The organism is Streptomyces aureoversilis (assembly GCF_042657885.1).
Classification (GTDB): Bacteria; Actinomycetota; Actinomycetes; order Streptomycetales; family Streptomycetaceae; genus Streptomyces; species Streptomyces aureoversilis.
Genome location: NZ_JBHSKJ010000002.1, coordinates 285,701 through 340,660, shown reverse-complemented (window position 1 = coordinate 340,660; position 54,960 = coordinate 285,701). Strand labels below are relative to the sequence as shown.

The window sequence follows — 54,960 nt, the reverse complement described above, 5'->3', positions numbered from 1 at the left end:
CGTACATCCGCGACCACTTCTTCGGCGACGACCACCGTCTCCGCAAGATGGTCGAGAACATGACCGACGACCAGATCCTGCACCTGGGCCGCGGCGGTCACGACCACAAGAAGATCTACGCGGCGTACGCGGCGGCCAAGGCCCACAAGGGCCAGCCGACCGTGATCCTCGCGCAGACGGTCAAGGGCTGGACCCTCGGTCCGAACTTCGAGGGCCGCAACGCGACCCACCAGATGAAGAAGCTCACGGTCGAGGACCTCAAGCGCTTCCGCGACCGCCTCCACATCCCGATCGCCGACAAGGAGCTGGAGTCCGGCCTGCCGCCGTACTACCACCCGGGTCGCGACTCGGAGGAGATCCAGTACATGCACGACCGCCGCAACTCGCTCGGCGGCTACGTGCCGACCCGTGTCGACCGGTCGAAGCCGCTGGCCCTCCCGGAGGACAAGGTCTACGCGAGCGCCAAGAAGGGCTCCGGCCAGCAGTCGATCGCCACCACCATGGCGTTCGTCCGCATCCTGAAGGACCTCATGCGGGACAAGGAGATCGGCAAGCGCTTCGTGCTGATCGCCCCCGACGAATACCGCACCTTCGGCATGGACGCGTTCTTCCCGTCGGCCAAGATCTACAACCCGCTCGGCCAGCAGTACGAGTCCGTGGACCGCGAGCTGCTGCTCGCGTACAAGGAGTCGCCGACCGGCCAGATGCTGCACGACGGCATCTCCGAGGCGGGCTGCACGGCCTCCCTGATCGCGGCGGGCTCCGCCTACGCGACGCACGGCGAGCCGCTGATCCCGGTCTACGTCTTCTACTCGATGTTCGGCTTCCAGCGCACGGGCGACCAGTTCTGGCAGATGGCCGACCAGCTGTCGCGCGGCTTCGTGCTCGGCGCCACGGCGGGTCGCACCACCCTGACCGGTGAGGGCCTGCAGCACGCCGACGGCCACTCGCAGCTGCTGGCGTCCACCAACCCGGGCGTCGTCTCCTACGACCCCGCGTTCGGCTTCGAGATGGCGCACATCGTCAAGGACGGTCTGCGCCGGATGTACGGCGAGAACGCCGAGGACGTCTTCTACTACCTGACCGTCTACAACGAGCCGATCCAGCACCCGGCCGAGCCGGCGGACGTGGACGCCGAGGGCATCCTCAAGGGTCTGTACCGCTTCGCGCAGGGCGAGAAGGGCGCGATCCCGGCCCAGATCCTCGCCTCCGGCGTCGCGGTGCCGTGGGCGATCGAGGCCCAGAAGATCCTCGCCGAGGAGTGGGACGTCAAGGCGGACGTCTGGTCGGCGACCTCCTGGAACGAGCTGCGCCGTGAGGCCATCGAGGTGGAGGAGCACAACCTCCTGCACCCGGAGGAGGAGCTGCGCGTGCCGTACGTCACGCAGAAGCTCCAGGGCGCCGAGGGCCCGTTCGTGGCCGTGTCCGACTGGATGCGGGCCGTTCCGGACCAGATCTCGCGCTGGGTGCCGGGTGCGTACCAGTCGCTGGGTGCCGACGGCTTCGGCTTCGCCGACACCCGTGGTGCGGCCCGCCGCTTCTTCCACATCGACGCCCAGTCGATCGTCCTGGCCGTGCTCACCGAGCTCGCCAAGCAGGGGAAGGTGGACCGCTCCCTGCTGAAGCAGGCCGTGGACCGCTACCAGCTGCTGGACGTCACGGCGGCCGACCCGGGCGCCGCGGGCGGCGACGCGTAAGCAGTCACCCCGTTTCACTGCCGGTGCCCCCGGGCCAGCGATGCTGGCCCGGGGGCACCGGCGGTTCCGGGGGCGGTCAGTGCTCCCAGACCTTGTACGCCCGGACGACGTACGGGCTCTCCGGGACCCACGTCCCCGACGGGTACGTGTTGAACTCACCCGTCTCCGCGCAGGTGGCGCTCTGATACGTGGTGACGGGCCGCCCCGTGCGGTTGGCCAGCGAGACCGCGCTGACGCCCGCCGGTAAGGCCACGCAGTCCTCGACGCCGATGTCCGCGAGCTCGCTCGTGCTGCGCGTCCCGTGGAAGCCGGCCTTCGTCCACAGGCACAGCTGCCCGGCGGCGCAGGTGCCGAGCCGCCCCTGGCCGGCCGTGCCCGCGGCGCCCGCGGTGGGCGCGGAGAACAGGGCCAGCGCGGCAGCCGCGGCGGTGACGGCGGCGGCGGTGCGGATCGTACGCATGAGCATCACTCCCTGTGTCGATGGTGTTGCATTCCGCATCCTGACGGGAGTGATTCCGGATGCCAAGAGGGCCCCGCGGTGCGGGGCCCTGATAGGGGAAGCGGTCCGGACGGGCTCAGATGTGGCCCGCTCCGGCCGCGGCCTCGGGGTTGGATCCGCGCTTGGTGAACAGGGCGACCACGGCGGCGACGGCCGCGACGACGCCGGCGACGGTGAAGGACAGGCTCATCCCTGACACGAAAGTGTCATGCGCGACGCCCGCGATCTTCCCCGCCACGTCCGGCGGGGTCCCCGGGGGCACCGGCGGCACACCGACGGCCACGGCGTCGGCGGCCTGCGCCATCTCCTCCGGCCTGCCCGGGGGCAGCCCCGCGCCGGCCCACTTGCCGGGCAGGGCGTTGTCGACCCGGGCGGCCATGACGGCGCCCAGCACGGCCGTCCCGAGCGAACCGCCCACCTGCATGGCGGCCTGCTGCAGGCCGCCCGCGACGCCCGCGTGCTCCAGCGGGGCGTTGCCGACGATGACCTCGGTCGCGCCGACGATGACCGGGGCCAGGCCGAGGCCGAAGAGGGCGAACCACACCGACATCACGCCCGTGCCGGAGCCGGCCTCCAGCCGGGACATGCCGAAGCACGCCACGGTGGTCAGCAGCATGCCGACGACCAGCGGGATCCGGGGCCCGAGCCGGGTGATGACCGCCCCGGCGAGCGGCGAGGCGACGATCATCATGCCGGTCAGCGGCAGGAGGTGCAGACCCGAGTCGACCGGGCTCATGCCGTGCACGTTCTGCAGGTAGAAGGTGACGAAGAACAGCCCGCCGATGAAGGCGAAGGCCATCAGCAGCATCAGGGCGGTGCCCGCGCTCAGCGGTACGGAGCGGAAGAGGCCCAGCGGCAGCAGCGGCTCGCGGGCCCTGGTCTCCCACAGGACGAACAGGACGAGGGCCAGGGCCGCCCCGCCCAGGAACAGCAGGGTCTTGCCGTCCCCCCAGCTCCAGTCCCGGGCCTTGATCAGCGCCCAGACGAGGCAGAACATCCCGGCCGACAGCAGGCCGATGCCGGGGAGGTCGAAGGAGCGCGGGGCGTGGTCGGACCTGTGGTCCTTGAGGATCACCAGGCCCAGGGCGAGCGCGAGGGCGCCGACCGGCACGTTGATGAAGAAGACGGACTGCCAGTTGACGTGCTCGACGAGGACGCCGCCGAGGATCGGGCCGCCGGCGGTCGAGACGCCGATCACCATGCCCCAGATGCCGACGGCCATGTTGAGCTTCTCGGCCGGGAAGGTGGCGCGCAGCAGGCCGAGCGCGGCCGGCATCAGCAGCGCCCCGCACAGGCCCTGGAGGACCCGGAAGGCGACGACGGCCGACACGCTGCCGGAGAGCGCGATGGCTCCGGAGGCGACGGCGAAGCCGGTGGTACCTATGAGGAAGGTCAGCCGGTGACCGAAGCGGTCACCCAGCTTGCCCGCGGTGATCAGCGCGACCGCGAGGGCGAGGAGGTAGCTGTTGGTTATCCACTGGACATCGGCGAGCGAGGCGTGGAGGTCATCCCGGATGACGGGATTCGCGACGGCGACGATCGTGCCGTCGAGCGCGACCATCATCACGCCTATCGCCACGGAGAAGAGGGTCAGCCAGGGGTGGCCGCGGAGCCCCTTGCGGGGCCCGAGGTCCGGCTGCGCCTCGGCGACAGCGGTCTGAGACGTCATGGGAGAATTATGTCAGTGCCTGCCAATTGGCCGTCGACCGCATCCGCTGATGCCTGTCACTTTTCTGCGCGGCTATTCTGAGCAGCACAAACGTGGCGGAGGAGAGACGAACGATGCCGGCGATCGAGGACTCGGCGGCGCGTACGGCGCCGCCGTCCGGTCTGCGCGAGCGCAAGAAGCGGCGCACGCGGGACACCCTCATCCGGTCCGCCCTGGAGCTGTTCGCCCTCAAGGGTTACGAGCGCACCACCGTCGACGAGATCGCCGAGGCCGCCGAGGTCTCCCAGCGCACCTTCTTCCGCTACTTCGCGAACAAGGAAGAGGTCGCGCTGGCCATGCAGACCTCCGTGGACGCCCTCTTCCTGGCCACGCTGCGCTCCCGCCCGGCGGCCGAGGCGCCGCTGCCCGCCCTGCGCGGCGCCGTGCTCGCCACCTGGGAGGGTGCGAGCGAGGTCATCGAGTCGGTGGTGCCGCTCGAACTGCACATGCGCACCTACCGGATGGTCGAGTCGACGCCCCAGCTGCTGGCGGCGCGGCTGCGGAAGCTCTCCGAGGTGGAGGAGCAGCTGACGCGCGAGATCGCCCGGCGCGAGGGCCTGGACCTGGGCACCGACCCGCGGCCGCACGTGCTCGTGGCGGCGTTCGGCGGGGTGATGCGCGTCACGGCGAGGATCTGGGGCGAGCGCGGGGAGGGCGGCCTGGAGGACCTCCGGCTGCTCACCGTGGCCTATCTGGACCAGCTGGGTCCGGCTTTGGCCGGAAACTGGCGCGCCTGATCGAGAAACCCACGCATGTGCCCAATTACCCCCACTCAAACGTGAGATAGCTCACGGACTTCGCAGTCGCCGCCGCGTTTCTCCTACTGTGTTTCGCGGTGACTTCCTTCCCGGAGCTCGGCTCCCCCTCCTCCGTACCGTGGACGACCACGGCCACCGTGTGGCGCGCGCTGCTCGCCCTGGCCGTGGTGTTCGTGATGCTCGGGACGACCGGCTGGACGGCCGTCAGAAGCCACAAGGCGGCCGGGGACGCCCGTACGGTCTCGCTCAGCGCCTGGCTGCACGGCTCCATAGCCGGCAGACCGCTGCCGGCCCCGGGGACGGCCCCCGACGCCGTGGCCCGCTTCTTCGCCTCCCTCACCGGCGCCCAGCAGGCCCGGCTCGCCGACGACCACCCCTTCGTCGTCGGCAACCTCAACGGCGCCCCGGCCGTCCTGCGCTACCGCGCCAACCGCGTCGCCCTCGACCGGGCGCGCGCCGTCGAGAAGCGCCGCAGCCACGCGAGCGGCCTCAGCCCGGTGGGCCGCCAGGAGGCCGTGCGCCGCATGCACCGCTTCGAGTCGCTGCGCGAGGGCGGGCGGCAGATCCTCGCCTTCGACCCCACCGGCGCCGGCCGGGTCGCGGAGGTCATCGGCGACCTCGACCGGGCCGAGCGGGTCTCCGTCGTCGTCCCCGGCGTCGACACCAACCTGCTGACGTTCGAGAAGTCCCAGCGGGCCTACAGCGCCCCCGTGGGCATGGCCCGCTCCCTCTACGCCGCCGAGCGCAAGACGGACCCCCGCATCCGTACGGCCGTCATCGCCTGGGCCGACTACACCTCGCCCGCCGGGGTGGGCATGGACGCCGCCACCGGCAAGCTCGCCACCGAGGGCGCCCTGCGGCTGCGCGCCGCCGTGCGGGCGCTGCCCGGCGCCTCGCGGGTCTCCCTCTTCTGCCACAGCTACGGCTCGGTGGTGTGCGGCATCGCCGCGCGCGAGATGCCGTCCCGGGTCACCGACGTGGCGGTGGCCGGCAGCCCCGGGATGCGCGCCGAGCACGTCTCCGAGCTGCGGACCAGCGCCCGGATATGGGCCATGCGCGACCCGGACGACTGGATCCAGGGCGTCCCCCACCTGGAGGTCGGCGGCCTCGGCCACGGCGCCGACCCCGTCTCGCAGGGCTTCGGGGCGCGGGTGCTGTCCGCCCGCGGCGCGGAGGGCCACGCCGGCTACTTCGAGCCCGGCACGACGAGCCTCGCCAACTTCGCCGGCATCGGCGTCGGCGCCCCCGCGACGGTCGCCTGCGCGGACGCGGACGCCTCCTGCACCGAAGGCGCATAGCGGTACGAGCCGGGCCGGACCGCACGCCGGGCGGGAGCGCAGGGACGGACGACGCGCGTAGCTCCCCGCTCCCCGCAGGGGGGACGCGCGAGCGGGCGACGCATACGATGACGGCATGGGTGATGTGCTGACGGGTTTCCACACCGTCTGGGAGTTCGACACCGACTCCGTGCTCATCCGCTTCGAACGGGGGATCCGCACACCGAAGCTGCTCCAGGCGCTCGGTGAACGACGCATCCCCTACGAGGCGCTCGCGGCCGTCGAGCAGGCCCCGGGGAAGCGCGGGACGGTGGTACTGCGTGCGGTGCCGAGACCGGGCGCCGATCCGTTGATGGACGTCGCCGACGGCCAGCTCAAGGAGGGCAGCGACCCCTACCGGCTGGTGCTGCCCGCCGAGCGCGACGCCCTCGCCGAGTACTACGCCGACGAGATACGGGCCGCGCTGGGCCCGGACGCGGCCGTGCCCGCCCAGCGCCCCCTGGTCGCCGCCCCCACTCCCCCGGCATCCTTCAAGGCCTACGACGGCAAGGCCTCCTTCGACGGCGCCTCCGTCGCCTTCCGGTGGTTCTGGACCGGCGCGTCCTCCGCCAAGTGGAAGGCCGGCGACCAGCGGTTCGCCGTCGAGGAGCTCTCGGGCGTCCAGTGGCGCTCCCCCGAGATCGCCGGCGGCTACCTGCGGCTCGTGCCGCGCGGCGCCGAGGGCGGGCCGCCGGGCCAGGCCGACCAGGATCCGGCGGCCGTCGTCTTCGGCATGGGCTACGGGCTCCTCCACGAGTCGCTGCCGTTCGCCGCGGCCGTCCTGCAGGCCGTCCGGGCCGCCTCCCCGGCCTCGCCCGGAGCGCGCGTCCCGGGCGCCCGGCCCGACCCGGGCGGCATCGCCGACCGCATCCGCCACTTGGGCGCGCTGCACGACGCGGGGCTGCTCACGGACGACGAGTTCAGCGCGAAGAAGGCCCAGTTGCTCGCCGAATTGTGACCCTCCGTGACGGCGTGCGCCTGCTACCGGTGCTACCCCGGTATGACCCGCAAGCCCCCACCCTGGGGTGACGCTCCTGCCTGGGCCGCGGCCTAGGCTGAAGGGGTCATGATCCAGTCACCCCCTGCCCCCCTCGCGCGGGCGCGCGCCTTCGTGATCGACGTCTGCACCCCCGCCGGGCCGCCCGTGCCGCTGTGCGGCCGGTCGCGCCGGCGCTGGGTGCGGAAGCTGCCCTACGTGGTCGCCTGGCTGTTCACCGCCCTGCTGCTGCCGCTGACGGGTCACAACCTGGCGGAGGAGTACGGCCTGGGCTTCGGCCTCGCGCTGTCCCTCGGCATCGCCCAGACCGTGCCCCTGCTCGTCGCCGTCCGCAGGCCCCTGCTCGCCTGGGCCATCGCCTTCGCGGCGGACGTCGCGGCGGCGGTGGCCGCGCTGGCCGAGCCCGTGCAGGGCGACTGGCCGTGGCCGTGGCCGCCGATGACCGTCATCAGCATGCTGCTGCTGATGCTCGCGGTCGGCATGCGGGAGCGGCGCCCGATGCTCCTCGCCGTCTGGCTGGCCACGGGCGTCTCGGGCGCGGTCCTGCGGGGCCTGGTCCCGGAGCGCAGCTCCTCCAACGTCTGGATCACCGCGTTCGCGGTCGGCGGCATCCTGATGCTGCTCGCCGGGGCCCTGCGCGAGCGCGGCGACGCGCGGCGGGCCCTGGCGGAGCAGGAGACCATCAGCGAGGCCGAACGGGCCCGGCGCACCCTGCTGGAGGAGCGCACCCGCATCGCCCGCGAGCTGCACGACGTCGTCGCCCACCACATGTCGGTGATCACCGTGCAGGCGGACAGCGCCCCGTACCGCATCGAGGGCCTGCCCGAGCAGGCGCGCGAGGAGTTCGGCACGATCGCCGCCACGGCGCGGGAGTCGCTGACCGAGATGCGCCGGCTGCTGGGGGTGCTGCGCAGCGAGGACGCCTCCGGCGAAGGCGGGGCCGAGCGGGCGCCGCAGCCGGGCGTCGCACGGATCCCGCAGCTGGTCGAGGCGACCGTGCGGTCCGGGCTGCCGGTGGAGCTGGCCATGCCGGACCCCCTGCCGGACGCCGTGCCGCAGACCGTGGACCTCTCCGCGTACCGCATCGTCCAGGAGGCCCTGGCCAACGTCGTCCGGCACGCGCCGGGGGCGGACACGCGGGTGTCGGTGTCCGTCGGCGAGGCCGGCACGGATCTGCTGGTGCTGGTCGTCAACACCGCCGCGGCGGACCGGGACGCGCCGCCGGTGGAGACCGGCGGCACGGGCCACGGGCTGGTCGGCATGCGGGAGCGGGTGCGGCTGGTCGGCGGCACGCTCGACACCGGCCCGCTGGACGGCGGCGGCTTCCGCGTCGCCGCCCGGCTCCCGCTCACGGCGGAACCGGGCACGGAATTCGCCACGGAAGCGCTCACGGACCCCACAGGAAAAGAAGAGGACTCCCGCACCGCATGACCATCAAGGTGATCATCGTCGACGACCAGGCCATGGTGCGGGCGGGCTTCGCCGCGCTGCTGGCCGCGCAGCCCGACATCGACGTCGTCGGCGACGCCGCGGACGGGCGGCGGGGCGTGGAGCTGGGCCGCAGCGCCCACCCGGACGTCGTGCTGATGGACGTCCGGATGCCCGAGATGGACGGGCTGGAGGCCGCACGGCAGCTCCTCGACCCCCCGCCCGGCGTGCACCACCGCCCGAAGGTGCTGATGCTGACGACGTTCGACGTGGACGACTACGTCTACGAGGCGCTGCGCGCGGGCGCCTCCGGCTTCCTGCTGAAGGACGCCCCGCCCGCGGACCTGATCTCGGCCGTCCGGGTCGTGGCCGCCGGAGAGGCCCTGCTGGCCCCGTCCGTGACGCGCCGTCTGATCGCCGACTTCGCCAAGCAGCGCCCCGCCCGCCGCAAGGGCCCGTCCCTGCGGCTGAAGGGGCTCACGCCGCGCGAGACCGAAGTCCTCGAACTCATCGCGCGAGGACTGTCCAACCAGGAGATCGCGGCGTCCCTGGTGCTCGCCGAGCAGACCGTCAAGACGCACATCGGCCGGGTCCTGGCCAAGCTGGACCTGCGCGACCGCGCCCAGGCGGTGATCTTCGCCTACGAGTCGGGGCTGGTGGCCCCGGGCGGGCAGTGACGGGCCGTCACCCGCACCGCACCGCCCGCGGCCGGGCCTACTCCCGGCCGGCGGAGGTGAACGCCATGTCGGCGTACCGGGTACCCGCGACCTTGCCCGCGATCGGCTCCAGGGCCGCGAGCTCGTCCGCCGTCAGGGTGATGCGGGTCGCGCCCGCGTTCTCCTCCAGGCGGGAGCGGCGGCGCGTGCCCGGGATCGGAACGACCGTCAGGCCGTGCACCTGCGCCTGCTGCTGGACCCAGGCCAGGGCCACCCGGCCCGGGGAGGTGCCGCGCTGTTCCGCGATCCGCCGGACGGGCTCCAGCAGCGCCGCGTTCGCCTCCGCGTTGCCGCCGGTGAAGCGCGGCATGGTGCGGCGGAAGTCGTCGCCCGACAGCTCGCTCTCGGCCCGCACGAACGAGCCGGTCAGGAAGCCCCGCCCGAGGGGGGAGTAGGGCACGAGCGCCACGCCCAGCTCCCGCGCCGCCGGCACCACGTGCGCCTCGATGTCGCGGCTGAAGAGCGACCACTCCGACTGCACGGCGGCGATCGGGTGCACGGCCTGGGCGGCGCGCAGTTCGCCGGCGGTGACCTCGCTGAGGCCCAGGTGCTTGACCTTGCCCTCGGCGACCAGCTCGGCCATGGCGCCGACCGTCTCCTCGATGGGGACGTTCACGTCGCGCCGGTGCATGTAGTAGAGGTCGATCTCGTCGACGCCGAGCCGCCGCAGGCTGGCCTCGGCGGCCTGCCGTATGTAGGGGCGGTCGTTGCGGATCGTCCGGACCTGCGGGTCCTCGGGGTCCACCCCGAGGGCGAACTTGGTGGCCAGGACGACGTCCTCGCGGTGGGCCCGGACGAACGGCGCGATGAACTTCTCGTTCTCGCCGAGGCCGTAGACGTCGGCGGTGTCGAAGAGCGTGACGCCCAGTTCGAGCGCCCGCTCCAGGGTCGCCCGGGCCTCGCCCTCGTCGGTCGTCGGGCCGTAGGCGAAGCTCATGCCCATGCAGCCGAGGCCCTGGACGCCCACTTCGGGGCCGCCGGTGCCGAGGGCCGCGGTCGGGATCTTGTCGTTGCTGTCGGTCATCGGTGCGTCAGGCCCCTTCGGTGGCCTCGGCCCGTCGCCGGGCGTCAGCGTATATGTCGATCTTGTAGTCCAGTACCTCGAGGGTGCTGCGCAGCTCCGCGATGCGGGTGCGGACGTCCTCGCGGTGCGCGGTCAGCAGCCGTTCGCGCTCGGCCAGCGTGTGGTCGCCCTCGCGGACGAGCCGTGCGTAGCGGACCATGTCGGCCACCGGCATGCCGGTCAGGCGGAGCCGCCCCACCAGGTCCAGCCAGTCCAGGTCCCGGTTCGTGTAGCGGCGCTGGCCGGTGTGCGAGCGGTCCACGTGCGGCATCAGCCCGATCCGCTCGTACCAGCGCAGCGTGTGGACCGACAGCCCCGTGCAGTCCGCCACTTCGCTGATCGTGTAGCGGTCGCGCCCCGCCGGGCGGCTGTGGCGCTGCCGTTCCAGCACGGTGCACACGGCGGCCGGCGGTGCGGTGTCCACGACGGTCGGTGCGGTGTCCAAGACGGTCATCGAGCTTCCCCCTGTTTCGCGGGCGTTCGCAGTCGTTGCCCTTGCGATGGCCACAACGCTAGAGAGTTCGAGTGCACTCCAGGCAAGCGAAGACTTGGGGGAATCTTGGCCGGAGCGGCCGGGCGGCGGGGCCGGGATAGGCTCGGAGCCATGCAGAGCCTGCGGATGATCGAGAACTGGCCGGTGGACACCGCTGCGGCGGCGGTCGTACGGGCCGACGGCACGACGGTGGGCGCACACGGCCCGGTGGAGCACCGCTTCCCGCTGGCCTCCGTCACCAAACCGCTCGCCGCCTACGCCGCGCTCGTCGCCGTCGAGGAGGGCGCGGTCGAGCTGGACGAGCCGGCCGGTCCCGCGGGCTCGACGGTCCGCCACCTCCTCGCCCACACCTCCGGGCTGGCCTTCGACGAGCACCGGGCCATGGCGGAGCCGGGCACGCGGCGGCTCTACTCCAACGCCGGCTTCGAGGTGCTCGGCGACCACATCGCCAAGGCCACGGACATCCCCTTCGCGGACTACCTGCGGGAGGCGGTGCTGGAGCCGCTCGGGATGACGGCGACGGACCTCCCGGGCTCGCCCGCCAAGGACGGCGTCTCCACCGTCGCCGACCTGGTGCGCTTCGCCGCGGAGCTGCAGGCGCCGCGGCTGCTCTCGCCGGAGACCGTGGCCGGGGCGACGTCGGTGGCCTTCCCCGGCCTCACCGGGATCCTGCCCGGCTTCGGGCACCAGCGGCCGAACGACTGGGGCCTCGGCTTCGAGATCCGCGACGGCAAGTCCCCGCACTGGACGGGCGCGTCGTCCTCGCCCCGCACGTTCGGTCACTTCGGGCAGTCGGGGACGTTCCTGTGGGTGGACCCCGCCGCGGGCGCGGCGTGCGTCGCGCTGACGGACCGCGCGTTCGGGCCGTGGGCGATCGAGGTCTGGCCGGCCCTGACGGACGCGGTCCTGACCGAGCTGCGCTCGTAGGACGTACGTCACGACCCTCTGAGTGACGGGCGGGCGGGTGGGCGCAGGCCCGGCGCGAAGCGCCGGGTCACCCGAAGTGAGGCTCGGCGTGCATCTCCCACGCCAGCAGCTCCGCGTCGGCGCCGAGCGGCTCGACCTCGACGGCGGAGGCGTCCAGCAGTCGCGCAGCGTCCCCCGGGCGCAGGACATCGCCGTCCACCCGGACATCACCGCGTACGACATGCACGTACACCCACGGTGCCCCCGGCAGGGACCCTCGCTCGCCGGCCCGGAGCCGCCGCACATGAAGCACCGCCTCCGCCCCCGGCAGCACGTACGACGCGTCGTCGGCGACGCCCCGCACCACCTCGTACGAGGGCTCGCCGCCGTATTCCGACGGGGTCAGCCACATCTGCACGAAGCGCAGGGGCTCCCCGCCCTCGTTCCGCTCCGAGTGGTGGACGCCGGCACCGGCGCTGAGCCGCTGCACGTCCCCGGGGCGTACGGTTTCGACGTGCCCCGTGGAGTCCTCGTGGGTGAGCTCCCCCTCGACCACCCACGTGACGATCTCGACGTCGCGGTGCGGGTGCTCCGGGAAACCGGCGCCGGGGGCGAGCCGCTCCTCGTTGCAGGCGGCGAGCGGTCCGAACCGCACGTTGTCGGGGTCGTAGAAGCCGGAGAAGGAGAAGGCGTGCCGGGTGTCGATCCCGGCGTCCGGGTCGCCGCCGCCGAAGCGTTCACCGGCGCGCTGGACGGACCGCTGTACGTGCGTCATCGGGCTACGGTAGCCCGGCGACCCCGCACCGGACCCGAATAAGGCAGGCTTGTCCCCGTGCCTGAACCCGCCGCTAACACCCCGCATCCGCACAGCGCCACCCTCCGCCGCCTGGAGAAGTCATCCGGCACGCTGGCCGCCGCCGCCATCGCCCGCATGGATGCCCAGCTGCCGTGGTACCGGGCGATGCCCCCGGAGAACCGGTCGTGGATCGGCCTGGTCGCCCAGGCCGGCATCGCGGCCTTCACGGAGTGGTTCCGGCATCCGGAGACCCCGCAGGCCATCAGCACGGACGTGTTCGGCACGGCCCCGCGCGAGCTGACGCGGGCGATCACTTTGCGCCAGACGGTGGAGATGGTCCGGACGACCATCGAGGTCATGGAGTCGGCGATCGACGACGTGGCGGCCCCCGGCGACGAGGGCGTGCTGCGGGAGGCGCTGCTCGTCTACGCCCGCGAGATCGCCTTCGCCACCGCGCAGGTCTACGCGCAGGCCGCCGAGGCGCGGGGCGCGTGGGACGCCCGCCTGGAGTCGCTGGTGGTCAACGCGGTGCTGTCGGGCGAGGCGGACGAGGGCGCCCTGTCGCGGGCCGCGGCCCTCGGCTGGAGCGCCCCGGCGCACGTCTGCGTGGTGCTCGGCACCGCCCCGAACGGGGACAGCGAGCTGACGGTCGAGGCGATCCGGCGCGCGGCGCGCCATGCCAAGGTGCAGGTGCTGACGGGGGTGCTCGGCGACCGCCTGGTGGTGATCGCGGGCGGCTCCGACAATCCGCTGCAGACGGCCAAGGCCCTGATCGGGCCGTTCGCGGCGGGCCCGGTGGTGGCCGGCCCGGTGGTGCCGGACCTGCTGTCGGCGACGCGCTCGGCGCAGGCCGCGGCGGCCGGCCTGAAGGCGTGCGCGGCCTGGCCGGACGCCCCCAGACCGGTGCCGGCGGACGATCTGCTGCCGGAGCGGGCGATGGCCGGGGACACCACGGCCCGCGATCAGCTGGTGGAGGAGATCTACAGACCGCTCCAGGAAGCGGGCTCGGCTCTGCTGGAGACGCTGAGCGTCTACCTGGAGCAGGCGAGTAGCTTGGAAGGTGCGGCACGGATGCTGTTCGTCCATCCCAACACCGTGAGATACCGCCTCCGACGTGTGACGGACGTCACCGGGTGGTCACCCTCCGATGTCCGCTCCGCGTTCACGCTGCGGATCGCGCTCATCCTGGGGCGTCTGGCCGACACGGAGACGGCCCTCTAGCCTTTTGTCGAACGTCAACAATTCCCCTGACGGTTCTTGGTCCCCATCCCCACGGGTGGCCGGAGCCGTCCACGAGAGAGAGTGTGAGGGTGCTCGTACTCGTCGCTCCCGGCCAGGGCGCTCAGACGCCCGGCTTCCTGACCCCCTGGCTCGACCTCCCCGGTGTCGAAGACCGGCTCCGTGAGTGGTCCGCCGCCATCGACCTGGACCTGGTCCACTACGGCACGAAGGCCGACGCGGACGAGATCCGCGACACCGCCGTCGCCCAGCCGCTGCTGGTCGCGTCGGCGCTGGTCTCGGCCCGGCAGCTGTTCCCGGCGGCGGAGGACTTCGCCCGCCTGGTGGGTGCGGCCGCGGGCCACAGCGTGGGCGAGCTCGCCGCCGCGGCGCTGACCGGCGTGCTGCCGGAGCGCTCCGCCATGGAGCTGGTCCGCAAGCGCGGCCTGGCCATGGCCGAGGCCGCGGCGGTCACCGAGACCGGCATGTCCGCGCTGCTCGGCGGCGACCCCGAGGTCGTCCTGCCGCACCTGGAGAAGCTCGGCCTGACCCCCGCCAACGTCAACGGCGCGGGCCAGATCGTGGCCGCCGGCACCGCCGCGCAGCTGGCCGCGCTCGCGGAGGACAAGCCCGAGGGCACCCGCAAGGTCGTCGCGCTGAAGGTGGCGGGCGCGTTCCACACGCACCACATGGCCCCGGCCGTGTCGGCCCTGGAGGCCGCCGTGCAGGAGCTCTCCCCCGCCGAGCCGCACACCCGCTACGTCTCGAACAAGGACGGCGGCGTCGTCGCCTCGGGCGCGGAGATCGTGCGGCGGCTGGTCGGCCAGGTGGCCAACCCGGTCCGCTGGGACCTGTGCATGGAGACCTTCAAGGAGCTCGGCGTCACGGCCCTGGTCGAGGTGGCCCCCGGGGGTACCCTGACCGGTCTGGCCAAGCGTGCCCTGCCCGGCGTGAAGACCCTGGCCCTGAAGTCGCCGGCCGACCTCGACGCAGCCCGTGAGCTGATCGCCGAGCACGCCGCACCCGCCGGGTCCCCGGCCGAATAAGGAGTCTCGGAGCATGACCTCGAAGATCAAGCCGAGCAAGGGCGCGCCGTACGCGCGCATTCTCGGCGTGGGCGGCTACCGCCCCACCCGGGTGGTGCCGAACGAGGAGATCCTGAAGTACATCGACTCCTCGGACGAGTGGATCCGCTCCCGCTCCGGCATCGCGACCCGCCACTGGGCCGGCCCGGAGGAGACGGTGTCCGCGATGTCGGTCGAGGCGGCCGGCAAGGCCATCGCCGACGCGGGCATCACCCCGGAGCAGGTCGGCGCCGTGGTCGTCTCGACGGTCTCGCACTTCCACCAGACCCCGGCCATCGCGACCGAGATCGCGCACAGGATCGGCGCGGACAAGCCTGCCGCCTTCGACATCTCCGCGGGCTGCGCGGGCTTCGGCTACGGGCTGACGCTGGCCAAGGGCCTGGTCGTCGAGGGCTCGGCGGAGTACGTCGTCGTCATCGGCGTCGAGCGGCTGTCGGACCTGACCGACCTGGAGGACCGCGCGACGGCCTTCCTCTTCGGCGACGGCGCGGGCGCCGTGGTCGTCGGCCCCTCCGACGAGCCGGCCATCGGCCCCACCGTCTGGGGCTCCGAGGGCGACAAGTCGCACACCATCAAGCAGACCCTGGGGTGGGACGCCTACCGCACCACCCCGGTGCCCGGCGGTGACGGCCCCGAGGCCCGCAAGGCCCTCGACGAGCTCCGTTTCCCGGCCATCACGCAGGAGGGCCAGGCGGTCTTCCGCTGGGCCGTCTTCGAGATGGCCAAGGTCGCCCAGCAGGCGCTGGACGACGCCGGGGTCAGTGCGGAGGACCTGGACGTCTTCATCCCGCACCAGGCCAACATGCGGATCATCGACTCGATGGTCAAGACCCTCAAGCTGCCGGAGAGCGTCACGGTCGCCCGTGACGTGGAGACCACGGGCAACACGTCCGCGGCCTCCATTCCGCTGGCCATGGAGCGGCTCCTGGCCACCGGCGCGGCGAAGAGCGGGGACACCGCGCTCGTCATCGGTTTCGGGGCGGGTCTCGTCTACGCCGCCACGGTCGTTACCCTCCCCTAGGCGAGATCCGCGCAGCCCGGCCCCGCCTCGCTGCGCAGAGCTCACCGCACCAGCAGTTCCTTACCACGCAGTTCCACCGCACAGATAGAAGGAGCGCCGCACATGGCCGCCACCCAGGAAGAGATCCTCAAGGGCCTCGCCGAGATCGTCAACGAGATCGCCGGCATCCCGGTCGAGGACGTCCAGCTGGACAAGTCCTTCACCGACGACCTGGACGTCGACTCGCTGTCCATGGTCGAGGTCGTCGTCGCCGCCGAGGAGCGCTTCGACGTGAAGATCCCCGACGAGGACGTCAAGAACCTCAAGACCGTCGGCGACGCCGCGGACTACATCCTGAAGCACCAGGACTGACCCGAGCGTTCGTCGCCACCCCAGCGGTGGCGGTTTCACCAGCACCTCTACACGTGGAGACAGAATTCCTGTGAGCTCGACCAATCGCACCGTGGTCGTCACCGGTATCGGCGCAACCACACCGCTGGGTGGCGACAGCGCGACGACCTGGGAGGCTCTGCTCGCCGGCCGGTCCGGCGTCAAGCCCCTCGAGGGTGAGCGCTTCGCGGACCTCCCGGTCCGCATCGCCGCTTCCGCGGCGGTGGACCCCGGTGATGTCCTGCCCCGCCCGCTCGCCCGCAAGCTGGACCGCTCGGCGCAGTTCGCGCTGATCGCGGCCCGTGAGGCCTGGGCCGACGCGGGCTACACCGCCATGGCCGGCGAGGACTCGTCCATCGCCCCCGAGCGCCTCGGCACCGTCATCGCCTCCGGCATCGGCGGCGTGACCACCCTGCTCGACCAGTACGACGTGCTCAAGGAGAAGGGCGTCCGCCGCGTCTCCCCGCACACCGTGCCCATGCTCATGCCGAACAGCCCCTCGGCCAACGTCGGCCTGGAGGTGAACGCCCAGGCGGGCGTGCACACCCCGGTCAGCGCCTGCGCCTCCGGCGCCGAGGCCATCGGCTACGCCGTCGAGATGATCCGCAGCGGCCGCGCCGACGTGGTCGTCGCCGGCGGCACCGAGGCGGCGATCCACCCGCTGCCCATCACGGCCTTCGCCAACATGATGGCGATGTCCAAGAACAACGAGGAGCCCGAGAAGGCCTCCCGCCCGTACGACAAGGCCCGTGACGGCTTCGTCCTCGGCGAGGGCGCCGGCGTCGTGATCCTCGAGTCGGCCGAGCACGCCGCCCGCCGCGGCGCGCGGGTCTACTGCGAGGTGCTGGGCCAGGGCCTGTCCGCGGACAGCCACCACATCGCCCAGCCCGAGCCGACCGGCCGCGGCATCGCCGCCGCGCTGCAGAGCCTGCTCGACAGCACCGACCTCAAGCCGTCCGAGGTCGTGCACCTCAACGCGCACGCCACGTCCACCCCGCAGGGTGACGCGGCCGAGATCAAGGCGCTGCGCAAGGTCCTCGGCGACGACCTCGACCACGTCGCGGTCTCCGCGACCAAGTCGATGACCGGCCACCTGCTGGGCGGCGCGGGCGGCATCGAGACGGTCATGACCGTCCTCGCCCTGCACCACCGCACGGCCCCGCCGACCATCAACGTCGACGACCTGGACGAGGACATCGACGCGGACATCGTCCGCAACGAGCCGCGCGCCCTCCCCGCCGAGGGCCCGATCGCCGCGATCAACAACTCGTTCGGCTTCGGCGGCCACAACGTGGTCCTGGCCCTCCGCTCGGTCTGACCGCACCCCGCCCGGCACGACGGCCCGCCCCGGAACCCCCGGGGCGGGCCGCTGTCGTTCTGCCGGTCGGCGGCGCTTCAGACCACCTGGTGCAGCCAGCGCACCGGTGCGCCCTCTCCCGCGTACCGGAAGGGCTCCAGTTCGTCGTCCCAGGGCTTGCCGAGGAGCTTGGCGACCTCGGCCTCCAGCTCCGTCTCGCCGCGGGCGGCGCGGGCGAGGGCCGCGCGCAGCCGGTCCTCGGGGACGAGGATGTCGCCGTGGATGCCGGTGACGGCGTGGAAGATGCCGAGGTCGGGGGTGGAGCTGTAGCGCTCGCCCTCCGCCGTGGCGCACGGCTCGGCGGTCACCTCGAAGCGCAGGAGGTGCCAGCCGCGCAGCGCGGAGGCGAGCTTGGAGGCGGTGCCGACCTGACCCTGCCAGGAGAATTCGGCACGCCAGGTGCCGGGCGAGGCGGGTTGCCGGATCCAGTCGAGGGTGACCCGCACACCGAGCACGCCCGCGACCGCCCATTCGACGTGCGGGCACAGCGCGCGCGGCGCGGAGTGCACATACAGAACTCCACGTGTCGTCACCGGGACCTCCAGTGCGGTTCGAGGTTCGCCTTCCCCAGCGGCCTCGCACCCGTACCGGTCCCGCCTGGGACAGCGTGAGACATTCTGCCCCAATGGCCACTCCCGCACCAGCTCGCGAGGTTACCAACAGTAAACACCATCGGGAGCATTTCTCCTGAAAGGGACAGGATGTGACGTGTCGTATTTCAGTTGTGCCGGAAGTGCAAAGCCGCCCCGGGGCCCGGCACAACCACCCCGGGGAAAAGCTACCGTGCAAACGGACCCCCGCGGTGACGTACCGTCGGACCCGAACAGATATCACCCGGCCGGAGGGGAAAAAGCGATGCGCCGCAGCACGGTGCGGAAGGTGCGCGGAGCCGCCAGGGCGGCCGTCGCAGCGGTCTCCGCCTTCTCGGCAGCCCTGCTCGTCACGGGCTGTGACAGTGGTGAAGGGGACACGTCCGCGGGAAAGCCGAGCGCCTCTCCCGCCGCCCCCGCGTGGAATACCCGCCCCGGCTCCATCGCCTCGCTGGGCGACTCCATTACGCGCGGATTCGACGCCTGCGCGGTGCTCGCGGACTGCCCGGAGGTCTCCTGGGCCACGGGCACGCAGGTCGACAGCGTCGCCCGGAAACTGCTGACATCACCGCAGACCAGCAGCTGGAATTACGCGCGGACCGGCGCCCGGATGGCCGATCTCCCGGGGCAGATGCAGTCGGCGATCGCCCACAGGCCGCAGCTGGTGACCGTCCTCCTGGGCGCCAATGACGCCTGCCGCGACAATGTGGCCGACATGACGCCGGCGGCCTCGTTCCGCGCGGACTTCGAGGCCTCGGTGAAGAAGCTGCGCACCTCCCTGCCGAAGTCGCAGCTCTACGTGGCCAGCGTGCCCGACCTGCAGCGCCTGTGGACGCAGGGCCGTGCGAACGGCTACGCCAAGACGGTCTGGAAGCTGGGCATCTGCCCGTCGATGCTCAAGGACTCCGAGTCCGCCGACCCGGCGGCGGAGCAGCGCCGCGCCCAGGTCGTCAAGCGGGTCGCCGAGTACAACGCGGTCCTGAAGGACGTCTGCGGCCGGGACGCGCTGTGCCGCTACGACGCCGCGGTCCACGGCTACGACTTCACGAGCGAGGCGCTCAGCAAGTGGGACTGGTTCCACCCGAGCAGGAAGGGCCAGGGGGAGCTGGCGGCGCTGGCCTACCGGACCATCACCGCGGAGAAGCACCCGGCCTGAGGCCCGGCCCGGGGCCGGAGCGTGGCTCGGGGCGGGACCTGTCAGGTGGCCCCGCCCCGGTCAGACGCGGTCGTGCGGCCTGCGCGCGGCGCGGGCGTACGTACCCTCGCTCGGACATCCGGCACCGCGTGCACGCGCACTGCACGCCCCCGGCTTTGGCCAAAGCCGCGTCCGGGCGGGCGTTCGCGCCTGCTCATCAGCACGGTATCCGATGAACAGACCTTACTCATAAGCAAGTTCACCCCTGCGTGGGTCAACTTCCGTCCCCGCCGCGCATCTGCGGCCACGCGGACGTCGGACAAGCTTTACCTATCGTCATCCCGGAGGCGTTCCGCAGGCCGCCCGCGGCCCGTGCCCGACCGGTACCGTCTGGCCATGACGGAAATCGACCCGCAGCGCACCGCCCTCGTCCTCGTCGACCTGATGGAGCGCATCGTCGCGCTCCCCCTCGCCCCGCGCAGCGGGGACGAAGTGGTCCGCACGGCGGAGGAGTTGGCGCGGTCGTTCCGGAAGTCCGGGGGCACGGTGGTCGTGGTGCGCACCGAGCGGCCGGGGGTGGCGGAGCAGCCGCCGGGGAGCGGGCTGCTCGCGGGGTTCGCCGAGGAGGGCGACGTCGAGGTGGTGAAGCGGGCGGTCGGCGCCTTCCACGGCACGGACCTGGACGCGCGGCTGCGCGAGCGCGGCGTGCGGACGCTCGTCCTCGGCGGGATCGCCACCAACCTGGGCGTGGAGTCGACGGCCCGTGCGGCCGCCGACCACGGCTACGGGCTGGTGTTCGCGGAGGACGCGATGAGCGCGCTGACGGCGGAGGAGCACCGGGCGTCGGTGACGCTGGACATGCCGCGCCTGGGCACGGTGACCACGGCCGCGGACTTGCGGTTCCCTGCGTAGGGGGCGGCCGGACCGGCTCTCCTTCTGCAGTTTCCCGCGCCCCCTACCGGGCGCGCCCCGGCGGACTCCGGCAGGTCCCCTCAGGCGCCCGGTTCCAGCATGCGGCGCAGCAGGTCCCGCAGGACCCCGCGCTCCTCGGCCGAGAGGGCGGCGAGCGGCTCGCGGGCGAAGTCCAGCGACTCGCTCAGGCGGCCGGCGGTGTCGAGGCCGGCCGGGGTGGCCGCCGCGAGCTTGACGCGGCGGTCGTCGGGGTCGGGGCGCCGCTCCACCAGGCCGCGGGCCTCCAGGCGGTCGACGATGCCGGTGACGTTGGACGGCTCGCACTTGAGGAGCTGGGCGATGCGGCGCATGGGCAGGGGCTCGCGCGCGAGCAGGGCGAGGACCTTGGCCTGGGCGCCGGTGAGCGCGTGCTTGGCCGCCGCCTCCTCGTACTCCTCGTGGTAGCGGGCCACGACGGTCGCGATGAGGTCGACGACCTCACGGGTCAGGGCATCGGTTCGGGGGGCCATGACTCCAGGTTACCGCGTTGCTTGACAACATGAAATATCGAGGCGCATGGTTGTTTCAGTTGCTTAAGCTTTTGCCCGTCCATCAGGAGGTCGCGTCCCATGTCCGCCACGCCCACCACCAGCCGTGAATGGCACCTCGTCGCCCGCCCGCACGGCTGGCCGACGCCCGAGGAGTTCGCGCTGCGGGAGACGGCCGTGCCCGAGCCCGGCGAGGGGCAGATCCTGGTGCGCAACATCCACATGTCGGTGGACCCGTACATGCGCGGCCGGATGAACGACACCCGCTCCTACATCGCGCCCTTCGAGCTCGACCGGCCCATGGAAGGCGGCGCGGTCGGCGAGGTCGTCGCCTCGCGCAGCGACGCCTTCCGGCCCGGCGACCACGTCCTGCACAGCCTCGGCTGGCGGGAGTACGCCCTGGTCGAGGCCGTGCACGCGGTCAAGGTCGACCCGGAGGTCGCGCCGCTGTCCACCTACCTCGGCGTGCTCGGCATGCCGGGCCTGACCGCCTACGCGGGCCTGCTGGAGGTCGCCTCCTTCAAGGAGGGCGACTCCGTCTTCGTCTCCGGCGCCGCGGGCGCGGTCGGCCTCCAGGTCGGCCAGATCGCCCGGCTCAAGGGCGCCTCGCGCGTCGTCGGCAGCGCGGGCACGGACGAGAAGGTCAAGGCCCTCGTCGAGGAGTACGGCTTCGACGCCGCCTTCAACTACAAGAACGGCCCGGTCGCCGAGCAGCTCAAGCAGGTCGCCCCCGAGGGCGTCGACGTCTACTTCGACAACGTGGGCGGCGAGCACCTGGAGGCCGCGATCGGCGCGATGAAGCTGCACGGCCGCGCCACCCTGTGCGGCGCCATCGCGGGCTACAACGACACCGTGCCCCAGCCCGGCCCGCGCAACATGATCGCGATCATCGGCAAGCGGCTGCGCCTGCAGGGCCTGATCGTCGGGGACCACAAGGCGCTGCAGCCGCAGTTCGTGCAGGAGGTCGGCGGCTGGGTGCGCTCCGGCGAGCTCAAGTACCGCGAGACGGTCGTCCACGGCGTCGAGAACGCCCTGGACGCCTTCCTGGGCATGCTGCGGGGCGAGAACACCGGCAAGATGATCGTCACCTTCTAAAGGCCCTCCCGGGCCCCTCCCGGGCCCTTCCGGCCCGTCCTGCGCGCTCCGCCCGTCCGGCCCACCGGCCGGCCGGGGCGCGCCGGATACCCTTCCCGCCATGCGAGATCTCATGGCGGGACTGACGTACCTGGGCAAGGGCCAGCGCTGGGTGGCGCGCAACCGGCGGCAGTGGGGGTTCGGGCTGCTGCCCGGGCTCATCACCCTCGCCGGCTACGCGGCGGCGGTCGTCTGCCTTGCCCTGTACGCGGGCGACGCCGTCGGCTGGGCCACGCCCTTCGCCGACGGCTGGGCCTCCCCCTGGGCCGGCCTGTTCCGGGGCGCGCTGACCGTCCTGCTCTTCGGCGGCGGCCTGCTGCTGGCCCTGATCTCCTTCACCGCCGTGACCCTGCTGGTGGGCCAGCCCTTCTACGAGGAGCTGTCCGAGCGGGTCGACCGCTCCGTGGGCGGTGACGCCCCCGAGTCCGGGCTCCCGCTCTGGCGCGAGCTGTGGATCGCGGCCCGCGAGAGCCTCGCGGTGCTCGTGCGCGTCGCCGTCTGGGGCGTGCTGCTCTTCGCGCTCGGTTTCGTGCCCGTCGTCGGGCAGACCGTGATCCCGGCCCTCGGCTTCTGCGTCTCCGGCTTCTTCCTCGCCGAGGAGCTCACCGCCGTCGCCCTGCAGCGCCGCGGCGTGCCGCTGCGCGAGCGGCTGCGGCTGCTGCGCTCGCGCAAGCTGCTCGCGCTGGGCTTCGGGGTGCCGCTGACACTGCTGTTCCTGGTGCCGTTCGTGGCGGTGTTCGTGATGCCGGGCGCGGTGGCCGGTGCGACGCTGCTCGTCCGGGACCTCATGGGGGAGGAGGCCGCCGCGGAGGACGCCTCCGGCGGCCCCGGTCCCCGGACGGAGGACGAGGGCGCCCCGCTCGGCTGAGAATCGGTCTCTTCTCAAGCGAGCAGCAGCAGGTGCTCACCCGAGGGTCAGCCCGGCCGGCACCACCTCGGCCTCCGTGGCCGAGCCCTCCGCGAGGACGGAGCCGTCCGGCGCCCACACCGCGCTGAGGCCGCAGGCCTCGTACGGGCCCGACGGACCGCAGTGGTTGGCGAGCAGGACGTGGAGACCGCCGGCCTTCGCCAGCGCGGGGAAGATCTCCCTCCGCTCCTGTGCGCCGCCGCCCCGCCCGTACAGCGAACTGGCGAGCAGCACGCTGCACCCGTCGGCGGCGGCGCGGGCCGCGCACTCGGGGAAGTGGGCGTCGTAGCAGATGACGTGCGCGAAGCGGACGCCGTGCAGCGTGAACCGGCCCTCTCCCGTGCCCGCCGCGAAGCCCGCGGCCCGCTCCGTGTCCGTCACGTGCACCTTGTCGTAGCGGGTGAGGAGGGCGCCGTCCGGGCCGTAGACGTAGCTGGTGATCGTCGTGCCGGCGGCGCTCCGCCCCGCGCAGTTGACCACGGCCGCGACGCCCGCCGTGCGGCACGCGTCCCGCACGGGGGCGAGCCGCGGGTCGCCGGGCTCCATGACCAGCCGGTCGCCCCCGCCGGTGATCGCGTCCAGTTCGTAGCCGGTGGCGGCGAGTTCGGCGAAGACGACGAGCGCGGCGCCGCGCTCCCCCGCCTCGGTGACGAACGCGGCCATGCGGGCCGCGTTCGCTTCGATGTCGCACGGCCGGGCGGTGAACTGAGCTGCGGCGATGATCATCCGTCCATCATGGCGTCCGGCCGGCCGCGGCGGCCACCCCTGTGATCGACCGCACCTGCGCGACGATCGCGAGCCGGTTGCGCACGAACCCGGGGTCGGTGACGGTGCCGGTCGCCGGATCCTCGTTGCCCCGGCCGAACTGCAGCACCGGGGTGTGCAGGTGCCCGCCCGGCACGCCCAGGCGCACCGCGTCGCGCAGCAGGGTCGCCCGGTAGGCGATCTCGTTGGAGAGGTAGTCGCCTCCGCCGCCCGCGCGGGCGGTCGAGCCCGGGGTCGGCCCGTCCGGCCGGTCGACGGGCTCGGTGGCGCCCGCCGGGATCTCGGTGACCTCGGTGTTGTCGTGCACGGCGAACGGGCCGGTGGCGGCCGCGGTGATCGCCGCGTACGGGAGGCCGGTGGACGTCCACTGCGGCTGCGGGTGCACGGTCGGGACGCCGGGCGGCACCGGCACGGTCCCCGTGCGGGAGACGTTCGCGTTGTCCGGGTGGCCGCCGCGCCAGGCGCCGTTGGTGCGCTCGACGTCGAAGCGGCCGGGGCGGCCCTGGCTGATCGTGGTGAAGACGTCCACCCGGCGGGGGCCCGGCCGGAAGTGGGGCAGCAGCGTCCGTTCCACCGTGCCGTCGGCGAAGTCCGCCCAGCGGACGGGGAAGACGGCGGCCTCGATGCGTGCCGGGCCGGCCGGGGTGTCGATCGTCGTGCCGTCCAGGGCGAGCGCGGCCGCGCCGGAGGGGTTGGAGCGGCGGGGGTCGTCGTCGAGCTGGAACGGGTCGAAGCCGGTGATGAGGACGCGCCTGACCTGCTCTCCGGCGGGGAGGTCGATGGAGTCCTGGCCGCGCGAGGAGCGCTCCACGCGGCCGGTGAGCTCGGCGCGCTGCGGCCCGGACAGCCGGAAGGCGGGCTTCCATTCCTGTAGGGCGCGGGTCATGCCGAGCCGCGCCCAGTACAGCGGGCGGTCGTCGTCGCGGCTCAGGTCACCGGCGCGCTCCGGGCCCGGCCCGCGGCCCTGCGCCCGGTCCACGGCCCGCCGCCACAGCCGCTGCCCCTCGGCCGTCGCCAGCCGCTGCGCCTGCGGCAGCGTGCGCGTACGGGCCAGGGCGGCGGCGAAGTCCGGGGCCGCGTCCGCGAAACCGCCGCGGCGCAGGATCTCCTGCGGCACGGGGCCGGACAGGCGCTGCTCCTCGGCGGTGAGGGCCTGCCGCCCGGCGGGGGCGGTGGCGGGAGCCGGGGCGGCGGTGGCGGGCGGGGCGGCCGCGGAGGCGGCGAGAAGGGCGGCGCCGAGCGCCGCACCGAGGGGTATTCCGCCAAGTCTCATGGGATTCATGAGCCGGAAGGTATCCACTGCGCCTGGCCGTACGGTAGTGGGATGTCAACTCCCTTCTGGACCAGGGGATTTCAAGCCACAATGAGGCATGAACACCGTGCAGCACATTGCGGCTCCCCTGTTCGATCCGTCCGGTCAAGGTGCGCGGCAGTTCGCCGAGTTGGGCATCGCGCTGCTGCTCTCCTCGCTCATCGGCCTGGAGCGCGAGTTACAGCAGAAGAGCGCCGGGCTGCGCACCCACACCCTCGTCGGGGTGGGCAGCGCGCTGTTCATGGAGGTCTCGATCCACGGCTTCGGCGCCGTGGCCGACCTCGTCGGCGTGCGCCAGGACCCCTCGCGCGTGGCCGCCCAGATCGTCTCCGGCATCGGCTTCATCGGCGGCGGCCTGATCTTCGTGCGCCGCGACGCGGTGCGCGGCCTGACGACGGCGGCCACGATATGGCTGACCTGCGCGCTGGGCATGGCCTGCGGCGGGGGCCTGCCGCTGCTCGGCGTCGCGGCGACCCTGGTGCACTTCCTGGTGGTGCGCGGCTTCCCCGTGATCACCCGGCGCATGGCCCTCATACCCGGCGACCGGGTCGAGCTGCACCTGTCGTACCGCACCCGTAGGGGGTTGCTGGCGCGAATACTGGAGCTGTGCACGAAGCGCGGCTTCCGGGTCACGGACGTGCACATCGAGCCGGAGCAGCCGGCGGACGGCCGCGAGCGGGGCCGGGCCAAGGAGGCGGGGGTGGTGCTGAGCCTGGAGGGCAAGGGCCCGGCGTACCCGCTCGTGGAGGAGCTGACGTACTGGGACGGGATCATCGGGGTCGGGCTGCGGGCGCACCAGGACGGCGGGGACTAGCCCCGGCGCCGGGGTGCCGCGGCCGCCCGCGGGGGACGGCTCGAACCGGGCGACCCGGGTGAGCTGTGCCGACGGGCGGTTGTCAGTGGCGGGTGTCACGCTGGCTTCGCAAAGGACCCGCGAAGGGAGATCACCTCCATGATCACCACCGACTTTGTCCCCGGCTCCCCCTCCTGGCTCGACCTCGGCGCCCCCGACGTCCCGGCCGCGGCCGCCTTCTACGGATCGGTGTTCGGCTGGGAGTTCCAGTCCCACGGCGAGGAGGCGGGTGACTACGGCGTCTTCCGGCTCGGCGGCAAGTCCGTCGCCGGCATCGGCCCGCTCACCGAGGAGGGCGCCCGCTCGGCCTGGATGATCTATTTCGGGACGGCCGACGCGGACGCCACGGCCGGGGCGGTCGAGCGGGCGGGCGGCACGGTGCGGGTGCCGCCGATGGGCCCCGGCGAGGGCGAGGGCCGGATGGCCCAGTTCACCGACCCCCAGGGCGGCCAGTTCGCCGTCTTCCAGCCCGGCACCTACCCCGGCCTGGAGGCGGCCGACACCCCCGGCACCCTGTCCTGGACCGAGCTGTACACCACCGACGCGGCGGCGGCGCAGGAGTTCTACGGCGCGGTCTTCGGCTGGACCGCGGAGGACATGCCGCTCCCGGGCGGCGGAGGGACGTACACCCTGCTCACCCCGGAAGGCGGGGACAAGGACCTGATGCACGGCGGCCTGATGCAGCTCCCCTCCGAGCACCTCGCCCTGAACGGCGGCCGCCCCTACTGGCACCCGGTCTTCACCACCGAGGCCTGCGACGCGACGGTCGCGAAGGTCGTCGAGGGCGGCGGCACGGTACAGATGGGCCCGGAGGACGCGGAGGGCATCGGCCGGCTGGCCATCTGCCTGGACCCGGCAGGAGCCGACTTCGTGGTACTCAAGCCGGAACCCGAGGGCTCGGGCGGCTGAGGGCCCGGACGGCCGAGGAAGGGCTGGCGCGGCCGTACGGGCCCGGGCGTGATCGCCGGATGACGTGGACAGCACCCGTCGTCACCCAGGAGCGGGTGGACGGCGTCACCGGCGGCTGAGTGCGGAGGCGGACCGGGCCGGCCGCCGCCGCGCCGCCTCCGCGTCGGCTCCTGTGTCGGTGGCGGCTCGTGTGTCAGTGCCGGACCAGCCGGTCCGCCGACCGCGTCGTGAAGGCGAGCAGGGCTGCCGTCAGCACCGCTGCCACGGCGGTCACGTCGGCCACGGCCCCCGCGTCGAGATGCGCCCGCCCCAGCACCCTGTGCAGGGCGATTCCCAGGCCGCCCACCGATACCAGCGGACCCGCCGCGTACCAGCCGAGGAAGAGGATCACGCCGGGGTCGCCCATCGGCGTGCTGACGCCGGTGGCCATCAGGTGCGTACGGACCGGGCCCCGGCACGCCGCGAAGACCGCCGCCGCCGCGAACGGCACCGCGCACACCGGCATCAGCAGCAGCGCCCAGGGCGCCCCCGCCACCGCGAACGGCACCGCCGCGAGCAGCGCCATCAGGGCGCCCAGCACCGTCGGCACCACCGCGTGCTGGAGCATCAGCGTGCGGAAGCGGAACGGGGACCAGGCCGCGCGCCGCACGTCGTCCGTCTCCAGCCGGGCCGGCTCGGCGAGCGCACCCACGCCGACGTAGCCGAGCAGCAGCGCGGCGACGAGGCCGATCACGCGTTCCGGCCCGCCGAACTGCAGCCCCAGGGCGGCCGTCGCCGTGGCGCACACCATCCACATCAGGGCCTTCGCCGGGCGTGCCGGCGCCCGCAGCAGGGACAGCAGGTCCCGCCACACCACCACGAGGTACTTGCTGCGCGGACGCGGCAGCCGGACCCGGCGGGCGCCGCCGGTGCCCGTGGCGTCCATGAGGGCCAGCTTGGCGGCCCGCAGCTCCACCGAGTACATCACCGAGGAGACCGTCTGGGCGGTCGCCGCACGCCGCCGCAGCTGGGTCGTGGGCACGCGCCCGGCGTCCCGGTGCCCCTGCACCAGGCCCGCGGCCGCCAGCAGCACCAGCAGGGCCACCGCGGCCGGCCAGGCGGGCGCGGGGCCGCCGGTCACGGAGACGACGGGCTGGGCGGCCCAGCCCCACGGCCCGGACCACAGCTCCACCTGCTCCAGCACCGCGCTCCGGTGCCCGTACGCCGCGCCCGCGACCTGTCCCGCGAGCAGCATCAGCACGAGGACGGCCAGGGGCGTGAACCGGCGTACGAGACGCGCGAGCCCGGCCCGGTGCTCCACCGCCATGCCCACCGCCACGGCCAGCAGCGGCAGGCACACCGCGGCCGGAAGGAGCGCGAGCAGCGCCGTGACGAGCGGGGCCAGGTCCATGACGCGCAGGACGACGGCCGCTGCGACCGCCACCACCAGCGCCGGGACGACGGCGACCCCGGCCGACAGCCGGAACCACGGGCGCAGGACGGCCGCGCGGCGCACGGGCTGTGCGAGCAGCCAGCCGACCGAGGGGGCGGGGACGACGACGGGGCCGCGCCACAGGGCGTCGCGCGCCGCGAGCAGGGCCAGTGCGGCGGTCAGGAGGGTGAACAGGGCGGGCAGCGTGTCCTGGACGCGCTCGCCGAGGCCGCCGTAGTCCGCGCCCAGCCGGGCCCGCTGCAGGAAGTGGACGGCGTAGGCGCTGCCGTAGCCCGCGGCGATGAGCACGACCGAGTAGAGGAAGACGGCGAGGTCTCGGCCCTTCTGCCGGCGGTGGGCCTTGCGCTTCTCGCGCAGCCAGGCCAGCGTCTCGGCAGTGCGGTCGTCCTCCTCCTCGGTCCAGGTGGGCTCGCCGGTGTCGATGTCGGCATCAGTGCCGGGGTCCACGTCGGTGTCGATGTCGGTGTCGATGTCGGTGTCGGTGTCGATGTCGGTGTCGGTGTCGGCGCGGGCCCCGCCGCCCTCGCCGGTGGCCGGGGTCCCGCCCGGCGCCCCGCCGCTCATCCGCGCAGCCCCAGCCCGGCCAGGACCTCCGCCGGCGGGCCCTCGGCGATCACCCGGCCGTCCTCCAGGGCGATCATCCGGTCCGCTACGGACTCCGCCAGGTCGGCCTGGTGGGTCGCCAGCAGGACGGCCACGCCGTCGCGCTTCTCGCCGTTCAGCAGCTCCGCGAGGCGGACCCGGGCGTCCGGGTCGAGCCGCTGCTCGGGCTCGTCCAGGACGAGCAGGTCGCGGGGGCGGACGAGCGCCGCGGCCAGCAGCAGGGACTGGAGCTGGCCGGAGGAGAGCGAGCCGGGCAGGGCCTGCGCGTGGTCGGACAGCCGGCGGTCGGCGAGCACGTGGTCGATCCAGGCGCCGGCGTCCTCCACGGCGTGGGCGACGGTGACGAGTTCGAGGTGCTCGCGCACGGTCAGGTCCGGGTAGGTGGCGACGGTGTCGCCCACGACCGCGACCCTGGCCCGCACCTCCGGGTCGTCCTCGGAGACCTTGCGGCCCGCGAACCGCGCGGTGCCGGCGGTGGGCTCGTCCCGGCCGGCGGCTATGCGCAGCAGCGTGGACTTGCCCGATCCGTTGTGGCCGAAGAGGGCGGTGCAGGTCCCCGGCTCCAGGTCGAGGTCGAGCGGGTGCAGGGCCGTCCTCTCCCCGTAGGTGCGGCTGACTCCGCGCAGCCGCAGGAGCGGGGCGGGGCCGCCGACCTGCGGGGCCTTCGAGCCGGACATCAGAGCCTCCGTACGCCGGTGATCACTCACCCCGACCTTAGTGAGCGGGAGGTGTCCGCGGAGCCCCGCCCCGGCCCGCCGCCGGGTGCGCGACGATGGCCCCCATGCACCCAGCCTCCGACTCCCCGTCCGAGCCGGGCCGGCGGTCCGGCACTCCCGGCGCCTTCGGCCGGTCCGGCGGCGGCACCGGCCGCCCCACCGGTCCCGGCCGCCCCCGCACTCCCGGTACCCCCGGCGCCTGGGACGCTTTCGGCCCCCTCGGCTTCCAGCTCGTCCTCCTGCGGCGGATGGCCGACCACCAGCCCGGCCTGGTCGAGGACGCCCTGCGCGAGCTCGGCGTCGACCGGAGCAGGATGCGGGAGGCCAACCGCCGCTGGCAGGCCGCGCTGCGGGCCCCCGGGCGGCGCGGAGCGGGCCCGCACCACCGCTCGGTGCTCGGCCCGCCCGAGGCCACCGGCGAGCGGCACGTGGGCGAGCTGACGTTCGAGGCGGCGACGTGGCGGGTGCCGCTCTGGCCGGACCTGCGGTTCGAGGTGCTGACGGCGCCCGGTGGCGCGGTCTGGAACGAGTGGCTGGTCCGCGCCCCGGGGGCGCCCGCACCCGCGCTGCGGACGGTGGAGGACCTGAAGCCCTGGTCGTGCACCGTGGACGAGGTGGCGCGCGCCTTCGCCCCCGCCCGGCCTCTGGAGGGCACGGGCCCCGCCCTCTGGCGGCTCGTCTTCACGGCGCCGGACGCCTCCGGGAACCGGCGCGAGTACACGGCCGAGTTCATGTGGGGGCTGCTGCAGCGGTTCGTCTGAGGAGCCGGGGGCCACCACCGGGCGGGGGTGCGTCTCCTCCTTCCGGGGGAGGCAGAACTGGCCGTTCACCCGAAGCCGGGACGCCGCGGCCGTCCCTAGCGTGGGCAGCGTTCCCTCCCCCCACGCCCGGTTGGATGCCCGATGCCCCGTACACCCCGTGCACCTCGTACGCCGTGTGCACCCCGTACGCGCCGTGCGCGCCTTCCCGCCCTCGGGCCCGCCCTCGCGGCCCTGCTGCTGCCCACCGTGCTCGTCCCGGCCCTGCTCACCGGCTGCTCGTCGGGCACGGAGGGCAGCACGGCCGCCAGCGGCACCCCGGCCTCGGCCGAGGAGCCCGCCCGCGTCTCGATCCCGTCCATAGGCGTGGACAGCGCCCTGCTGCGCCTCGGCAAGAACGGCGACGGCACCGTGCAGGTGCCGCCGCCGGAGAAGGGCATGACCGCCGGCTGGTACACCGGCGGCGCGACGCCCGGCGAGCCCGGCGCCGCCGTCCTCATCGGCCACAACGACACCCGCGACGGCAAGGCCGTCTTCCACGACCTCGGGAAGGTGGACAAGGGGACCGTCGTCGACGTCCGGCGGGGCGACGGCAAGGTGCTGCGCTTCTCCGTCACCGGGAAGGAGACGGTCGACAAGTCCGCCTTCCCCACGCAGAAGGTCTACGGGGAGACGAAGGAGCGGGCACTGCGCCTGGTCACCTGCACGGGGAGCCTCGACGCGGACGGGCACCCGGTGCGGAACCTGATCGTCTACGCGGCCCTGACGTCGTAGGCGATACGACGTCAGGGCCGCGGGGCGCGAAAGGCAGGCGTCAGACCAGCTCGGCCGTCAGCGTGATCGTCGTGCCCGTGAGGGCCTGGCTGACCGGGCAGTTCTTCTTGGCGCCCTCGGCGGCCTCCTGGAAGCCCGCCGCGTCCAGGCCCGGCACCTCGCCGCGGACGGTGAGGTGGATGCCGGTGATGCCCTCGCCCGGCTGGAACGTGACGTCGGCCTTGGTCTCCAGGCGGGCGGGCGGGTTGCCCGCGCCCGTCAGGCCGTGCGAGAGGGCCATGGAGAAGCAGCTGGAGTGCGCGGCCGCGATGAGCTCCTCGGGGCTGGTCTTGCCGTTGGCCTGCTCGGCGCGCGACGGCCACGACACCGGCTGGGAGCCGATGCCGGACGAGTCGAAGGTGACGGTGCCGCTGCCCTTGAGCAGCTCACCTTCCCAGACGGTGTGCGCGGTGCGGGTGGTGGCCACGAATACATCCCTCCACAGAAATCGGTCGTACGAAGGCGGTCGTACGGGGACCGGGGCGTCACCGGCCCTTCCGGTCCGCCCCGATCATCGGTCCACGGTGGCCGCGGCCCCGGTTCCGACACGCTCCGCCGGTCCTGCAACGGATCACGCCGACGGCTGGTTCCAGGCCACGAGCGCCGGGCGGCCGTGTTCGGTGCCGATCCGGCTGAGGGTGGCGGTGTCGAGGCGGAAGAGCGCGCCCGCGGCCGGCGGCAGGCCGAGCCTACGGGCGGTCAGCACGCGCAGGAAGTGGCCGTGCGCCACCAGCACCACGTCGCCCTCGTCCCCGCGGTCCCCGTCCAGCCAGGGCGCGACGCGCGCGAGGACGCGGTCGGCGCGGGCGCCGACCTCCGCGGGCGTCTCCCCCGGGTGCTCCGGCGGCCCGGGGACGACCCCGTCGTCCCACAGGTACCAGCCGGGGCGGGTGCGGTGGATCTCCGCGGTCGTCACGCCCTCGTAGCCGCCGTAGTCCCACTCGTGGAGGTCGGGGTCGGCCTCGGCGCCGTCCAGCCCGGCGAGCTCGGCCGTGCGCAGGGCCCGCTTCATGGGGCTCACCAGCATCTTCGCGACCGTGCGGCCCGCCAGCAGCGGCCGCAGGGCCTCCGCCTGGCGCTCGCCGCGCCCGGTCAGGGCCACGTCCGTGAAGCCGGTGTGCCGGCCGTCACGGCTCCACTCGGTCTCGCCGTGACGGACCAGCAGCAGCTCACTCACCGGCGGACTGCCCCTCGCCCTGCGCGGCCCGCCCGGCCTTGGCCTGCTCCTCGGCGACGGAGGCGCGCACCTCGTCCATGTCGAGCGCGCGGGCCTGGCGGATGACGTCCTCCAGGGCGGCCTCCGGCAGGGCGCCCGGCTGGGCGTAGACCGCGATGTTGTCCCGCACGATCATCAGCGTGGGGATCGACCGGATCTCGAACGCCGCCGCGAGCTCGGGCTGGGCCTCGGTGTCGACCTTGGCGAAGACCAGGTCTCCGTGACGCTCCGCGGCCCCCTCGTACACCGGCGCGAACTGCCGGCAGGGGCCGCACCACGACGCCCAGAAGTCGATGAGGACGAATCCGCTGCCGGAGACGACCTCGTCGAAGTTGTCCTTGGTGAGCTCCACCGTGCTGCTGCTCATGCGTCGCTACCTGCTTCCGCTGTCGCGTCGGGTGACCGTCGGACCGGCCCAGCAGCGCCAACAGGATGAAGCCGGGCCGTATTCCGACGCATACCCGTGCCCGGGCGGGGCAGACGGACGGCGTGGCCGAAGACGTGCGCCGCCCGGCCCCCGACAGCACGAAGCCCCGCCGGGTCGTTCCTGTCCGGAACCGGGCGGGGCATCGAAAACGCTGGTCGCATCGTTTCTGCACCAACGTCACGCGTGTGGGGCGGGTGGGACTCGAACCCACGGCCGACGGATTATGAGTCCGCTGCTCTAACCGGCTGAGCTACCGCCCCGTTCACGGCGCGTCGCGCACATCTGTGCGCGCCGTCTGCCGCAGCATAGCCGCTCATACGATCTGCTGCCCCTGAGGGGGCGTATTGCGTGACCTACCTGACCATGAGGACTTCGATCACGGCGGGGCGGTTCCCTCCGGAAGGGTCCGGATACGAAAAAGGACCCCCGAAGGGGTCCTCGATCGCTTGCTCCTCCGACTGGACTCGAACCAGTAACCTGCCGGTTAACAGCCGGCTGCTCTGCCAATTGAGCTACAGAGGATCGCGCTCCCCCGACTGGACTCGAACCAGTAACCTGCCGGTTAACAGCCGGCTGCTCTGCCAATTGAGCTACAGGGGACTGCTGCGTTTGCCACGAATGCGGTGCTGCCCGGGCTTCCGGGCGGCGTGCGCTCGCTGCGAGACATACATTAGCGCAAGCAGGGGGGTGCTCCGCCAATCGGTTCCCCGGGAGTGACCTTCGCACCCGGCGGGTAGGCGGCGACCACAGCGTCCGAGGGAAGGGTGGAGCGGGATGCGCTACCGGCTGACGTTCATGATCGGGGCAGCCGTCGGGTACGTACTGGGCGCACGGGCCGGCCGCGAGCGGTACGAGCAGCTGCGCAAGGGCGCCCGGCAGATCGCCCAGAACCCCGCGGTCCGCAATACGGTCGAGTCCGCCGCCCAGAACGGCAGGGCCATGGGCTCCCGGGCCTTCGCGAAGGTGGGCGACCGGCTGCCGGATTCGGTGAGCGAGCGGGTGCGGTCGCTGCGCGAGCGGGGACAGGGCTCCGAGGACGACTGGGGCACCAGTAACACCTGACCCGGCCGTGAGCCCCTGACCCGGCCGCCGTCCGGCCGGGTCAACACCCGACCGGCGCACGGAGCATGCCCCGGTGTTTGGCATCATCTCGGCATGGGCATAGTCGCGGGCTTGGACAGTTCCACCGAGAGCACACGGATCGTCGTCTGCGATACGGACACGGGGGCCGTGCTCCGCCAGGGGTACGCCCCTCATCCGCCGACCGACGGCGACCCCCAGGCATGGCTGATCTCCCTCGGCGAAGCCGCCGCCGGAGGCCTCCTGGAGGGCGTGCAGGCCATCGGGGTCTCCGCGCAGCAGAACGGACTGCTCGCGCTGGACGCCGGCGGCGTCCTCGTGCGGCCCGCGATGCTCGGCAACGACAAGCGCATGCAGCCCTCCGCGGCCGACCTGACCGACGCGCTCGGCGGCCGCGCCGCCTGGGCGCAGGCCGTCGGCTCGGTGCCGCAGCCCGGCCAGATGGTCGCCAAGCTGCGCTGGCTCGCCCGCAACGAACCCGAGTCCGCCCAGCGCATCGCCGCCCTGCTCCAGCCGCACGACTGGCTCGTGTGGCAGCTCCTCGGCCGCCCGCTGCGGCGCACCACCGACCGCGGCGACGCCTCCGGCACCGGCCTGTGGTCCGCCGCGACCGCCTCCTGGCGGCCGGACCTGGTGGAGCTGGCCCTGGGCCGCCCGGCCGTGCTCCCGGACGTGCTCGCGCCCGCCGAGCCCGCCGGGCACACCCCCGAGGGCCTGCTGATCTCCGCCGGCACCGGCGAGACGATGGCGGCCGCCTTCGGGCTGGGCGTGGGGCCGGGCGACGCCGTGATCTCCCTGGGCGCCTCGGGCTCGGTCTTCGCCGTGCACCACGAGGCGCTGGTGGACCCCTCCGGGACGATCACCTCCTACGCGGACGCGACCGGCATGCACCTGCCCGTGGTGCACACCCTCAACGCCGTGCGGGTGCTGCGCGGCACGGCGGAGCTGCTGGGCACGGACCTGGCGGGCCTGTCGGAGCTGGCCCTGCAGTCGAGCCCGGGCTCGTACGGCCTGGTGATGCTGCCGTACCTGGAGGGCGAGCGGACCCCGCACCTGCCGCACACCGCGGGCACGCTGGCGGGGCTGCGCCGCGAGAGCATGAAGCCGGAGCACCTGGCGCGGGCGGCGTTCGAGGGCATGCTGTGCGGGCTCACGGACGCGCTGGACGTGCTGCGGGGGCGCGGGGTGCAGGTGCGCCGGGTGTTCCTGCTGGGGGCCGCGGCGGAGCTGCCCGCCGTGCAGGCCGCCGCTCCCGCGCTGTTCGGCACGCAGGTCGTCGTGCCCCAGCCGGCGGACTACGCGGCGCTGGGCGCGGCCCGGCAGGCCGCCTGGGCGCTGGGCGTCCAGCAGGGCGCGCTGGCCCCCCACGAGCCGCCCCTGTGGCCCGCGGCGGCCAGCCAGGTGTTCGAGCCGGGCGAGGACCTGCCGGTGGGTCAGGCGGTGCGGCAGCAGTACGCGGCCGTGCGCGAGCAGACCCATCCGGGGGCGTTCGACGCCGCCGGCTAGCCGGCGGCCCCACCCCACCGGTCAGTCGAGGTAGCCGCGCAGCTGGTCGGCGAAGGCGTGGTCGCGCAGCTTGTTGAGGGTCTTGGACTCGATCTGGCGGATGCGCTCGCGGGTCACGCCGAAGATGCGGCCGATCTCCTCCAGGGTGCGGGGACGGCCGTCGACCAGCCCGTACCGCAGCTGCACCACCTTGCGCTCGCGCTCCCCCAGCGTCGACAGAACCGCCTCCAGGTGCTCGCGCAGCAGCAGGAAGGCCGCCGACTCGACGGGGGAGGCCGCGTCGCCGTCCTCGATCAGGTCGCCGAGGGCGACATCGTCCTCCTCGCCGACGGGCGCGTGCAGGGAGACGGGCTCCTGGGCCAGCCGCAGGACCTCGCTGACCCGCTCCTGGGTCAGGTCGAGGTGGGCGGCCACCTCGTCGGCCGTGGGCTCGTAGCCGCGCTCCTGGAGCATGCGGCGCTGGACGCGGACGACGCGGTTGATGAGCTCCACGACGTGCACCGGGACGCGGATCGTGCGGGCCTGGTCGGCGAGGGCCCGCGACATGGCCTGGCGGATCCACCACGTAGCGTACGTGGAGAACTTGTAGCCGCGGGCGTAGTCGAACTTCTCGACCGCCCTGATCAGGCCCAGGTTGCCCTCCTGGACCAGGTCGAGCATGGTCAGGCCGCGGCCGATGTAGCGCTTGGCGACCGAGACGACGAGGCGCAGGTTCGCCTCGATCAGCCGCCGTTTGGCCATCCGGCCCAGCACGACGAGGCGGTCGAGGTCCAGGGCGAGCTGGGAGTCCAGGTCCGGGGCGCCGGCGAGCTTCTCCTCCGCGAACAGCCCGGCCTCCACGCAGCGGGCGAGCTCCACCTCCTCGGCGGCGGACAGCAGCGGGATGCGGCCGATCTCGCGCAGGTACTGCCGGAAGAGGTCGGAGGACGGGCCGCCGCCGGTGTCGGTGCGGGCGGAGTCCGACTGCTCGGCGCGCGCGGCCCGGGGGGACGCGGTTTCGGTCTCCTCGGCGTCGGTCTCGGTCTCGGTCTCGGTCTCCTCGGCCTCGTGCGGGGCGCCGGCCGGCGTGGTGCCCCCCGCCGGATCCGGCAGGGGCGGCTCGTCGGAGAGGCTCTCGGCCTGGGGCGCGGCGGGCTGCCGGGGGACGCCCTGGGCCGGGGCGGCCGCGGGCCGTGAGGGGAGCCTGGTCGGTGTCCGGGTCTGCACGGGGGCGACCTCCAAGGTGATCGCTGCCGGTTTCGGGGCGGCATGCGCCGGAGGGGCGGCAGCGGCCTGGCCGCCGGCCGTCCCGGGGATCAGGAGCGGCTTCGCGAAGGGTTCCGAGTTCCGGGTCCGAGCGGCCGGGCCTGCCGCGTCCGAGGACTCAGGCACCGCCCACCAGTGTGGGGCACGACGCGGGCCCGCCACGAGGGGCGTGCGGGCACTTTCTGAGTCCGTTCCGTGACCGGCGGTTACGGAACGGTGCGGGACGAGACTCCCGCCCGGCTCGGCACCGCCGGACCACTCCGTCGGGGTTCCTCGCCGCCGCGGCGGAAATGAACGGCCAGGCCCCTACGCCCCTGGAGCACCGCTCCCTCGAATCCGCCGCAACGGCGATCAGCCACCGCGGCGTGGACCCGGCGGTGCCGGACGACGCTTCCGGGCAGCTCGGCACCGCCGGACCACTGCGTGGGGGGGGTTCCTCACCGCCGCGGCGGAAATGAAGGGGCCAGGCCCCTCCGCCCCTGGAGCACCGCTCCCTCGGATCCGCCGCAGCGGCGGTCAGCCACCACAAGCCTGACCGGCGGCGCCATGGGGGTTGCGCGCCGCCGCGGGGCAGGCAAAGGAGCCGGCCCCCTTCGGGGACGGGTCCTAGAGGGCCGCCGCCCCGCGGTCCTTCAGGGAGCGGGCGTACTGCTCCAGTACCCACAGTTCGTTCTGCACGGCGGCGAGGTGCTCCGGATCCGGCCGGCTGCCCAGCCGGATGAGGCTGCCCTGGACCTCCTGGATGCGGCGCTCGACAGCGCGCAGCCGGACCTGGACGAGCTGTATCCCCGCGTAGACCTCGTCGACGTTCTTGTGCCGGATCGCCTCGACCGCCAGCTCGGTGATCATCGCCCGGACGGTGTCGTCGGGGGCGGCGTCCCGGACGCGGGTGAGGTAGTCGGCCGGGGCGCCGGTGACGCCGCCGGCCTCCTCGACGGCGCGGCGCACGGCGACGTACGGCGCGGCGGTGAACTCGTCCTCGCCGTAGGCGTCGAAGGCGGGGGCGACGAGCTCGGGCCGCTGCAGGGCGAGCTTGAGCAGTTCGCGCTCGGTGAGCGCGACGGGGCTGCGCAGGTTGAGCGCGGGGCCGCGGACGGCCTGCGGCCCGCCGGTCCGGTGGTGGTCGGGCCCCGCCGCGGATCCGGCGGCGGGCCCGGGGGCCGGTGCGCCGGCCCGGACGGCGGAGCGCTGCTGGGGGCCGCCGCGCTCCCCGCGCTCGCGCGCCCAGCGGGCCAGCTGTCCCACGCGCATGACGACGAACTGGGTGTCGAGGATGCCCAGCAGGCCGGCGAGCCGGACGGCGTACTGGTGCCGGATGGAGCCGTCCTTGATGTTCGCGACGATGGGCGCGGCCTCCTCCAGGGCGGCGGCCTGGCCCTCGGGCTCCTCGACGGCGTGCCGGGCGACCACGGATCGGATCGCGAACTCGAAGAGGGGGGTGCTCTCCTCGACCAGGCGCCGTACGGCGTCGTCGCCGTCGGCGAGGCGGAGCTCGCACGGGTCCATCCCGCCGGGACTGACAGCGATCTTGGTGCTCGCGGCGAACTTCTGGTCGTCCTCGAAGGCCCGCAGGGCCGCGCGCTGCCCGGCGGCGTCACCATCGAAGGTAAAGATCACCTTCGCGCCGGAGTTGTCCATCAGCAGCCTGCGGAGGATCTTGATGTGGTCGCCGGCGAAGGCGGTGCCGCAGGTGGCGATGGCGGTGGTGACGCCGGCCAGGTGGCAGGCCATGACGTCGGTGTAGCCCTCGACGACGACGGCGCGGCTGGTCTTGGCGATGTCCTTCTTGGCGAGGTCGATGCCGTAGAGGACGTGCGACTTGCGGTAGAGCGGCGTCTCGGGGGTGTTGAGGTACTTGGGGCCGTTGTCGTCGTCGCGGAGCTTGCGCGCGCCGAAGCCGACGACCTCGCCGGTGATGTCGCGGATGGGCCACATCAGGCGGCCGCGGAAGCGGTCGATGGGCCGGCCGCCGCGGCTCTCCTGGGCGAGGCCGGAGAGGATCAGTTCCTTGTCGCTGAAGCCCTTGCCGCGCAGGAAGCGGGTGAGGTGGTCCCAGCCGGCGGGGCTGTAGCCGACGCCGAAGTGCTCGGCGGCCTCCTGGCCGAAGCCGCGGCTCGCGAGGAACTGCCGGCCGATCTCGGCCTCGGCGCTGCCGAGCTGCTCGGCGTAGAACTTGGCGGCGTGCTTGTGGGCCTCGACGAGGCGGATGCGCTCGCCCTGCTGGCGGCCGGGGGTGTAGCCGCCCTCCTCGTAGCGCAGGGTGATGCCGGCCTGGGCGGCCAGCCGCTCGATCGTCTCGGCGAAGGAGAGGTGGTCGATCTTCATGACGAAGTCGACCGTGTCCCCGCCCTCCTGGCAGCCGAAGCAGTAGAAGAGGCCCTTGGCCGGGCTGACCTGGAAGGACGGGGACTTCTCGTCGTGGAAGGGGCAGAGGCCCTTGAGGTTGCCGCCGCCCGCGTTGCGCAACTGGAGGTACTCGGACACGACGGCGTCGATCGGGACCGCGTCCCGTACCGCCTTCACGTCGTCGTCGTTGATCCGTCCTGCCACGCGTGAATTCTACGGGCGGGGGCCGCCGGCCCGGGACCGTCAGGACTGCGCGGGGCTGGGCAGCAGGGCGTCGAGGGGCACAGCGGGGTCGGCGAGGGCCTCGGGGTCCAGCGGGGCACCGGAGCGGATGAGCTTCTGGAGGGTCTCCGTGACATCCCACACATTGACGTTCATCCCGGCGAGGAGGCGCCCCTCGGCGAGCCAGAAGGCGATGAACTCGCACTTGCCGACGTCGCCGCGGCAGACGACCTGGTCGTAGGAGCCGGGCGGGGCGTAGCCGGAGTACTCGAGGCCGACGTCGTACTGGTCGGAGAAGAAGTAGGGCACCCGGTCGTAGGTGATCTCCCGGCCGAGCATGGCGCGGGCGGCGGCGGGGCCGGTGTGCAGGGCGTTGGCCCAGTGCTCGACGCGGAGCCTCGTCCCCACCCACGGGTGCTCGGCCGCGGCGACGTCGCCCGCGGCGAAGATCTCGGGGTCGGAGGTGCGCAGGGAGGCGTCGACGGCGATGCCGCCGCCGTCGGCCCGGTCGACGAGGGCGAGCCCGGCGGCCTCGGCGAGGGCGGTGCGGGGGGCGGCGCCGATGGCGGCGAGGACGGCGTGGGCGGGGTGCTCCTCACCGTCGTCGGTGCGGGCGGCGAGGACCATGCCGTCCTGGCCGGTGATCTCGGTGAGGCGGGCGCCGAAGTGGAAGCGGACGCCGTGCTCGCTGTGCAGGTCGGTGAAGAGCTGGCCGAGCTCGGGGCCGAGGACGGGGTGCAGCGGCGTGGGCTCGGGTTCGACGACGGTCACCTCGGCACCGTAGGAGCGGGCGGCGGCGGCGACTTCGAGGCCGATCCAGCCCGCGCCGGCGATGACGAGGTGGCCGTTGTCGCGGCCGAGGGAGGCGAGGACGCCGCGCAGCCGCTCGGCGTGGGCGAGGCGGCGCAGGTGGTGGACGCCGGCGAGGCCGGTGCCGGGGATGTCGAGGCGGCGGGGCTCGGCGCCGGTGGCCAGCAGCAGCTTGTCGTAGTGGACGCAGGTGCCGTCGCCGAGGCGGACGGAGCGGGCCGCGCGGTCGAGGTGGACGGCGGGCTGGCCGAGGTGCAGCTCGATGTCGGCCTGGGCGTACCAGCCGGGTTCGTGGACGAAGACGCTGTCGCGGTCCTCCTTGCCGGTGAGGTAGCCCTTGGAGAGCGGCGGGCGCTCGTAGGGGTGCTCGCGTTCGTCGCAGATGAGGATCACCCGGCCGGTGAAGCCCTCCGCCCGCAGGGTCTCCGCGGCCTTCGCCCCGGCCAGGCCCCCTCCGACGATGACGAACGTCTGGTTCGCGTCGACCACTTGCTGCCTCCTCGCTGCCACGCAGTGCGTCTGCGTTGAACCGCCCCCGGCCGGAATCGCCCGTGCAGAGGTTGCCGCACGGGGCCCGCCGCCGGAAGAGGGACTACCCCGGACGGGTCAGTACCCGCATGGTGTGGGGGAAGTCCTCGGATTCTGTGGACATTCGGTCACCCTTCTGACACAGCGCGTCCGTCGGTGAGGCGGGTGAGCAGGGAGCGCGCGGAGACGTCGGTCAGGGCGGCGATCTGGTCGACGACGGCGCGCTGGCGGCCCGCGTCGTCGGCGGCGGCCGCGTAGAGGGAGCGGAACTGCGGGTCGAGGCCTTCGGGAGCGCGGGCGGTGAGGGCCTCGGCGAGCTCGGCGATGACGACGCGCTGGTCGGCGCGGAGCTTCTCCTGGGCCGGGCGCTGCATCACGTAGCGGTCGGCCACGGCCTTCAAGACGGCGCATTCGAGGCGGGTTTCGCGGGGGACGACGAGCTCGGCCCCGTAACGGGTGAGCCGGCCGGGGCCGTGGGCGGCGCGGGTGGCGCTCTCGGCGGCCAGGCAGAAGCGGCCGATGAGCTGGCTGGTGGCGTCCTTGAGGCGGGCCTGGGCGACGGCGGACCCGTCGTAGCCGTGCGGCCACCACTCCTGTTCCAGGAGGCGGTCGAGGGCCTCGGCGAGCTCTTCTGGCGCGGCGCCGGGGGCGTAGCGTCCGGCGGCGACGGCGAAGACGTCCTGCCGCTCGGGCTCGGCGAGCAGCGCGTTGGGGTCGAGGTGGCCGGCGTGCAGGCCGTCCTCGACGTCGTGCACGGAGTAGGCGACGTCGTCGGCCCAGTCCATGACCTGGGCCTCGAAGCTCTGCCGCCCCTCGGGGGCGCCCTGCCGCAGCCAGGTGAAGACGGGCAGGTCGTCCTCGTAGACGCCGAACTTGCGGGAGGACGGGTCGGTGGGGTGGCCGCCGCGCGGCCAGGGGTACTTGGTGGCGGCGTCGAGGGCGGCCCGGGTGAGGTTGAGGCCGACGCTGACGAGCTCGCCGGTGCTGTCGCTGGGGACGAACCGCTTGGGCTCCAGGCGGGTGAGCAGGCGCAGCGACTGGGCGTTGCCCTCGAAACCGCCGCACAGGCCGGCGACTTCGTCGAGCGCCTGCTCGCCGTTGTGGCCGAACGGGGGGTGGCCCATGTCGTGCGCGAGGCAGGCGGCCTCCACCAGGTCGGGGTCGCAGCCGAGCGCCGCGCCGAGCTCGCGGCCCACCTGCGCGCACTCCAGGGAGTGCGTGAGGCGGGTGCGGGGGCTGGCGTCCCAGGCCTGGGCGCTGACGCCGGGCGTGACGACCTGGGTCTTGCCGGCCAGTCGGCGCAGGGCCGCCGAGTGCAGCACGCGGGCCCGGTCGCGCTGGAAGGCGGTGCGTCCGGGGCGCTTGTCCGGCTCGGGCGCCCAGCGCTCCAGATCCTGCTCGTCGTATCCGGCGATGACGGGCTTCTCGCCGGGGGTGCGTGCCGCTGCGTTCATACCCCGACGGTAACCGCCGGGTGTGACAGCAGCGACGGCGTGAGCTGGAGCGAAAGGGAACCTGCGGTGCGTCCGGGACGTTCTTACCGGGCGACGGGGAGGAATGATCGACATGGTGCGGGGCCGCGTGCTGCGGATGCGGGTGCGGATGCCGCGGACGCGGCGGGAGAGACGGCGGCTGCTGTGGGCGGCCGTGGCGGGCTGCGTGCTCGCGCTGCTGCCGGTGACGTGGGTGTACGCGGCGGCGGAGCCGCGCGTGCGCACCGTCTCGGACGTGCCGTCCGCGCCGGTCGCCGTGGTCTTCGGCGCGGGCCTGTGGGAGGGCGAGCCGTCCCCCTACCTGGCGCACCGCCTGGACGCAGCCGTGGAGCTGTACCGGGCGGGCAAGGTCCGCGTCGTGCTGGTCACCGGCGACAACAGCCGCGTGGAGTACGACGAGCCGGACGCGATGCGCAAGTACCTGACGGACCGCGGGATCCCCGCCGCGCGGATCGTGAGCGACTTCGCGGGCTTCGACACCTGGGACTCGTGCACGCGCGCCGCCCGCATCTTCGGGGTGAAGAAGGCGGTGCTGATCACCCAGGGCTTCCACGTCCGGCGGGCGCTGGCGCTGTGCGGGGCCGCGGGCATCGACGCGTACGGGGTCGCCGTGGCCGCCAAGCACGACGTCACCTGGTACGCGGGCGGCGCGCGCGAGGTGTTCGCCTCGGGGAAGGCCGCGCTGGACGCCCTCGTCCGGCCGGGGCCGCGGTTCCTGGGGCCGCACGAGCCGGGCGTGCAGCAGGCGCTGGCGGAGGCTGACGGGCGGTGAGCCCGGGCGGAAGCGGGGGCGGGAGCGGGGGCGGGAGCCGGCGCGACGGCCCGTACGGCTTCCGGGCCAGCGCGGCTACGTCTTCCTCGTGCGGGCGCCGCGCGGAGTGAGTATGCCGGGGTCAGGAGCGGGCCGTCGCGCGCGGCCCACGATGCGCGCCGCATTTCCCTACGCCGTCCCGCCGGCGAGCCTCTGACCTGCCTGCAGAAATCCACTGCCCAGCATATAAAGGGACTGTCGCACCGGTCCTTCCCTTGGTGATTCGTTGAAGCGCCGTTTACACCCCACGGAATCTTCTGACAGCGTATGGCCGCCACGCCGGTGAATTAGCCGGAAACCGGACGTCAGGAGGACAGATGCGCCACGGCACCGCTCTGCGGGAGGACATCGCAGCGCCCGGTACCACCCCCCTCATCGGTATCTACGACATGTACTCGGCCTCCATCGCCGCGCAGCACTACAACGGATTCTTCGTATCCGGGTTCGGATTCGCCGCGTCCCACTACGGCCTCCCCGATATCGGCTTCATCGCCTGGCCCGACATGCTCGGCTTCGTGGAACGCCTGCGCCCGGCCTTCCCCCGCCATCACCTCCTGGTGGACATCGACGACGGCTACGTCGACCCCGAGGTGGCGTGCCACGTGGTGCGGCGGCTGGAGCGGGCCGGCGCCTCCGGGGTGATCCTGGAGGACCAGAAGCGGCCGCGCCGGTGCGGCCACGCGGACGGAAAGATCATCCTGCCGCTGGACGAATACCTGAACAAACTCGAACTGGTGCTGGCGGCCCGGAATGACCTGCTCGTCGTGGCGCGCACCGACGCCACCGAGGAGAACGAGATCCTGCGGCGCGCGACAGCCCTGGCGGAAACGGGTGCGGATGTCGTCCTGGTCGACGGGGTGCGCAGCGTGGAGTGGATTCGCAAGATCCGTTCCGTCATCGGTGACAAACCGCTGCTGTTCAACCAGATCGCGGGCGGGAAATCCCCCCGCCTTTCCCTGACCGAGCTCGCCGGACTCGGCGTCGATCTCGCCATTTACAGCACCCCGTGCCTTTTCGCCGCGCACCGCGCGATCGACGGGGCGCTGACCGCCCTGCGGGCGGACGACGGGCGGCTGCCGGACACCGCGGCGGGCGGCGAGGTCGGCGTGGCGAGCTCCACCCGCCTGCTGGAGCGGAACATCGGCGGGCAGCACCTGGGCCGGCAGGCGGTCCCCGCGTGATCCGTGGCGCCGCTCTCCTCGCCGCGGGCGTCGCCGGCGCCGTGATCGCGGGCACGCTCCTGGGCGGCGAGGCCGCCGCCGGGGCCCGCGTGCACGTCGAGCCGCCGGTGCCCTGCCCCAAGGGCTTCGGCCCCTCCAACTTCGGCGTCCTCGTCGTCGACAACTCGCGGGCCGACTCCTGGCTGGAGGTCGACCGGACGGCCAACGCGCTCGTCGGCAGCAAGGGCACGGCCGGCAGCGACCATGACGGCGGCGGTGGCGCCATCGACGTGCGCAACCGGGACGTGGGCGGCTCCGCCCAGTCGCAGCCGGAAGGCGGCTCGATCGGTCACGCGCCCGGCAGCGAGGACGAGGGGGACTGAGGGGAGGCGGCGAGGAGGGCCGGAGGACCGGCAAGGGGGCGGGGAGCCGCGGGGGCGTCAGGCCCGCTGCGGCTCCCGTCCGTTTATCGCGTCCAGGTACAGCTTGAAGATCTCGTCGTCGTTGACCGGGCTGTACGAGATCTGCGCGCTCTCGTCCCCGTCCGGCCCGCCCCCGTTGAGGCCGCCGAGGACCCCGACGAGGTCGCCGGTCTTCGTGCGCTCGTCGAAGTGGGTCAGCCAGGGGCTGCCGGAGGTGCCCGAGACGTAGCCGTCGCAGCGCATCCGCAGCTGGCGGCGGTCGTCGAGGCGGGTCGTCATGGCCGTGCAGCGGATCGCCCGGTCGGCGGGGTCGTCGTCGGCGTCGGGGTAGCCGATGACCGTGACCCGGTTGACGTAGCCGGGGGTGCGGACCAGCCGGTTGGCGCCGGTGACGCGCTCGACCTGACGGCCGCGGCCGTCGGGCCTGAGGGTGGCGAAGGCGAAGTCCAGGTCGGAGCCCGGGCCGGTGTCGGAGCGGCGGGGGTCGACGAAGGCGCGGTCCACGGCCCACACGCCGTACGGCTGCCGGTCGGCGCCGGCCCGGTAGTCGGGCACGAACGCGGCGTCGGAGCCGACGGAGCAGTGCCCGGCCGTGACGATCAGGTTGCCCTTGGGGCTGTGCACCACGCTCGCCGTGCAGTGGTGGTCGCGCATGTCCTCGCCGACGGAGAAGAGCACGCCCACGGACGGCACGCCGTCGAAGTGGCGGGCGCTACCGGTGATGCGCTGTGCGGGGGGCGCGGCGCCGCCGGCGCCGTCGTCGCTTCCGCCGCTGTCACTGCCGCTGTCACTGCCGCTGCCGTCCACGGACTGCTCCATCCGTGTCGGGCCCCAGAACCGCCGGGCCTCCTCACTGGACCAGCTGCCCTCGCGGCCATGGCCTCCGGCCCCCCGGGGCACGGCCGCCGCGAGGGTGACGACATAGAGCCCCGCGAGCACGGCCCGGACCCATCGGACCCGGCCCCACCGGGAGAAACGCACGAGAACCCCCACCACGTCAGGAAGGTAGTCGACAGGCTAACCGCATCTGCTGTGCACGGGATCGCGCCGGGCCGATTTCCCTATCGCTTTACCTCCTGCTTTACCTTTCGTCGTGCTCCGGCCGGCCGTAACCGGGCAGCCGGGCAGGCGAACAGACGGGCAGACAGGCCGGCAGGCAGACGGGCAGACAGACGACTGGGCAGGCAGGCGGTCAGGCCGGTCAGCCGCCCCACTGGTCGTAGCCCAGCTTGCACACCAGCGACACGACCACCACGAGGAGCACCGCCCGCACGAAGCCGCTCCCCCGCTTGAGCGCCATCCGGGCCCCCACCGCGCCGCCGGTGAGGTTGAACAGCGCCATGGGGGCGGCGACCTGCCAGATCACCGAGTCGTGCAGGGAGAAGGTGACGAGGGCGCCCACGTTGGTGCACACGTTGACGATCTTGGCGGTGCCGGAGGCCGTCACCAGGTCCATGTGGAGGATCGCGGCGAGGGTGAGCACGAGGAAGGTGCCGGTGCCCGGGCCTATGAGGCCGTCGTAGAAGCCGATGCCGAGGCCCGCGACGAGGATCGCGGCGAGGGTGCGGCGCCGGGAGACCGGCTCGGCGGAGGGCGCGGCCGTGCCGAAGGTGGGGCGCAGCAGCACGAAGGCGAGCACGGCCAGCAGGATGGCCATGATCAGGGGCCGCAGGACGGCGTTGCTGATGCCGGTGGCGAAGACCGCACCGGCCAGCGAGCCGCCGAGCGCGGCCAGGCCGATGCGCAGGGCCGTGCGCGGGTTCACCGGCGCGCGCCGGGCGTAGGCGACGGCCGCCGCCGCGGTGCCGCAGATGGCCACGGCCTTGTTGGTGCCGAGGACGTGCGCGGGCGGCACGTGCGGCAGGCCCACCATGAGCGCCGGGAGCTGCAGGAGGCCGCCGCCGCCCACCACCGCGTCGATCCACCCCGCCGCGGCCGCGGCGAGGCAGAGCACGAGCAGGGTCGACAGCGATATGTCGGTGGTCACCCCGGCGATCGTACGGGCTCCTCCCAACTCGCCCGCGGAACAGGGCCGCAGCCCGGGCGGGACTCGGACACACGGACGTCACGTCACCGGTGAAAACGTGTGCCACGGTGACGACAGACAGCGGTGGCTGTGCCAGAGTTCTGGGCACTCCGCAGCCCGCTCCCCCACCGTCCCTGTCCGCTCTCCCGAAGGGACCTTCCGCGATGACCGTCGCACCCGAGCAGCTGCCGCACGCACCCGCGCCGGTGTCCGTCCGCGTCGAGGCGCTCCTGGGGGGCCGGTGGCACGCGCTGTGCGAGCTGGGCGACCTGCGGCCGGGGCGGGGCGTGGCGGTCCTGCTGCCGGACGGCCGGCAGGCCGCCGTCTTCCTCGACCGGGCCGGGAGGGCGTACGCGGTGGGCAACCGGGACCCGTTCAGCGGCGCGTACGTCCTCGCGCGCGGGCCGCTGGGCTCGGCCGGCGGGCGGGCGTACGTCACCTCGCCGCCGGCCGGGCGCCGGTTCGACCTGACGGACGGCAGGTGCCTGGACGACGCGGCGGTGTCGGTGCCCGCGTATACGGTCCGGCTGCGCTGAGCGGGGGCGCCCCGCGCGCGGGCCACCGTAACGGGCGAATGCCCGCCCTGCGCGGGCGCACCCTCGCCTACGCTGGTTCCCACGAGGGCTACTGACGCGTATGGGCCGGGTGCGGACCGCAGAGGAGCGCAGCAGACGTGACGGGATGGAACGCGGGCGAGATCGCCGACCAGAGCGGCCGCACGGCGGTGGTCACCGGCGCCAACAGCGGCATCGGCTTCGTCACGGCCCGCGAGCTGGCGCGCCGCGGCGCGGCGGTGGTCCTGGCCTGCCGGGACGCCACGCGCGGCAAGGCGGCCGAGGAGCGGGTGCGGGCGGCGGCGCCCGGCGCCGACGTGCGGTTCGCGCCGCTGGACCTCGCGGACCTCTCCTCCGTCCGGGCCTTCGCGGACGGCCTCCCCGGCGACCGGCTGGACCTGCTGATCAACAATGCCGGGGTGATGGCGCTGCCGCAGCGGCGCACGGTCGACGGCTTCGAGATGCAGTTCGGCACGAACCATCTCGGCCATTTCGCGCTGACCGGGCTGCTGTTGCCGAGGCTGCGCGAGGCCGGGCACGGCGCGCGGGTCGTCACCGTCGCCAGCGGGCTGCACGTCCTGGGCACGGTCGACCCGCGCGACCTCAACATGGAGCACCGCTACCGCCGCTGGATCGCCTACGGCCGTTCCAAGAGCGCGAACCTGCTCTTCACGCACGAGCTCGCGCGGCGCCTGGTGGCGGAGGGTTCGCGGGTCGTCGCGGTCGCCGCGCACCCGGGGTACGCGGCGACCAATCTGCAGACGGCCGGGGTGCGGATGGAGGGGCGGGAGGTCGCCGAGCACGTCGTGCAGCTCGGCACCCGGCTCTTCGCGCAGAGCCCGGAGAACGGCGCCCTGCCCACGCTGTACGCGGCCACGGCGGCGGATGTCCGGCAGGACGACTACTTCGGCCCGCGCCTGGAGTTCCGCAGCGGCGGGGCGCCCACGCGGCGGGCGGTCCGGGCGCCCTGGACGCGCAACGACCGGGCGAGCGCGGGGCTTTGGGCGGCGTCGGAGCGGCTGACGGGCGTGACGTACGCCTGGCTGTGACCGGGGCCCCGCCCCGGCCGCGCCGTTGATCACCGTCCCCTCAATCACCCGGTGCGCCGGAGAGCTTGCAGCTTTCCAGCAGCCGCCGCGCGCCCTCGCCGTCGATCCGTTCCGCGAGCTCGGCCAGCGGCGCCCCGCCCTCCCGCAGCAGGCCGCTCTCGCGTGAGCGCCGCACGCCCGCGTCCAGCCGGTGCCACAGCAGCGGGTTGGCGACGAGCACCTGGGGGTCCAGTTCCACGCGGCCGCCACCGGCGTCCCGCAGCACGAGGCGCGGCGTCATGCCGTCCGCGCGGCGCACCTGCGTCAGCAGGTCGGTGCGCACGCGCTTCTCGCCCAGCAGGCCGCGCACGGCGAGCCAGCCGTCGCCCGCGGTGACCCGGTGCGGCAGCAGCACGGCCACGAGGAGGGCCCCGAGCCCGGCCCAGCAGGCGCCGCGCAGCCCGTCGAGACTGCCCCGGGCGAGGTCGGCGAGGACGAGGACGCCCCCGAGGGCCGTTCCGCAGTACCAGGCGGCCCGCGCCTCGCGCCGCCAGTTGCGGTCGTGGGCGAGGGTCCGGCCGCCCGGCGGGTGGGCCCGCGTCCGTCTCGCGTGCGCTTCGTGCCCGTGTCCGTGACGGTGTCCGTGCCGTTGTCCGTGCCCGCCTGCCCGCATCCTCGAGGGCTGTCGCCGTCCCATGTTCGTGACGCTAGGCCCGGGCCGGGGGCGCACCGTGCGCTGTTGACGCGGTGCTGACGCCGCTCGAGCCAACCCTTACGCCCCGCTGACGTCACCCTGCCCGGGCCGTCAAGAACGCGTGAAGATCCCCCCGGAACGCGCCAAGAGGCCGCCAAGACCGTGCGCGGGCGCGCGGGACCGGCTGCACGCTGGGCGTCCCACTCACGGAGGTACGAACAGAATGTCCCTGCTTGCCCACGGGAACCGGCGGTCCGGTGCGGCCGACGAGGAGCCGCCCGATACCGGCGCCGCGCGGCCTTCCGCCGAGGACCGGCACCGGCTGACCGCCACGCAGGGACTCGCGGCCCTGTCCCTGGACGCGATGGCGTCGGTGGCCTACGGCCCCGAGTCGATCGTCCTGGTGCTGGCCGCGGCGGGCGCGTACGGGCTGGGCTTCACGCTCCCGGTCACGCTCGCGATCGCCGCCCTGCTGGCGGTGCTCGTCGCCTCCTACCGGCAGGTCATCGCGGCGTTCCCGGACGGCGGCGGCTCGTACGCGGTCGCCAAGCGGCACCTGGGCCGGCGCACCGGCCTGGTGACCGCGGCCTCCCTGGTGCTGGACTACGTGCTGAACGTGGCGGTGTCGGTCACCGCCGGCGTCGCGGCCCTGACCTCCGCCTTCCCCTCCCTCTACGCCGACCGGCTGTGGATCTGCCTGGCCGTGCTGGCCCTGGTGACCGGGGTGAACCTGCGCGGCATCGTGGAGTCCGCGAAGTGGTTCATGGTGCCGACGGCCGTCTTCGTCGGCTCGGTCCTGACGATGATCGTGGCCGGGCTGCTGCGGGACGCGCCCGCGAGCACCGAGGCCGCCGCCGGGCACGCCTCCGTGCTCGCCGGCAACGCCACGTCCGTCGGCGCGCTGCTGCTCCTGAAGGCCTTCGCCGCGGGCTGTTCCGCCCTGACCGGCGTGGAGGCCGTGGCCAATGCCGTGCCGTCGTTCCGCGCCCCGGCGCAGCGGCGGGCCCAGCGCACGGAGGTCGCGCTCGGCGCCCTGCTGGGCGTCATGCTGATCGGCCTGTCGGTGCTGATCGGCCGCTTCCACCTGCAGCCGGCCGAGGGCGTCACGGTCCTCGCCCAGCTCGCCGACGCCTCGCTCGGCCACAACTGGGCCTTCTACGTGGTGCAGTTCGCCACCGTCGTCCTGCTGGCGCTGGCCGCGAACACCTCCTTCGGCGGGCTGCCGGTCCTGATGGCGCTGCTGGCCCGGGACAACTACCTGCCGCACGTCTTCGGCCTCAAGGCCGACCGGCAGGTGCACCGGCACGGGGTGCTGGCCCTGGCCGCGGTCTCCGCGCTGCTGCTGGTCTTCTCCGGCGGCGACGTCAACACCCTCGTGCCGCTGTTCGCGATCGGGGTGTTCGTGGGCTTCACCATCTGCCAGGTGGGCATGGTGCGGCACTGGCGGCAGGAGCGCTCGGCCGGCTGGCGGGGCAAGGCGTTCCTCAACGGCTTCGGCGCGCTGCTGACGGGCGTGTCGGCGGTCGTGGTCACGGCCACGAAGTTCGAGGAGGGCGCCTGGCTGATCGTCCTGGCGCTGCCGCTGATCGTGCTGGTCTTCGAGACCGTCCACCGCGCGTACGGGCGGATCGGCGAGCGGCTGGGGCTGGGCCGGGTGCCCGAGGCGCCGCGCCGCTGCCACAGCGTGGTCGTCGTTCCCGTCTCCTCCCTCTCCCGGCTGACCAGCAAGGCCCTGACAGCCGCCGTGTCGCTGGGCGACGAGGTGGTCGCGGTGACCGCCGTCCAGCCCGATGCGGAGGGGGCGCGGGCCGCCGAGTCGCTGCGGCGCGACTGGGAGCTGTGGAACCCGGGCGTGGACCTGGTCGAACTGCCCGCGCCCACGCGCGCCCTGGGCCGCCCGATCGTGGACTACGTCCACGAGCTCACCGCCCGGCACCCCGACAACCGCGTCACCGTCCTCATCCCGGAGGTCGAGCCCGCGCACGTGTGGCAGCGGCTCCTGCAGAACCAGCGCGGCGCCGTCGTCGCCCACGCGGTCCGCCGCGACACGGACGCGGTCATCTGCCGCCTGCGCTTCCGCACCGGCGCGGAACCGGCCCCGCGGAAGGCCTGAAAGGCCGACACACGGCGGTAATCAATCTGTCGTAATCCTCCCCCATCGTTGATCGTTGGTCCGTACGGTCCGACCGCGAGGGGGAGAACCGACATGCCGATCAGCCGCAGACTGCTCTTGACCGGTGGTGCCGCGCTCGCACTGACCGGGTGCGGGTCCGACACCGGGCGGGGCGACAAGGGTTCGGGCAGACCCCGGCTCTCCCACTGGTACCACCAGTACGGCGAGGCCGGCACCCGGCAGGCCGTGGGCCGGTACGCCGCCGCGTACGAGAAGGCCGACGTGCGGATCGAGTGGCGGCCCGGCAACTACGACCAGCAGACCGCCGCCGCCCTGCTGACGGACTCCGGGCCGGACGTCTTCGAGGTCGACGGGCCGACGCTGGACCAGATCCGCGGCGGGCAGGTCACCGACCTCACCGCCCTGCTGGACGGCGCGAAGGACGACTTCCACCCGGTGGTGCTCGCCCCCAAGACCTGGGACGGGCGGGTGTGGGGCGTCCCGCAGGCGATCGACACCCAGTTCCTCTACTACCGCCGCAGCCTGCTGGAGAAGGCCGGGGTGCGCCCGCCGCGGACCCTGGACGAGCTCGTCGACGCCGCCGGGAGGCTCACCTCCGGCACGGTCAAGGGCCTCTTCCTGGGCAACGACGGCGGCGCGGGAGTCCTCGGCGGCACGCCCCTGTACGCGGCGGGCCTCTCGCTCGTCACCGCCGGCGGCAAGCCCGGCTTCGACGACCCGGCCGCCGCGCGCACCCTCGGCAAGCTGCACCGGCTGTACGCCGGGAAGTCCCTGCTGCTGGGCGCGCCCGCCGACTGGTCCGACCCGGCGGCGCTCGTCCAGGGCCTCACCGCCATGCAGTGGTCCGGGCTGTGGGCCCTGCCGCAGGTGAAGACGGCGCTCGGCGACGACTTCGGGGTGCTGCCCTTCCCCGCCGACGGGCCCGCGGGCAAGCCGGCCGTGCCCGTCGGCGCGTACGCCGCGGCGGTCAGCGCCCGCAGCGCGCGGCGGAAGGAGGCCGAGGCGTACGTGAAGTGGCTGTGGGTCGACCGCACCGACCACCAGGAGGACTTCGCGCTCTCCTACGGCTTCCACATCCCCGCCCGCAGATCGCTGGCCGCGAAGGCGGCGAAGCTCAAGGAGGGTGCGGCGGCCGAGGTCGTGGGGTTCACCAACGATCACGGCTACGCCCAGCCGCTGCTGTGGACGGTCGCCGCGCGGACCGCCTACCAGGACGCGCTCAGCCGGATCATCAAGGAAGGGGCCGATCCGGAGCGCGAGCTGAAGGCGGTCGTGCGCCGCACCGCGGACGAGCTGCGGCGCGCCGGGAAGAAGCCCTGACGTGGCGGCGTACTGTGCGCGGCGCAGGCGGCGGCAGGCCCTGTGGTTCTGGGCGTTCACCGGCCCCTTCGTCCTCGGCCTCGCCCTCTTCACCTACGTGCCCCTGGCCTGGAGCGTCTGGCTCAGCTTCTTCGACGCGCACAACACCGTCACCCCCACCGGCTTCGCGGGCCTGGACAACTACCGCGAGGTGCTCGGCGATCCGGCCTTCCGCTCCGCGCTCGGCACCTTCGTGCTGTTCACGGCGTTCATCGTGCCGGCCACGTACCTGCTGTCGCTGGGGCTCGCACTGGCGGTGGGGCGGCTGCGCGCCGCGCAGGCCTTCTTCCGGTCGGTGTTCTTCCTGCCGACGGCCTGCAGCTACGTGGTGGCGGCACTGGTGTGGAAGCTGTCGATCTTCAACGGGGTGCGGTTCGGGCTGGCCAACACCGTCCTCGGCTGGTTCGGCGCCGAGCAGGTCGCCTGGCTGTCGGCCACCGACCCGCCCTGGTACTGGCTGGTCCTGGTCACCGTCCGGCTGTGGCTGCAGGCCGGCTTCTACATGGTGCTCTTCCTCGCCGGGCTGCAGCGCATCCCGCCGCAGCTGTACGAGGCGGCGGCCGTCGACGGGGCGCGGCCGGGGTGGCAGACCTTCCGGCACATCACCTTCCCGGCGCTGCGGGCCACGTCGGTCGCGGTGGTGCTGCTGCTGGTCGTCAACGCCTTCCAGGCGTTCGACGAGTTCTACAACCTGCTGTCGGACGCGCGCGGCTACCCGCCCTACGCCCGGCCGCCGCTGGTCTACCTCTACTACACGGCGCTCGGGCAGGGGCAGAACCTGGGGCTGGGCAGCGCGGGCGCCGTCGTCCTGGCGCTGCTGATCGCGGTGGTGTCGGTGGTGCAGGTGCGCTGGTTCGGCCTGGGCAGGAGGGAAGCATGACCGGAGGTACGACGGGAGGCGCGGGGCGGAGGGACGACGCCCTCGTACGGGCCGGCCGGGCGCTGCGGCTGGTGCTGCTGACCGTGCTGGCCGTGCTGTTCCTCCTCCCCTTCTACCTGCTGGTGCGCAACGGGCTCGCCGCCGAGGAGGACATCACCTCGCCGGAGTGGACGTTCTTCCCGTCCGAGGTGCACTGGTCGAACGTGCGGGAGCTGTTCGCCGACCCGGACGTGCCGATGGCGCACGCGCTGCTGAACTCCTCGCTGATCGCCGTGGCCACCACGCTCGGCACGCTGCTCCTCGCCTCCCTCGCCGGCTACGGCCTGGCCCGCATCCCCTACCGGCACGCCGACGCCGTCCTCTACGCGGTCCTGGGCACGCTGCTGGTGCCGGCGGCGGTCACGTTCGTGCCGTCGTTCGTGCTGGTGTCGTCGCTGGGCTGGGTCTCCAGCCTGCGCGGCCTGATCGTGCCGACGCTCTTCAGCGCCTTCGCCTGCTTCGTCTTCCGCCAGTACTTCCTGGGCTTCCCGCGGGAGCTGGAGGACGCGGCCCAGGTGGACGGCCTGGGCCCCTGGCGCACGTACTGGCTCGTCGTCGTGCCCAACTCCCGTCCGGTGTTCGCCGCGGTCGGCACGATCGTCTTCATCGGTGCGTGGAACTCGTTCCTGTGGCCGCTGGTGATCGGCCAGGACCGCGACGCCTGGACGGTCCAGGTGGCCCTGTCGACATTCACCACGGCCCAAGCCGTCAATCTGCACGAACTGTTCGTGGCCGCGGCCGTGTCGGTCGTACCGCTGCTGGTGGTCTTCCTGGTGCTGCAGCGCTACATCGTCGCCGGGGTCGAGCGTTCGGGGATCGACGACTGAGGCGGCGAGCCCACCCCGCCCCCGGCTGGGGGTCCGGGGGTCATCCCCCGGGAGATTGCAGCATCGTCGCCGGGGTCGAGCGTTCGGGGATCGACGACTGAGGCGGCGAGCCCACCCCGCCCCCGGCTGGGGGTCCGGGGGTCATCCCCCGGGAGATTGCAGCATCGTCGCCGGGGTCGAGCGTTCGGGGATCGACGACTGAGACGGCCTGGGCGCAAGCTGCGTCGTCCTGTGGCCGCCGCGCAGGAGGGCCGCGCCCAGGGGTGTCAGGGTGTGCATCACGGCGCTGCCGTTGCGCAGGGTCAGGACGAGGCCCGCCTCGCGGAGTACGCCCGCGTGCTGGCTGGCCGAGGCCGCGGACACCCCGACGCGGCGGGCGAGTTCGCTCGTGGTGCAGCCGCCGCCGATGGAGCCGAGCACCGCCGAGCGGGTGTGCCCGACGAGCTTGCCGAGGGAGCGCGGTGCGGTCTGCACGGCGGGCGCGGACTCCGACATGTGCCGGGCGGGGTAGACGAGGACCGGGGTGAGGTCGGGGTCCCGGTAGGTGACGGGCGTGCGCCGGCAGAAGAAGGAGGGAACGAGCAGCAGGCCCCGGCCGTTGAGGTGGACGTCGCGGTCGACGGGGTAGTCGGCCTCCAGGACGGGTGCGCGCCAGCGCATCATGGGCGGCAGCGAGGAGAGCAGGGCGTCGGCGCCGCCGTCCAGCAGGGCCCGGCCCCGCACGGCGCGGTCGGCCTCGATCTGGGCCTGGATGTGCTGCCAGTAGGGTGCTATCGCGGCCTCGTGGTACGCCTGGAGCGCTCCGGTGAGCTTGGCGAAGGCGCGATCGTCGCCCTCGGCCATGGATCGTATCCAAGCGGGGAGCGTACGGGCCGTGGAGAGCCGGCCGAGCTCGCGGTGCACCCGCTCCCCCGGCGTCTCGCGCAGGGCCTGCATGCCGGAGTCGAGTCCGAGTACCCCTTCGGGGGGTGTGAGGAAGTCCGGAAAATACCCGCGGGAAGGCACCAGCGGGGCGAGAAGCCGAGTTTCACCATTCAACCGGGTCCGGGTTTCCGAGCGCCAATCCCCGAAGATCGACTCGCCTTGTTTGTCCCGGAGCCGGTGGAGGCTCAATACGGTTTCCCAGAGTGCGTCCGGGTCTCCGGCCAGGCGCAACCGGGCCAGATCGAGTCCAGTGAAATGGACGCGCAGCACCAAACCCCCACATGAGACATCCGCAACCACCCCCCGCTCACTGAGTATGCACACCGATACGAGCTGTTACCACGCCCTTTTGGCCACAGTTGAAAGGACTCGCGGCGAACGTGGGGGAAGCGAAATGCTATTCACGCACTCGGGGCCGCCCCCGCTCGTTCCCGTG

General features: G+C 73.5%; 53 protein-coding genes and 3 tRNA genes (1 of these 56 running past the window's edge). 31 read left to right on the top strand and 25 right to left on the bottom strand.

What is annotated here, in order from left to right:
• On the top strand, positions 1-1,697 hold the 3' portion of the coding sequence (gene aceE, locus ACFPP6_RS04380) for a pyruvate dehydrogenase (acetyl-transferring), homodimeric type (protein ID WP_382037395.1). Its footprint begins 1,036 nt before the window's first position; 1,697 of the gene's 2,733 nt are visible here — the last part of the coding sequence; the start codon falls outside the window, past its left edge; it ends in the stop codon at positions 1,695-1,697.
• Positions 1,698-1,773: 76 nt separating this feature from the next.
• Here aceE and ACFPP6_RS04375 read toward each other — a convergent pair whose 3' ends face one another.
• Together ACFPP6_RS04375 and ACFPP6_RS04370 are read right to left on the bottom strand one after the other, a co-directional pair.
• A complete protein-coding gene (locus tag ACFPP6_RS04375) occupies positions 1,774-2,157 on the bottom strand; it encodes a peptidase inhibitor family I36 protein (RefSeq protein WP_382037393.1) in 384 nt (127 codons plus the stop codon).
• Positions 2,158-2,272: 115 nt separating this feature from the next.
• Positions 2,273-3,865, bottom strand: a complete 1,593-nt coding sequence (locus tag ACFPP6_RS04370; protein ID WP_382037391.1) for an MFS transporter — start codon at positions 3,863-3,865, stop codon at positions 2,273-2,275.
• Positions 3,866-3,978: 113 nt separating this feature from the next.
• On the opposite strand from ACFPP6_RS04370, the gene ACFPP6_RS04365 reads away from it, so the two are divergent.
• From ACFPP6_RS04365 to ACFPP6_RS04345, 5 genes are all read left to right on the top strand, one after another.
• On the top strand, positions 3,979-4,641 hold the full coding sequence (locus tag ACFPP6_RS04365; RefSeq protein ID WP_382037389.1) for a TetR/AcrR family transcriptional regulator: 663 nt from the start codon (positions 3,979-3,981) through the stop codon (positions 4,639-4,641).
• Between the two features lie 98 nt (positions 4,642-4,739).
• Positions 4,740-5,960 carry an alpha/beta hydrolase gene (locus tag ACFPP6_RS04360; protein ID WP_382037387.1) on the top strand — a complete coding sequence of 407 codons (1,221 nt, stop codon included), beginning with the start codon at positions 4,740-4,742 and terminating at the stop codon, positions 5,958-5,960.
• A gap of 115 nt (positions 5,961-6,075) precedes the next feature.
• Entirely contained in the window at positions 6,076-6,936 is an 861-nt protein-coding gene (locus tag ACFPP6_RS04355; protein ID WP_382037385.1) for a DUF4429 domain-containing protein, read from the top strand.
• Between the two features lie 108 nt (positions 6,937-7,044).
• Complete coding sequence (locus ACFPP6_RS04350) at positions 7,045-8,406, top strand: sensor histidine kinase (RefSeq protein ID WP_382037384.1); 1,362 nt, start codon at positions 7,045-7,047, stop codon at positions 8,404-8,406.
• Complete coding sequence (locus ACFPP6_RS04345; RefSeq protein WP_382037382.1) at positions 8,403-9,080, top strand: response regulator; 678 nt, start codon at positions 8,403-8,405, stop codon at positions 9,078-9,080. The genes ACFPP6_RS04350 and ACFPP6_RS04345 overlap by 4 nt, the downstream gene beginning before the upstream one ends.
• Before the next feature lie 37 nt (positions 9,081-9,117).
• Here ACFPP6_RS04345 and ACFPP6_RS04340 read toward each other — a convergent pair whose 3' ends face one another.
• Together ACFPP6_RS04340 and ACFPP6_RS04335 are read right to left on the bottom strand one after the other, a co-directional pair.
• Positions 9,118-10,143 carry an aldo/keto reductase gene (locus ACFPP6_RS04340; RefSeq protein ID WP_382037380.1) on the bottom strand — a complete coding sequence of 342 codons (1,026 nt, stop codon included), beginning with the start codon at positions 10,141-10,143 and terminating at the stop codon, positions 9,118-9,120.
• Positions 10,144-10,150: 7 nt separating this feature from the next.
• Positions 10,151-10,636: a MerR family transcriptional regulator gene (locus ACFPP6_RS04335; RefSeq protein ID WP_382037378.1), complete on the bottom strand. Its 486-nt coding sequence runs from the start codon at positions 10,634-10,636 to the stop codon at positions 10,151-10,153.
• Positions 10,637-10,786: 150 nt separating this feature from the next.
• Here ACFPP6_RS04335 and ACFPP6_RS04330 point away from each other — a divergent pair, with 150 nt between their 5' ends.
• Complete coding sequence (locus ACFPP6_RS04330; protein WP_382037376.1) at positions 10,787-11,602, top strand: serine hydrolase domain-containing protein; 816 nt, start codon at positions 10,787-10,789, stop codon at positions 11,600-11,602.
• Between the two features lie 67 nt (positions 11,603-11,669).
• On the opposite strand, the gene ACFPP6_RS04325 is transcribed toward ACFPP6_RS04330, so the two are convergent.
• A complete protein-coding gene (locus tag ACFPP6_RS04325) occupies positions 11,670-12,356 on the bottom strand; it encodes a pirin family protein (protein WP_382037374.1) in 687 nt (228 codons plus the stop codon).
• Between the two features lie 57 nt (positions 12,357-12,413).
• Here ACFPP6_RS04325 and ACFPP6_RS04320 point away from each other — a divergent pair, with 57 nt between their 5' ends.
• The 5 genes from ACFPP6_RS04320 (at position 12,414) to fabF (ending at position 17,388) form a co-directional block, all read left to right on the top strand.
• The gene (locus tag ACFPP6_RS04320; protein WP_382037372.1) at positions 12,414-13,598 is read left to right on the top strand and encodes a PucR family transcriptional regulator; all 1,185 of its coding nucleotides are present in this window, start codon (positions 12,414-12,416) and stop codon (positions 13,596-13,598) included.
• 89 nt (positions 13,599-13,687) lie between these two features.
• On the top strand, positions 13,688-14,641 hold the full coding sequence (locus ACFPP6_RS04315; protein WP_382037371.1) for an ACP S-malonyltransferase: 954 nt from the start codon (positions 13,688-13,690) through the stop codon (positions 14,639-14,641).
• Between the two features lie 13 nt (positions 14,642-14,654).
• Positions 14,655-15,701, top strand: a complete 1,047-nt coding sequence (locus tag ACFPP6_RS04310; protein WP_382037370.1) for a ketoacyl-ACP synthase III — start codon at positions 14,655-14,657, stop codon at positions 15,699-15,701.
• A 102-nt stretch (positions 15,702-15,803) separates the two neighbouring features.
• On the top strand, positions 15,804-16,052 hold the full coding sequence (locus tag ACFPP6_RS04305; RefSeq protein ID WP_168093812.1) for an acyl carrier protein: 249 nt from the start codon (positions 15,804-15,806) through the stop codon (positions 16,050-16,052).
• 70 nt (positions 16,053-16,122) lie between these two features.
• On the top strand, positions 16,123-17,388 hold the full coding sequence (gene fabF, locus ACFPP6_RS04300; protein WP_382037368.1) for a beta-ketoacyl-ACP synthase II: 1,266 nt from the start codon (positions 16,123-16,125) through the stop codon (positions 17,386-17,388).
• Positions 17,389-17,465: 77 nt separating this feature from the next.
• Here fabF and ACFPP6_RS04295 read toward each other — a convergent pair whose 3' ends face one another.
• Positions 17,466-17,960, bottom strand: coding sequence for a DUF3145 domain-containing protein (locus ACFPP6_RS04295; protein WP_058044575.1), 495 nt, complete (start codon positions 17,958-17,960; stop codon positions 17,466-17,468).
• A 322-nt stretch (positions 17,961-18,282) separates the two neighbouring features.
• Between ACFPP6_RS04295 and ACFPP6_RS04290 the strand changes: the two genes are divergently transcribed.
• A complete protein-coding gene (locus ACFPP6_RS04290; RefSeq protein WP_382037366.1) occupies positions 18,283-19,173 on the top strand; it encodes an SGNH/GDSL hydrolase family protein in 891 nt (296 codons plus the stop codon).
• A 375-nt stretch (positions 19,174-19,548) separates the two neighbouring features.
• On the top strand, positions 19,549-20,064 hold the full coding sequence (locus ACFPP6_RS04285; protein WP_382037364.1) for an isochorismatase family protein: 516 nt from the start codon (positions 19,549-19,551) through the stop codon (positions 20,062-20,064).
• A gap of 80 nt (positions 20,065-20,144) precedes the next feature.
• Here ACFPP6_RS04285 and ACFPP6_RS04280 read toward each other — a convergent pair whose 3' ends face one another.
• Positions 20,145-20,573 carry a MarR family winged helix-turn-helix transcriptional regulator gene (locus tag ACFPP6_RS04280; protein ID WP_382037363.1) on the bottom strand — a complete coding sequence of 143 codons (429 nt, stop codon included), beginning with the start codon at positions 20,571-20,573 and terminating at the stop codon, positions 20,145-20,147.
• 99 nt (positions 20,574-20,672) lie between these two features.
• Here ACFPP6_RS04280 and ACFPP6_RS04275 point away from each other — a divergent pair, with 99 nt between their 5' ends.
• Complete coding sequence (locus ACFPP6_RS04275; protein ID WP_382037361.1) at positions 20,673-21,686, top strand: NADP-dependent oxidoreductase; 1,014 nt, start codon at positions 20,673-20,675, stop codon at positions 21,684-21,686.
• 100 nt (positions 21,687-21,786) lie between these two features.
• Positions 21,787-22,593 (top strand): EI24 domain-containing protein, encoded by an 807-nt coding sequence (locus tag ACFPP6_RS04270; RefSeq protein ID WP_382037359.1) that lies wholly within the window; start codon positions 21,787-21,789, stop codon positions 22,591-22,593.
• A 36-nt stretch (positions 22,594-22,629) separates the two neighbouring features.
• Here the strand turns inward: ACFPP6_RS04270 and ACFPP6_RS04265 are convergent, their stop codons facing one another.
• Entirely contained in the window at positions 22,630-23,358 is a 729-nt protein-coding gene (locus tag ACFPP6_RS04265) for a carbon-nitrogen hydrolase family protein (protein WP_382037357.1), read from the bottom strand.
• A gap of 7 nt (positions 23,359-23,365) precedes the next feature.
• Positions 23,366-24,679: a pyroglutamyl peptidase gene (locus ACFPP6_RS04260; protein WP_382037355.1), complete on the bottom strand. Its 1,314-nt coding sequence runs from the start codon at positions 24,677-24,679 to the stop codon at positions 23,366-23,368.
• A 97-nt stretch (positions 24,680-24,776) separates the two neighbouring features.
• Between ACFPP6_RS04260 and ACFPP6_RS04255 the strand changes: the two genes are divergently transcribed.
• Positions 24,777-25,523: an MgtC/SapB family protein gene (locus tag ACFPP6_RS04255; RefSeq protein WP_382037713.1), complete on the top strand. Its 747-nt coding sequence runs from the start codon at positions 24,777-24,779 to the stop codon at positions 25,521-25,523.
• Positions 25,524-25,661: 138 nt separating this feature from the next.
• Positions 25,662-26,471, top strand: a complete 810-nt coding sequence (locus ACFPP6_RS04250; protein ID WP_382037353.1) for a VOC family protein — start codon at positions 25,662-25,664, stop codon at positions 26,469-26,471.
• Between the two features lie 193 nt (positions 26,472-26,664).
• Here ACFPP6_RS04250 and ACFPP6_RS04245 read toward each other — a convergent pair whose 3' ends face one another.
• Together ACFPP6_RS04245 and ACFPP6_RS04240 are read right to left on the bottom strand one after the other, a co-directional pair.
• Positions 26,665-28,467 (bottom strand): hypothetical protein, encoded by a 1,803-nt coding sequence (locus ACFPP6_RS04245; RefSeq protein ID WP_382037351.1) that lies wholly within the window; start codon positions 28,465-28,467, stop codon positions 26,665-26,667.
• Positions 28,464-29,183 carry an ABC transporter ATP-binding protein gene (locus ACFPP6_RS04240; RefSeq protein WP_382037349.1) on the bottom strand — a complete coding sequence of 240 codons (720 nt, stop codon included), beginning with the start codon at positions 29,181-29,183 and terminating at the stop codon, positions 28,464-28,466. The genes ACFPP6_RS04245 and ACFPP6_RS04240 overlap by 4 nt, the downstream gene beginning before the upstream one ends.
• A 95-nt stretch (positions 29,184-29,278) precedes the next feature.
• On the opposite strand from ACFPP6_RS04240, the gene ACFPP6_RS04235 reads away from it, so the two are divergent.
• Together ACFPP6_RS04235 and ACFPP6_RS04230 are read left to right on the top strand one after the other, a co-directional pair.
• Positions 29,279-29,983 (top strand): hypothetical protein, encoded by a 705-nt coding sequence (locus ACFPP6_RS04235; protein ID WP_382037347.1) that lies wholly within the window; start codon positions 29,279-29,281, stop codon positions 29,981-29,983.
• A 141-nt stretch (positions 29,984-30,124) separates the two neighbouring features.
• Positions 30,125-30,754: a class F sortase gene (locus ACFPP6_RS04230; RefSeq protein ID WP_382037346.1), complete on the top strand. Its 630-nt coding sequence runs from the start codon at positions 30,125-30,127 to the stop codon at positions 30,752-30,754.
• A 40-nt stretch (positions 30,755-30,794) separates the two neighbouring features.
• On the opposite strand, the gene ACFPP6_RS04225 is transcribed toward ACFPP6_RS04230, so the two are convergent.
• The 6 genes from ACFPP6_RS04225 to ACFPP6_RS04200 form a co-directional block, all read right to left on the bottom strand.
• Positions 30,795-31,220: an OsmC family protein gene (locus tag ACFPP6_RS04225; protein WP_382037344.1), complete on the bottom strand. Its 426-nt coding sequence runs from the start codon at positions 31,218-31,220 to the stop codon at positions 30,795-30,797.
• A gap of 144 nt (positions 31,221-31,364) precedes the next feature.
• Complete coding sequence (locus ACFPP6_RS04220; RefSeq protein WP_382037342.1) at positions 31,365-31,970, bottom strand: histidine phosphatase family protein; 606 nt, start codon at positions 31,968-31,970, stop codon at positions 31,365-31,367.
• Entirely contained in the window at positions 31,963-32,376 is a 414-nt protein-coding gene (gene trxA, locus ACFPP6_RS04215) for a thioredoxin (protein ID WP_382037340.1), read from the bottom strand. The genes ACFPP6_RS04220 and trxA overlap by 8 nt, the downstream gene beginning before the upstream one ends.
• Before the next feature lie 246 nt (positions 32,377-32,622).
• Positions 32,623-32,696, bottom strand: a tRNA-Ile gene (locus ACFPP6_RS04210).
• Positions 32,697-32,885: 189 nt separating this feature from the next.
• Positions 32,886-32,958: transfer RNA gene (locus ACFPP6_RS04205), tRNA-Asn, on the bottom strand.
• Positions 32,959-32,963: 5 nt separating this feature from the next.
• Positions 32,964-33,036: transfer RNA gene (locus ACFPP6_RS04200), tRNA-Asn, on the bottom strand.
• Between the two features lie 174 nt (positions 33,037-33,210).
• Here ACFPP6_RS04200 and ACFPP6_RS04195 point away from each other — a divergent pair.
• Positions 33,211-33,498, top strand: coding sequence for a YtxH domain-containing protein (locus ACFPP6_RS04195; RefSeq protein WP_382037338.1), 288 nt, complete (start codon positions 33,211-33,213; stop codon positions 33,496-33,498).
• A gap of 93 nt (positions 33,499-33,591) precedes the next feature.
• The gene (locus ACFPP6_RS04190) at positions 33,592-35,022 is read left to right on the top strand and encodes an FGGY family carbohydrate kinase (protein ID WP_336010018.1); all 1,431 of its coding nucleotides are present in this window, start codon (positions 33,592-33,594) and stop codon (positions 35,020-35,022) included.
• A gap of 21 nt (positions 35,023-35,043) precedes the next feature.
• Here ACFPP6_RS04190 and ACFPP6_RS04185 read toward each other — a convergent pair whose 3' ends face one another.
• The 4 genes from ACFPP6_RS04185 to ACFPP6_RS04170 form a co-directional block, all read right to left on the bottom strand.
• Complete coding sequence (locus tag ACFPP6_RS04185; RefSeq protein WP_382037336.1) at positions 35,044-36,393, bottom strand: RNA polymerase sigma factor; 1,350 nt, start codon at positions 36,391-36,393, stop codon at positions 35,044-35,046.
• Positions 36,394-36,873: 480 nt separating this feature from the next.
• Complete coding sequence (gene dnaG / locus ACFPP6_RS04180; RefSeq protein WP_382037334.1) at positions 36,874-38,817, bottom strand: DNA primase; 1,944 nt, start codon at positions 38,815-38,817, stop codon at positions 36,874-36,876.
• Between the two features lie 39 nt (positions 38,818-38,856).
• Positions 38,857-40,134, bottom strand: coding sequence for an NAD(P)/FAD-dependent oxidoreductase (locus ACFPP6_RS04175; protein ID WP_382037332.1), 1,278 nt, complete (start codon positions 40,132-40,134; stop codon positions 38,857-38,859).
• 167 nt (positions 40,135-40,301) lie between these two features.
• Entirely contained in the window at positions 40,302-41,627 is a 1,326-nt protein-coding gene (locus ACFPP6_RS04170; protein ID WP_382037331.1) for a deoxyguanosinetriphosphate triphosphohydrolase, read from the bottom strand.
• A gap of 103 nt (positions 41,628-41,730) precedes the next feature.
• On the opposite strand from ACFPP6_RS04170, the gene ACFPP6_RS04165 reads away from it, so the two are divergent.
• The 3 genes from ACFPP6_RS04165 to ACFPP6_RS04155 all read left to right on the top strand — a co-directional run bounded on the left by ACFPP6_RS04165 (position 41,731) and on the right by ACFPP6_RS04155 (position 44,020).
• The gene (locus ACFPP6_RS04165) at positions 41,731-42,438 is read left to right on the top strand and encodes a SanA/YdcF family protein (protein WP_382037329.1); all 708 of its coding nucleotides are present in this window, start codon (positions 41,731-41,733) and stop codon (positions 42,436-42,438) included.
• Positions 42,439-42,794: 356 nt separating this feature from the next.
• Positions 42,795-43,658: an isocitrate lyase/PEP mutase family protein gene (locus ACFPP6_RS04160; RefSeq protein WP_382037327.1), complete on the top strand. Its 864-nt coding sequence runs from the start codon at positions 42,795-42,797 to the stop codon at positions 43,656-43,658.
• Positions 43,655-44,020, top strand: a complete 366-nt coding sequence (locus ACFPP6_RS04155) for a hypothetical protein (RefSeq protein ID WP_382037325.1) — start codon at positions 43,655-43,657, stop codon at positions 44,018-44,020. Before ACFPP6_RS04160 ends, ACFPP6_RS04155 begins: the two co-directional genes overlap by 4 nt.
• Before the next feature lie 57 nt (positions 44,021-44,077).
• Here ACFPP6_RS04155 and ACFPP6_RS04150 read toward each other — a convergent pair whose 3' ends face one another.
• Together ACFPP6_RS04150 and ACFPP6_RS04145 are read right to left on the bottom strand one after the other, a co-directional pair.
• The gene (locus ACFPP6_RS04150) at positions 44,078-45,055 is read right to left on the bottom strand and encodes a trypsin-like serine peptidase (RefSeq protein WP_382037323.1); all 978 of its coding nucleotides are present in this window, start codon (positions 45,053-45,055) and stop codon (positions 44,078-44,080) included.
• A gap of 205 nt (positions 45,056-45,260) precedes the next feature.
• Positions 45,261-46,046 carry a sulfite exporter TauE/SafE family protein gene (locus ACFPP6_RS04145; RefSeq protein ID WP_382037321.1) on the bottom strand — a complete coding sequence of 262 codons (786 nt, stop codon included), beginning with the start codon at positions 46,044-46,046 and terminating at the stop codon, positions 45,261-45,263.
• Positions 46,047-46,249: 203 nt separating this feature from the next.
• Between ACFPP6_RS04145 and ACFPP6_RS04140 the strand changes: the two genes are divergently transcribed.
• Together ACFPP6_RS04140 and ACFPP6_RS04135 are read left to right on the top strand one after the other, a co-directional pair.
• Complete coding sequence (locus ACFPP6_RS04140) at positions 46,250-46,621, top strand: nitrite reductase (NAD(P)H) small subunit (RefSeq protein WP_382037319.1); 372 nt, start codon at positions 46,250-46,252, stop codon at positions 46,619-46,621.
• A gap of 137 nt (positions 46,622-46,758) precedes the next feature.
• Complete coding sequence (locus tag ACFPP6_RS04135; protein ID WP_382037317.1) at positions 46,759-47,688, top strand: oxidoreductase; 930 nt, start codon at positions 46,759-46,761, stop codon at positions 47,686-47,688.
• A gap of 40 nt (positions 47,689-47,728) precedes the next feature.
• Here ACFPP6_RS04135 and ACFPP6_RS04130 read toward each other — a convergent pair whose 3' ends face one another.
• Positions 47,729-48,364: a hypothetical protein gene (locus ACFPP6_RS04130; protein ID WP_382037315.1), complete on the bottom strand. Its 636-nt coding sequence runs from the start codon at positions 48,362-48,364 to the stop codon at positions 47,729-47,731.
• Positions 48,365-48,584: 220 nt separating this feature from the next.
• Between ACFPP6_RS04130 and ACFPP6_RS04125 the strand changes: the two genes are divergently transcribed.
• The 4 genes from ACFPP6_RS04125 (at position 48,585) to ACFPP6_RS04110 (ending at position 53,600) form a co-directional block, all read left to right on the top strand.
• Positions 48,585-50,474: an APC family permease gene (locus ACFPP6_RS04125; protein WP_382037313.1), complete on the top strand. Its 1,890-nt coding sequence runs from the start codon at positions 48,585-48,587 to the stop codon at positions 50,472-50,474.
• A 93-nt stretch (positions 50,475-50,567) separates the two neighbouring features.
• Positions 50,568-51,815 (top strand): ABC transporter substrate-binding protein, encoded by a 1,248-nt coding sequence (locus ACFPP6_RS04120; protein WP_382037311.1) that lies wholly within the window; start codon positions 50,568-50,570, stop codon positions 51,813-51,815.
• A gap of 1 nt (position 51,816) precedes the next feature.
• A complete protein-coding gene (locus tag ACFPP6_RS04115; protein WP_382037309.1) occupies positions 51,817-52,734 on the top strand; it encodes a carbohydrate ABC transporter permease in 918 nt (305 codons plus the stop codon).
• Positions 52,731-53,600 (top strand): carbohydrate ABC transporter permease, encoded by an 870-nt coding sequence (locus ACFPP6_RS04110; RefSeq protein ID WP_382037307.1) that lies wholly within the window; start codon positions 52,731-52,733, stop codon positions 53,598-53,600. Before ACFPP6_RS04115 ends, ACFPP6_RS04110 begins: the two co-directional genes overlap by 4 nt.
• Before the next feature lie 141 nt (positions 53,601-53,741).
• On the opposite strand, the gene ACFPP6_RS04105 is transcribed toward ACFPP6_RS04110, so the two are convergent.
• Complete coding sequence (locus tag ACFPP6_RS04105) at positions 53,742-54,794, bottom strand: ArsR/SmtB family transcription factor (RefSeq protein ID WP_382037305.1); 1,053 nt, start codon at positions 54,792-54,794, stop codon at positions 53,742-53,744.
• Positions 54,795-54,960: the final 166 nt, after the last annotated feature.

What these genes read in the sequence shown, in the direction of transcription:
- ACFPP6_RS04375 (WP_382037393.1), bottom strand. Translation starts at nt 2,157, where the DNA reads ATGCGTACGATCCGCACCGCCGCCGCCGTCACCGCCGCGGCTGCCGCG.
- ACFPP6_RS04370 (WP_382037391.1), bottom strand. Translation starts at nt 3,865, where the DNA reads ATGACGTCTCAGACCGCTGTCGCCGAGGCGCAGCCGGACCTCGGGCCC.
- ACFPP6_RS04365 (WP_382037389.1), top strand. Translation starts at nt 3,979, where the DNA reads ATGCCGGCGATCGAGGACTCGGCGGCGCGTACGGCGCCGCCGTCCGGT.
- ACFPP6_RS04355 (WP_382037385.1), top strand. Translation starts at nt 6,076, where the DNA reads ATGGGTGATGTGCTGACGGGTTTCCACACCGTCTGGGAGTTCGACACC.
- ACFPP6_RS04350 (WP_382037384.1), top strand. Translation starts at nt 7,045, where the DNA reads ATGATCCAGTCACCCCCTGCCCCCCTCGCGCGGGCGCGCGCCTTCGTG.
- ACFPP6_RS04345 (WP_382037382.1), top strand. Translation starts at nt 8,403, where the DNA reads ATGACCATCAAGGTGATCATCGTCGACGACCAGGCCATGGTGCGGGCG.
- ACFPP6_RS04340 (WP_382037380.1), bottom strand. Translation starts at nt 10,143, where the DNA reads ATGACCGACAGCAACGACAAGATCCCGACCGCGGCCCTCGGCACCGGC.
- ACFPP6_RS04335 (WP_382037378.1), bottom strand. Translation starts at nt 10,636, where the DNA reads ATGACCGTCTTGGACACCGCACCGACCGTCGTGGACACCGCACCGCCG.
- ACFPP6_RS04330 (WP_382037376.1), top strand. Translation starts at nt 10,787, where the DNA reads ATGCAGAGCCTGCGGATGATCGAGAACTGGCCGGTGGACACCGCTGCG.
- ACFPP6_RS04325 (WP_382037374.1), bottom strand. Translation starts at nt 12,356, where the DNA reads ATGACGCACGTACAGCGGTCCGTCCAGCGCGCCGGTGAACGCTTCGGC.
- ACFPP6_RS04310 (WP_382037370.1), top strand. Translation starts at nt 14,655, where the DNA reads ATGACCTCGAAGATCAAGCCGAGCAAGGGCGCGCCGTACGCGCGCATT.
- ACFPP6_RS04305 (WP_168093812.1), top strand. Translation starts at nt 15,804, where the DNA reads ATGGCCGCCACCCAGGAAGAGATCCTCAAGGGCCTCGCCGAGATCGTC.
- ACFPP6_RS04290 (WP_382037366.1), top strand. Translation starts at nt 18,283, where the DNA reads ATGCGCCGCAGCACGGTGCGGAAGGTGCGCGGAGCCGCCAGGGCGGCC.
- ACFPP6_RS04285 (WP_382037364.1), top strand. Translation starts at nt 19,549, where the DNA reads ATGACGGAAATCGACCCGCAGCGCACCGCCCTCGTCCTCGTCGACCTG.
- ACFPP6_RS04280 (WP_382037363.1), bottom strand. Translation starts at nt 20,573, where the DNA reads ATGGCCCCCCGAACCGATGCCCTGACCCGTGAGGTCGTCGACCTCATC.
- ACFPP6_RS04275 (WP_382037361.1), top strand. Translation starts at nt 20,673, where the DNA reads ATGTCCGCCACGCCCACCACCAGCCGTGAATGGCACCTCGTCGCCCGC.
- ACFPP6_RS04270 (WP_382037359.1), top strand. Translation starts at nt 21,787, where the DNA reads ATGCGAGATCTCATGGCGGGACTGACGTACCTGGGCAAGGGCCAGCGC.
- ACFPP6_RS04265 (WP_382037357.1), bottom strand. Translation starts at nt 23,358, where the DNA reads ATGATCATCGCCGCAGCTCAGTTCACCGCCCGGCCGTGCGACATCGAA.
- ACFPP6_RS04260 (WP_382037355.1), bottom strand. Translation starts at nt 24,679, where the DNA reads ATGAATCCCATGAGACTTGGCGGAATACCCCTCGGTGCGGCGCTCGGC.
- ACFPP6_RS04250 (WP_382037353.1), top strand. Translation starts at nt 25,662, where the DNA reads ATGATCACCACCGACTTTGTCCCCGGCTCCCCCTCCTGGCTCGACCTC.
- ACFPP6_RS04245 (WP_382037351.1), bottom strand. Translation starts at nt 28,467, where the DNA reads ATGAGCGGCGGGGCGCCGGGCGGGACCCCGGCCACCGGCGAGGGCGGC.
- ACFPP6_RS04240 (WP_382037349.1), bottom strand. Translation starts at nt 29,183, where the DNA reads ATGTCCGGCTCGAAGGCCCCGCAGGTCGGCGGCCCCGCCCCGCTCCTG.
- ACFPP6_RS04235 (WP_382037347.1), top strand. Translation starts at nt 29,279, where the DNA reads ATGGCCCCCATGCACCCAGCCTCCGACTCCCCGTCCGAGCCGGGCCGG.
- ACFPP6_RS04230 (WP_382037346.1), top strand. Translation starts at nt 30,125, where the DNA reads ATGCCCCGTACACCCCGTGCACCTCGTACGCCGTGTGCACCCCGTACG.
- trxA (WP_382037340.1), bottom strand. Translation starts at nt 32,376, where the DNA reads ATGAGCAGCAGCACGGTGGAGCTCACCAAGGACAACTTCGACGAGGTC.
- ACFPP6_RS04195 (WP_382037338.1), top strand. Translation starts at nt 33,211, where the DNA reads ATGCGCTACCGGCTGACGTTCATGATCGGGGCAGCCGTCGGGTACGTA.
- ACFPP6_RS04190 (WP_336010018.1), top strand. Translation starts at nt 33,592, where the DNA reads ATGGGCATAGTCGCGGGCTTGGACAGTTCCACCGAGAGCACACGGATC.
- ACFPP6_RS04170 (WP_382037331.1), bottom strand. Translation starts at nt 41,627, where the DNA reads ATGAACGCAGCGGCACGCACCCCCGGCGAGAAGCCCGTCATCGCCGGA.
- ACFPP6_RS04165 (WP_382037329.1), top strand. Translation starts at nt 41,731, where the DNA reads ATGATCGACATGGTGCGGGGCCGCGTGCTGCGGATGCGGGTGCGGATG.
- ACFPP6_RS04160 (WP_382037327.1), top strand. Translation starts at nt 42,795, where the DNA reads ATGCGCCACGGCACCGCTCTGCGGGAGGACATCGCAGCGCCCGGTACC.
- ACFPP6_RS04140 (WP_382037319.1), top strand. Translation starts at nt 46,250, where the DNA reads ATGACCGTCGCACCCGAGCAGCTGCCGCACGCACCCGCGCCGGTGTCC.
- ACFPP6_RS04130 (WP_382037315.1), bottom strand. Translation starts at nt 48,364, where the DNA reads ATGGGACGGCGACAGCCCTCGAGGATGCGGGCAGGCGGGCACGGACAA.
- ACFPP6_RS04125 (WP_382037313.1), top strand. Translation starts at nt 48,585, where the DNA reads ATGTCCCTGCTTGCCCACGGGAACCGGCGGTCCGGTGCGGCCGACGAG.
- ACFPP6_RS04120 (WP_382037311.1), top strand. Translation starts at nt 50,568, where the DNA reads ATGCCGATCAGCCGCAGACTGCTCTTGACCGGTGGTGCCGCGCTCGCA.
- ACFPP6_RS04110 (WP_382037307.1), top strand. Translation starts at nt 52,731, where the DNA reads ATGACCGGAGGTACGACGGGAGGCGCGGGGCGGAGGGACGACGCCCTC.